The sequence below is a fragment of the Bradyrhizobium sp. Mp27 genome (assembly GCF_029953005.1).
In the GTDB taxonomy this organism is placed as follows: domain Bacteria; phylum Pseudomonadota; class Alphaproteobacteria; order Rhizobiales; family Xanthobacteraceae; genus Bradyrhizobium; species Bradyrhizobium barranii.
Map to the genome: position 1 here is coordinate 1 of NZ_JASAUS010000060.1, position 50,724 is coordinate 50,724.

Consider the following 50,724-nt stretch of genomic DNA (forward strand, 5'->3'; position numbering starts at 1 on the left):
CTTGCGTTTGCCGCGGCATGTCCCGAAGCCGACCTGATCTGCGGCTTGCCCGGCGCGCTGCTGCCGCTCGGTCCTTGACCGGCGGGGCGTCCGCCCCCCGTTCGCCCAACCTATCCCTCAAGCGCGTTGCAAAGTACGGGTCGTCAGGCGGTGAAAAGCCGAAGGCAATCCTGTGCGCCTCGTCAGAGCAGATGTGCGGCCACATCAATCGGACTAGAAAAACGCACTCTCACGAATAGGACGGGCTAGCTGGGGCGCCGCCCCGCAAGCCACTCAAGCGCGGAGGCCGCCGGACAAATGCGGCGGCCTTTCCAGCGCTGACAGATCGCACTCGTCATCGCGCTACGCTGCGCTTTGCCTCAAGCAGACGAGCGCTCTGCAGAGCCTATTGACTTAGATCAACAACAGCTTCGCCAGTTCGCCGCACCCAAATACTGCTCAAGACCGATACAAAGGGGCGCGTCTTGCTGCGCCCATCGGCGTCGAAGAGGCTGATTTGGCAGTATTGACCATTTAGTCGGAGAGTTTCATGAGGACCTTCAATCCTTTGGTGACGTTGGTACTTCTCGTGACGCAATCGGCCTCGATTCAGGCTGCGGATTTGAACGGAGCTTGGACAATCGACGCCTCGGCCTGTGGCCAAATATTCACCAAAGAGAACAACAGGCTTGCCTTCAAGAAAGATGCTGATCTACACGCGGGCGGTTTAATCGTCCAGGGAAGGCAAGTAACCGGCACATTTGAAAAATGCACGGTCAAATCGTTGCGCGATGACGGGCCGAATATGCGAATAATCGCGTCGTGCTCGGACGGCGTCGCGATTTCAGACGTCGCATTCGACCTGACATTCTCCGGAGAGAATAATATCACACTCAGCTCCAAGGAGCCGGTGCCAGTGCAAATGCCGTATGTGCGCTGCCCAATGTGAAGTCGACCGCGACGGTTTGAAGGAACCTGGATGGATGATCCGGGTATCGCAACTGCGGCCGATGATGACATCGTGCCGCTGTTTTGCCCGACGTGTCAAACGGCCTCGTAAAATCCGCAACGCATCGCACCCGCCGTCAACCCGTTGATTCCGCTGGCACCGGCTACTTTGCATGGGGTTGTTTTCGAGATTTTTGTTAGCGGTCGCGAAAGCGGCAGTTCAGAGCAGCGGACGATAAACGTCGCCGATCCGCGCCGCTTCGGCATCGAGGCTGAACTTCGCCAGCACCCGTGCCCGCCCCCGCGCGCCCATGGCGAGCGCGGCGTCCGGGTCGCGCATCAGCGGTTCGAGCGCGGCGGCCAACACATCAGCGTCACCAGTCGGGATCAGCACACCTGTCGAGCCGTCCTCGACCACGAGCGCGGCCGCACCGGCGCGCGCGGCGACGAGCGCGCAGCCGGCCGCCATCGCCTCGATCAGCGTCAAACCAAAACCTTCGTTGCGCGAGGTGAAGGCGTAGATCGTCAGCCGCTGATACCAGCGCTGCACCGCTTCGATCGGCAGCTCGCCGGTGATGACGATGCGGGACTGCAGGCCGGCGGCATCGATGCGTTTCTTCAGGTCGTTCGCGAAGGGCATTTGCTCCGGCGTGACCTGTCCGAGGATGACTGCGGTGAAATCCGGATAGCGCGGCAGCAGGCGACACATCGCATCGACGAACACATCCGTGCCCTTCTGCGCGCGCACGCGGCCGAAGCAGCCGATCGCGTAGCGGCCCGGCAGCGCGGCTTCCGCAAAGGCCGCGGCGCGATCTGGCGGCGGCGCATAGACATCAGTGTCGACGCCGTGCGGGATCACCGTCGCCTTCACCTTCAGGAACGAGGCCGAGATGTCTGATGTCGCGATGATCGCGTCCATGCGCCGGATCAGCCAGCGCGTGATCCAGCTGTGATGCCGCTGCGCGGCCGACGTGAACACGAGTTTCAATGGCCAGCCGAGCGCGCGCAGCAGGACGCCCGCGATCATCTCGTTGTTGCGCCGCGCGTGCCAGATCAATGGCGTCTTGCGGCCCCATAGCCTGAGGAAATCGGCAGCGCTCAGCCGCGAAATCCCCTCCGGCGCATCCGAGCCGAACCATGCGGCGCGATAGAGCTTCGCCAGCCGCGGCGCCACCATCCGGTTGGTCGCGGTGACCCCGGAATAGCGCCTGTGCAGATTTGGCACGATCACTTCGAGATCGCCGGGGGAATTCGCCACGTCATGCTCCGTTACGGAAGCCCCCTATACGCAACATTAAGCATAGTGACCAGTTCAGGGCTGCCGAAACCCCCTCTTCACCGCGCAAACGTTAACGTGGCGCGTTGATCGAAGACGGGTGAGATCATGACTGTGCTAGTCACCGGCGGCGCCGGCTATATCGGAAGTCACACGGTCCTGGCGCTGGCGGAAGCCGGCGAGGACGTCGTCGTGATCGACGATCTCTCGACCGGTTTCTCGGCCTATCTGCCCGAGGGCGTGCCGCTGTTCATTGGCGACGCCGGCGACGAGAACCTGGTCGAAGGCGTGATCGCCCAGCACAACATCGAGAGCATCATCCATTTCGCGGGCTCCGTCGTCGTGCCGGAGTCGATGCGCGATCCGCTCGGCTACTACCGCAACAACTTCATGACCGCGCGCAACCTGCTCAACGTCGCCGTCAAGCGCGGCATCAGCCGTTTCATCTTCTCCTCGACCGCGGCCGTCTACGGCAATCCGGACCTGGTACCGGTGCCCGAGCACGCGCCGACGCGGCCGCTGTCGCCCTACGGCTCGTCGAAGCTGATGACCGAGATCATGCTGCACGACGTCGCCGCCGCCTACGGCATGCAATACGTGACCTTGCGCTATTTCAACGTCGCCGGCGCCGATCCGCAGGCGCGCATCGGGCTGGCCACCGTCGGCGCCACGCATCTGCTCAAGATCGCCGTCGAGGCCGCGACCGGCCAGCGCGCCAAGATCGACGTGTTCGGCACCGACTACCCGACCCAGGACGGCAGCTGCATCCGCGACTTCATCCATGTCTCGGACCTCTCGCAGGCCCATCGCTCGGCACTCGCTTACCTGCGCAATGGCGGCGCCTCGACCACGCTCAATTGCGGCTATGGCCGCGGCTATTCGGTGCTGGAGACCATCGACGCGGTGCGCCGGGTTTCGGGGCGCAGCTTCGCCGTGCAATACGCCCCGCGCCGGCCCGGCGACATCATGACCATGGTCGCCGACACCAGCCGCATCCGCGGCCTGCTCGACTGGAAGCCGCAATACGACGACCTCGAGACCATCGCGGCCCACGCGCTGGCCTGGGAGGACAAGCTGTTCCGCGAGCGCCATGGCGAGCTCCGCCACGCCGTCTCGGCCTAGATTCCATCCCAGCGCAAGCCCTTAATTGGGCTTGAAAAGCGCGGCTTTAGCGGGCACAGAGGCCCTTCGATCCCTGACGCGCGGGCAGGCTTTTCCTTGCCCCGTCAATGGACACCGGATGGCCCAGTTTCCAAAGAAAATCACCGACGATCCCTATACAGCGGCAGTCCTGATTCGCCGCCTGGTCACGGAACAGGGGATCATCTACTGGCGGCGTTACCTCGTCGCCTTCGCGCTGATGGCGCTTGCCGCCGGATCGACCGCGGGCGCGACCTACGTGCTCGGCCAGGTCATCAACCAGGCCTATGTCGACAAGAACATCCCGGGCATCGCGATGTTCTCGGGCATCACGGTGATCCTGCTCTTCATCAAGGGCGTGGCGACCTACGGCCACATGGTGATCCTGACCAAGATCAGCAACGCCATCCTCGCCACCAACCAGCGCCAGCTGTTCGCCAAGCTGATGCGCGAGAGCGTCGGCTTCTTCTCCGAACGGCATTCGTCTGAATTCCTGGCGCGGCTGACCGCCGGCGCCAAATCCATCACCGACGTGCTCAACATGCTGGTCAACGCTGTCGGACGCGACCTCATGATGCTGCTCGCGATGATCGGCGTGATGGTGTGGCAGGACCCGGTGATGTCGTTCATCGGCCTCGTCGTGGTGCCTCCGGCGATGCTGGTGCTGCGCAAGCTGGTCAAGCGCATCAAGGGCCTCGCCTTCAACCAGTTCACCGGCACCGCCGACATCTTGGAGACGATGCAGGAGTCGCTCCAGGGCATTCGCACGGTGAAGGCATTCACGCTCGAAGATACCATGCAGAAGCGCATCGACGAGAACATCGCGATCGTCGAGCGCAACGCCAACAAGATGGCCCGCGTCGCCAACCGTTCCAACCCGCTGATGGAGATGCTCGGGGGCTTCGCGGTCGCCGGCTGCCTGCTCTACGGCGGTTACAGCGTGGTCGCGCTCAACGCCACGCCCGGCGCGTTCTTCTCCTTCATGACCGCGTTCCTGATGGCAACCGAGCCGGCCAAGCGGCTGGCACGGCTCAACATCGATCTGAACAGTCAGCTAGTCGGCGCGCGCATGCTGCTCGAGGTCGTCGACAGCCCGGCGAGCGAGCATTCCGACGACGACAAGCCGGCGCTGAAGCTGTCTGAAGCGAAGATCGAGCTGCGCGACGTCAGCTTCTCCTACCGGACCGGCGAGACCGTCCTCAACCGCATGTCCTTCGTTGCCGAGCCCGGAAAAGTCACCGCGCTGGTCGGCCCCTCCGGCGGCGGCAAATCGACCGTGCTGGGGCTGCTGCTGCGCTTCTACGAGGTGACGCAAGGCGACATCGTGATCGACGGCCAGTCGATCGGCGCGGTCTCGCGCAAATCGCTGCGCGCGCAGACCGCCTATGTCGGCCAGGACGTGTATCTGTTCCGCGACACCATCCGCAGCAACATCGCCTTCGGCAAGCCCGGCGCGAGCGAAGAGCAAATCATTGATGCTGCGAAAGCCGCCTGCGCGCATGATTTCATCATGAGCTTCCCGCTCGGCTACGACACGCCGGTCGGCGAGCACGGCACGCAGCTCTCCGGTGGCCAGCGCCAGCGCATCGCGGTGGCGCGCGCGCTGATCAAGAACGCACCGATCATCCTGCTGGACGAAGCCACCGCCGCGCTCGATTCCGAGTCCGAGCGGCAGGTGCAGGAGGCGATCGAGCATCTCTGCCATAACCGCACCACCATCGTGATCGCACATCGGCTGCACACCATCATGCACGCCGACGCGATCCTGGTGGTCGAGGGCGGCGAGATCGTCGAACAGGGCCGGCATGACGAGCTCTTGCGCCGCTCGGGCCGCTACGCCTCGTTCTTCCGCCTGCAGCACCACGACGCCGGCGCTCTGGCGCCGATCAGCGCAACCGCATAGAGTTTCCTTCACCCCACCAAGAGCAGCGAGACCGCTCCATGAACGCCGCCTCCTACGTCATCCCGCTTCCGCCCCAGGCTTCGCTTCCCGTCGTCGGGGAGAGCGGCCGTTATCCCGTGCGCCGCATCTGGTGCGTCGGCCGCAACTATCTCGAGCACATCCGCGAGATGGGCAACGACGAGCGCGCCCCGCCGTTCTTCTTCGCCAAGCACGCCGACATGCTGGTGCCCGATGGCGCCACCATTCCCTATCCGCCGCTGACCAAGGATTTGCATCACGAGGTCGAGCTGATCGTCGCGATGAAGAGCGGCGGCCTCGCCATCCCCGCCGACAAGGCGCTCGACCATGTCTACGGCTATGCCGTCGGCATCGACCTCACCCGCCGCGACCTCCAGATCGCCTCGCGCAAGAAGGAGCGTCCGTGGGAGATCGGCAAGTCGTTCGACGGCTCGGCCCCCTGCTCCGCGGTGCAGCCGGCCTCGAAGATCGGCCATCCCGCCAAGGGCAAGATCTGGCTGACGGTCAACGGCAAGGAAGCCCAGAAGGGCGATCTCACCGAGCTGATCTGGAACGTGCCCGAGATCATCTGGCAGCTCTCCCAGCAGGTGAAGCTCGCCGCCGGCGACATCATCATGACGGGCACGCCGGCCGGCGTGTCGCAGCTCCAGCCGGGCGACAAGCTCGAATGCGGCGTCGACGGTGTCGGCACGCTGAAGGTGAGCATCGGCCAGCCGGAGTAGGCTGAACGACATCTGGAAATCGAAAGGCCCCGGACATGTCCGGGGCCTTTTGCATTCTACCAGGCCTTCACCGGCCGATTGGCGTGGCTTGCCTGCGGCACACCGCGATTGAGCGACATGTGCGAATGCACGCACAGCCAGCCATCTCCATTTTTTGAAAACACCATCGTCGCCCGACCCGGCCGCGGAAACGAACTGCCATCGGGATGGTAGCCCGTGCTCGTCCACGGCGCGACCACCGTCGCCATCGTGCCGTCGGGGGATGCCAGGATCGAGACCTGGTCGAGGACGAAGCGGAAGTCGGTCGTCTTCGGCCAGACGTTATTCCATTGCGTCGTAACCCACTGGTCGAGCCCCGGGATGACGTCGTTATGCGTGCCGAAAGCGAGCACGTCCGGGTGAAACAGCGGCCGCGCCGAGGCGTAGTCGACCTCGCGGACATAGCCTGAGAAGGTATCCATCCACTCGCGGAAGAATTGCACGATCTCGGTGTTCGCAAGTGGCAACGGGGCCATTGCCTGCTCCATGTTTGGCCGCTAAATCGCGGCCACCTTGTTGCCATGGACTGAAGTGTGCGGCAAGATTCGCGGTCGAGGCTGAAGGGTCCGCCGCAGAGACTGCATCAGAAAACGAGAGGATGTCTCGGATGTCGAACACGATCACGGAGCTCGAGGGGCTGCTGATGCAGCGCTCGCTCACCGACCCACAGCTTGTGGCCGCAGCGGAGAAGGCAGCGGACTTCCGCATCCTCCCCGATGCAACCGTCATCAAGATCGGCGGCCAGAGCATGATCGATCGCGGCCGTGCCGCGGTCTATCCAATCGTCGAGGAGATCGTCGCCGCCCGCAAGGCGCACAAGCTCCTGATCGGAACCGGCGCCGGCACCCGTGCGCGGCATCTGTATTCGATCGCCGCCGGGCTCCGGCTGCCGGCCGGCGTGCTGTCGCAGCTCGGGGCTTCCGTCGCCGATCAGAACGCCGCGATGCTCGGGCAGCTGCTGGCCAAGTACGGTATCTCCGCCGTCTCCAGCGCCGGGCTGTCGTCCGTGCCGCTGTTCCTCGCCGAGGTGAGTGCGGTAATCTTCAGCGGCATGCCGCCCTATAGCCTGTGGATGCGGCCCGCGGCCGAGGGCGTGATCCCGCCCTATCGCACCGACGCCGGATGCTTCCTCGTCGCCGAGCAGTTCGGCTGCAAGGCGATGATCTATGTGAAGGACGAGAACGGCCTCTACACCGCGAACCCCAAGACGTCGAAGAACGCCACCTTCATCCCGAAGATCTCGGTGGCGGAGATGAAGGCCAAGGGCCTGCAGGATTCGATCCTCGAATTCCCGCTGCTCGATCTCCTCACCTCGGCGCGCCATGTCCGGCAGGTGCAGATCATCAACGGCCTCGTCCCCGGCAATCTCACCCGCGCGCTTGCGGGCGAGCATGTCGGCACCATCATCACCGCGAGCTGAAGAGAGCACCGTCATGGCTGATACCAACCAGATCAAGCACGTCGCCTCGCCGCTCGCGCGCCAGACTCTGCTCGACAGCGATCTCACCCGCCCCGTTGCCGGCAACCGCCCGATCAAGCTGCTGCCCTGGCTGCAGGTCATCAAGATCGGCGGCCGCATCATGGACCGCGGTCACGAAGCGATCCTCCCGCTCGTCGACGAGCTGCGGTCGCTCTTGCCGGAGCATCGCCTGCTCATCCTGACCGGCGCCGGCATCCGCGCCCGCCATCTCTACAGCGTCGGCCTCGATCTCGGCCTTCCCGTGGGTTCGCTCGCACCGCTCGCCGCCAGCGAGGCCGGCCAGAACGGCCACATCCTGGCAAGCCTGCTCGCACCGGAGGGTGTCTCCTATGTCGAGCACCCGACCATCGCGAGCCAGCTCGCCATTCACCTCCAGGCGGCGCGCGCTGTCGTCGGCAGCGCGTTCCCGCCCTACCACCATCATGAATTCCCGACCGCGCGCATCCCGCTGCATCGGGCCGATACCGGCGCCTTCCTGCTCGCCGACGCGCTCGGTGCGGCGGGCCTCACGATCGTTGAAGACGTCGATGGCGTCTACACAACCGATCCCAATGGCGCGGATGGCAAGAAGGCCGAGCTGCTGAAAGAGACGAGCTTTGCCGATCTTGCGAAGCTGAAGGGCACACTGCCGTTCGATCCCGCGCTGCTCGAGGTGATGGCCAACGCACGACACATCGCGCGCGTGCAGGTCGTCAACGGTCTCGTGCCGAGCCGGATCAGCGCGGCGCTGCGCGGCCAGCATGTGGGGTCGATCATCAACACTGGCGCGAAGCCGGTGTGAGGCCGCAGCAACGTCCGCAAAAACAAACCCCGGAGCGTTGCTCCGGGGTTTTTCGTAGGGCGGATTAGCGCAGCGCCGACATTACGATGAGGCCGAGGATCAGCGCCGTCAGCGAATATTTCAGCGTGTAGTAGACGTTGCGGTTCCACTCCTTGACCTTGCGGCTGCCGAGATGGATCTCATAGAGCTTGCCGAACACCTTGTTGAGCACGCCAACGCTCTCGCCGTCCACGTTCTGGGTCGCCGACGCCTTGACGATGTGATGGCTGACCCAGCGGTTGATCGCGGTCATGAAGCCGTACTTCATCGGGCGCTCGACGTCGCAGAACAGGATGATGCGGTTGACGTCGGTCGCATTCTCCGCGCTGTGGATGAAGGTCTCGTCGAACATGAAGGCCTCGCCGTCGCGCCAGACACATTCGACGCCGTCGACGAGGATGCGGCACTTGTTCGAGTTCGGCGTGACGAGACCGAGGTGATAGCGCAGCGAGCCGGCGAACGGATCGCGGTGCGCGCCAAGCTTGCCGCCCGGCGGCAGCATCGCGAACATCGCGCCATGCACGCTCGGGATCGACTTGAGCAGCTCCACCGTCTTCGGGCACAGCGTGTTCGCCGACGGCAGGAAGTCGTCATACCATTTCAGGTAAAACCGCTTCCAGCCGCTCTTGAAGAACGAGTAGAAGCCCCAGTCGTTGTTCTTCGCGGCCGCGCGAATAAAACCTTCGTCGAACAGGCGCACCGCCTCGTCGCGAATGGTCTCCCAATTCTCGCTGAGTGGCTTCAACTCCGGAAACTGATCGACCGGGATCACCGGCTTATTCGGCACGGCCGAGCCCGCATACATCAGCACGTTGTAGGGCGCGAGATAGGTCGAGTGATCGCCGAGCTGGCGCGCGAAGCGCAGTCGCTGCTTGCCGCGGAAATGAACGTAAATGGTCGAAGCCGCGAGCACATAGAGAATGACAAGTTGCGGCGCAAAAAGCTGTTTCAGCATTTCCCCAAATCCCGAGTGACCCAGCCGGGGACGTGATCTACTCCGACCCGGCCCGAGCTGCAAGATATTGGCGTGCATCCTGAGGCTGTTCCGCAGGTTGTGATTGGGACGTCCCGAGCCGTGCCGCGCACAATTTGAAATCGTAGCCGACCCGCCGCCAATCCCCGCGTTGCGGTCGGTTTGCGGCGTGCTATCCTGGTTCCAGGGTTGGAAAATCGGGGTGCGTCTTGGGGATGTGGCGGTCGTTGGCGGGCTCCGCGCTCGCGCTGGTTCTGCTTGGAATATTCGCACCCGTGAACGGCCAAGGCACTTCGCCGTCACCCCAAGGCGGCAAGCCTCCGGATCCGGAGCTGCGCGGCCAGTGGCTACGGGTCGGGCAGACATTCGCCTGCAAGGTCGAAGCCGGTAAGCGCATCACCCCGCCCGATCCCGACGTGCTTAGCTTTGCCTGCCAGCGCCTGGGCGCGCTCGGCGTCGGCATCTCGGAGACCTCGCTCAAGGCCGTGCTCGGCGAGCCGCACCGCAAGCTGCCGCAACCGAACAACGCGACGGCCTATGTCTACTTCCTCGGCAAGACCGGCGAGTTTCCCTATCTTGCCGCCATCGTGAAAGCGAACCGCACCGTCGCGCTCCAGATCAGCGGCGAGGCACCGGTCGCCGCGTACAGCTTCAACCGGGTCAATCTCGGCGACAGCACCGACAAACTGATGGCGCAGTTCGGCGGCCCATTCCACGTCGGGCCCAGCGGGCTGGAGAAAACCGAGCTCTGGACGTACGAGCCATGGCCCTTCTCATTCGAGGTGCGGCAGGACCGCGTCACCTCGATCCGGATCAGCGATCCGACCAGCAAGTAGATTCGATTGCCGATCAAGCCCGGGACAGCGCCTGCAGGCCTTTGAACGTGAGGCGCTTGGGGTCGGTGACGCCGGCGAGATAGAGCCGGCGGATAAAGGCGATGACGGCGTCGCGGTCGCAATCGGTCAGCGCGACGACGGCGTCGACCGCAATCTTCTGGGCTTCCATTGGGCTCACCTCGGCCTTGCGAGTAACCCCGGCCGAGACAGGCTAGGACTCATCCGTTAAATCGGCGTTAACCGTTCTGGAACCATCGCCGATTCAGCCCGGCGGCCGTATACGCAAAACAACGCATTGGCAGTCGCCGCGCGGCCGCAATGTCTAGCGTGCACCGAGGCTCTTCTTGAGCTGCGCAAAGTGCTTCTTCAGCCGGGGCACGGCGAAGTCGGTGAAGGCCCGTACCTTGGGTACCGCGAGCCGGCCCTGCGGGCAGATCAAATGCGCGGGCATCTCCGGATCCTCGTCGCCGGCCAGCACGATCTCGAGCTCGCCGCGCGCGACCTGCTCGGCCACCTGGTACGAATACATCCGCGCCACGCCGCGCCCGGCAACCGCGGATGCCACCGCCGCATAGGTGCTGTTGACGACGAGTCGCGGTATGAACTGGACTGTCCTGGCTGCCGATGAGCCGGCCGGTGGCGCAAAGGTCCAGGAATTGGGCAGGTGCGCCATCGCCACGATCTGGTGCTTGGCGAGGTCGCCGGGTTCAGCGATGCGCGGGTGCTGCTTCAGGTAGCGCGGCGCTGCGACGACGACGCGGCTGATCTCGCCGACCCGCATCGCCACCATCGCCGAATCCGCGAGAGGCCCGATGCGAAGCGCGATGTCGACGCCCTCCTCGATCAGATTGACCGAACGGTCGAACAGCAGGAGCTTTGCCGACACCGTCGGATAGGCGTCGAGAAACGCATCGAGGATCGGCCGCAGCACCATCTCGCCCGAGACCACCGGCGCCGTGATCGTGAGCAGGCCGCGGGGCGCCGTGCGCGGTCCGGCCACGATGTCGTCGGCCTCCTCCAGCTCGGTGAGCACGCGGCGGCAGATCGCAACATAGCGCTCGCCCTCCTCGCTCAGCTTGATCGATCGTGTCGTCCGGTGCAGCAGCTCGGCGCCGACCCGCTCCTCCAGGAAGGCGATGGCGCGGCTGACCGCCGCCGGCGAGCGGCCGAGCTTGCGTCCTGCGGCGGCCAGGCTGCCCTCGTCCACCGCAAGGACGAACACCTTCATCGCATCCAGACGATCCATGCCTACCCGTCGCCCCATCAAATTCCAGTGACAAGCTAGGCGCTTGCCCCCGCCGCGACAACCGCCGCCAAAGGCCGGTCCGGCATTCGTTCGCACCACGTAACAGTGTCTGCCGGACAACGTGTATTCGCAGCCGGGCCGCCGCGGCGTACCTCGGTACGCGAGCCAGCCGCTGCTGGCGCAGGTTCTGAAAGCCAACAACAGGAGTCCGTCATGGGTATCGAGCAGAAGGTCGCCATCATCACCGGTGCATCGCAGGGCATCGGCGCCGCCCTGGTCCAGGGTTTTCGCGATCGCAACTATCGCGTCGTCGCAACGGCGCGTTCCATCAAGCCGTCGGGCGACGATGACATCCTCGCCGTTCCCGGCGACATCGCCGACCGGGCCACCGCGGAACGCGTGGTCTCGCAGGCCGTCGCGCGCTTCGGCCGCGTCGACACGCTGGTCAACAATGCCGGCATCTTCGTCGCAAAGCCGTTCACGCAGTACACGGCCGAGGACTATGCGGCGGTGATGGGCACCAACGTTGCGGGCTTTTTCCACATCACGCAGCTCGCCATTGCGGAGATGGAGAAGCAGGGTTCGGGTCACGTCGTCCAGATCACGACCACCCTGGCCGATCAGGCCAATTCGAACGTACCGTCGGTGCTGGCCTCGCTGAGCAAGGGCGGGCTGAACGCCGCGACCAAGTCGCTCGCGATCGAATACGCCAGGCGCGGCATCCGCGTGAACGCGGTGGCGCCCGGCATCATCAAGTCGCCGATGCATCCCGTTGCGACGCATGCCCAGCTCGGCGCGCTGCATCCGGTCGGCCACATGGGTGAGATGTCCGACATCGTTGGCGCCGTGCTCTATCTCGAGCAGGCAAGCTTCGTCACCGGCGAGATCCTGCACGTCGACGGCGGCCAGAGCGCCGGCCACTGAGCGCGGAGAAACACCATGCCGATCGTCACCATTCAAGTGACCCGCGAAGGAACGACGCCGGGAGCGGCGTCGCTCACGGCGGAGGAGAAGGCTGCGCTGATCAGGGGATCGAGCCAGTTGCTGCTCGATGTGCTCGGCAAGCCGCTCGATTCCACCTTCGTCGTGATCGAGGAAGTCGACACCGACAATTGGGGCTGGGGCGGCCTGCCCGTGCAGGACTTCCGGCGCCGCCGCGCCGCAAAGACAGGATGATCCGCGCGCCATTGTGTGCGCAGGAGGATGACATGACTGAACTCAATGCAAACACTGGGCACCACGCCCGGCCGCATCAGCGGCCGGGATCGGAATCGCAATCGACTTCGCGGCAGGCTTGGCGGTACGCCGTGGCGGGATTGTCCGCATCACTGGTCGGGCTTGGCCTCGCCCGCTTTTCCTACACGCCGCTGATCCCGGCGCTGATCGCCGCAAAGTGGTTCAGCGCATCCGACGTCGTTTATCTCGGCGCTGCCAATCTTGCCGGTTACCTCGCCGGCGCGCTCGCGGCACGCGCCTTGGCCACTCGCATCGGCGCAGTCCGCGCGCTGCGGGCGATGATGCTGCTTGCCACCCTCTCCTTCTTCGCGAGCTCTAGCCCGGTGTCGTTCACCTGGTTCTTCGCCTGGCGCTTTCTGTCGGGCCTGACCGGCGGAATCATCATGGTGCTGGCGGCCTCCGTCATTCTGCCGCACGTATCGGCCACGAGGCGCGGCATCGGCGGCGGCGTGATCTTTGCCGGCGTCGGCCTTGGCGTCGCTGCATCGGGCACGCTGGTGCCGCTGCTCTTGCAACAGGGCTTGCAGCAGAGCTGGTATGGCCTCGGCGTGCTCTCCGCCGTGCTCACGCTCGCGAGCTGGTGGAACTGGCCCGCGGAGGCCAGGAGCGATGCCGCGCCTTCGCACCACGCGAAGTCCCATCAGGCCTCGCCGGCCGTCCGCGCGCTTCTGGTCCAGTATGGCCTCAACGCGGTGGCCCTGGTGCCGCACATGGTCTTCATCGTCGACTTCGTGGCGCGTGGCCTCGGCCAGGGCATTGCCGCGGGCTCGCGCTACTGGGTGCTGTACGGTCTCGGCGCCATCGTCGGCCCGCTCGTCACCGGCCATCTCGGTGACCGCTCGGGATTCGGACCGGCCTTGCGCGCGGCCTTCCTGATCGAGGCAGCCGCCGTGCTGCTGCCCACCGTCAGCACCGCGCCTCTCTCGCTGATCGTATCGAGCGTGGTGGTCGGCGGCTTCACGCCCGGCATCGTGCCGCTGGTGCTCGGGCGCATCCACGAGCTCGTGCCGCACTCGACCGAGCAGCAGCGCGCGACATGGAGCCACGCCACCACGAGCTTCGCACTGTTCCAGGCAGCGGCAGCCTACGGTTTCTCCTGGATCTACGCGCAGACCGGTGGCGACTATCTGGTCCTGTTCGCACTTGGCGGCGCCGCCGTGGTGCTCGCGCTTGCGATCGATCTTGGGCTCGCGCTCACCACGCGCAGGGCATAAAGCGGGCGGCTGCGTGATCAGGAATACTGCATCACGCCGTCGTCGATTTTGCCGAAGCGCAAGGAGACGATGTCGAGCGCGTAGTTCTGGTACAGCCGCCATGGCTGCTTCGAGCCCTGCTTCGGCATCTTCGCGACCGAGCGCTGCACATAGCCCGAAGTGAAATCGAGCGACGGCTGCGCGGTGATTTCAGGGTCGTCATTGTGCGGCATGCACTGACGGAAATTGTGCCGGTCCATGTAGTTGATGAGCCGACAGACATATTCGCAGGTGAGATCGCACTTCAGCGTCCAGGACGCGTTGGTATAGCCGAAGGCCGACGCCATGTTCGGCACGTCGGCGTACATCATGCCCTTGTAGGTCAGCGTGTTGGCGAAATCGATGGCGCGGCCGTCGACGCTGATTTCGAGACCGCCGACGACCTGGAGCACCAGCCCCGTCGCGGTGACGATGATGTCGGCCGCAAGCTCGCGGCCGTCCTTCAGGCGAATGCCGTCGCGCGTAAAGGTGTCGATCTCGTTGGTGACGACGGCGGCGCGCTGCTCGCGGATCGCCTTGAACAGGTCGCCGTCCGGCACGAGGCACAGCCGCTGGTCCCAGGGATTGTAGCGCGGCGTGAAATGGGTCGCGACGTCGTAGTCGGGGCCGAGCGCCATCTGCACCCCCTTGAGCACCAGCTCCTTCACCTTGGCAGGCCGGCGCCGGCTGAGCTGGAAGAAGAACATCCCCCACATCACGTTGCGCCAGCGGATGACATGATAGGCAAGCCGCGTCGGCAGATTGCGGCGCAATTTGTTGGCCACGGGGTCCTGCGCAGGACGCGACACCACATAGGTCGGCGAGCGCTGCAGCATGGTGACCTGCGCCGCCTTCTTGGCGAGCTCAGGCACCAGCGTCACCGCGGTTGCGCCCGAGCCGATCACGACGACGCGTTTTCCTGCGTAGTCGATGTCCTCGGTCCATTTCTGCGGATGCACGATGCGGCCGGCGAAATCCGCCACGCCCGCGAACTCCGGCGTGTAGCCCGCTTCGTATTTGTAGTAGCCCGAGCACATGAACAGGAAATTGCAGGTGAAGCGCACGAGCTCTGTTGCGCCCTCGCCCGTGATGCGCTCGGCCTCGACGGTCCAGCGCGCATCCGGCGTCGACCAGGACGCGCGCTTGACGCGATGATTGAAGCGGATGTGCTTCTCGATGCCGTTCTCGGCCGCAGTCTCGCGCACATAGTCGAGGATCTGCGGGCCATCGGCGATCGCCTTCGGATCGGTCCACGGCTTGAAGGAATAGCCGAGCGTGAACATGTCGCTGTCGGAGCGGACGCCGGGATAGCGGAACAAGTCCCAGGTCCCACCGATGCAGTCGCGGCCTTCGAGGATGACGTAGCTCTTGCCTGGGCACTTGCCCTGAAGATGGTAGCCCGCGCCGATGCCGGACAGGCCGGCACCGACGATCAGCACGTCGAAATGTTCTGCGGCTTTGGCCATGGCGTTCTCCCCGGCACAGGATGGGCGACACCGTGCCGAATTGCAACCGTCAGGCGGTGGCAGCGCCGTAGACAAGGGCTGTGTCGAAATACTCGTAGAATTCCACTGCCTTCCCATCCTTGAAACGCCAGAAATCGACCTTCGGGGTCTCAGCGATCTTCCCGGTCCTTTTGTTGGTCCAGGCACATGAGCCGCGCGCGAAAACAGCGTCGCCCTGCGCGACGTATTCATTCATGGTGTAGTGCTGCATGCTCCAGTCAGCCAGCAGACCGTCGAAATAGCCACGCAGCTGCGCGCGGTCGTCATAACACTTGGCAAAGGGCACCGCCGGAGCCCCCTGCGGAAGCGAGTCGAATTTGATCTGCGGGCCGATGACGCTGTCGAACCAATAGTCGACGCTCCCGCCTTTGCTGTCGTTCCACCGACGATAGGCTTCTTTGAGCAACTGAACGTTGGCTTCGCTGGACATCGCATTCCCTCCATATGCATTTGACAATGAACGTGGGAAACGCGGCCACCCGCTTCAGAAGTGGCGGGCTTGTTTTGGCTCTACCTCCGAGCGTAGCACAATGAGTCTACAAAAAAAGGCCCCGGATCGCTCCGGGGCCTTCGTGTCGCAGCTGGATGCGATCTCAGTAGCGGTAGTGGTCCGACTTGTACGGACCTTCTTGCTTCACGCCGATGTAGTCGGCCTGGTCCTTGCGCAGCTCGGTGAGCTTGACGCCGATCTTGGCGAGGTGCAGACGCGCGACCTTTTCGTCCAGCGACTTCGGCAGCACGTAGACTTCCTTCGTGTACTTGCCGTCCTTGTTGTTGGCGAACAGCTCGATCTGCGCCAGCGTCTGGTTGGTGAAGGAGGCCGACATCACGAAGGACGGATGGCCCATCGCGTTGCCGAGGTTCACGAGGCGGCCTTCCGACAGCATGATGATGCGGTGCTTGTCGGGGAATTCGATCTCGTCGACCTGCGGCTTGATGTTGGTCCACTTCAGGTTACGCAGACCCGCGATCTGGATCTCGTTGTCGAAGTGGCCGATGTTGCAGACGATGGCGCGATCCTTCATCGCGCGCATGTGCTCGATCGTGATGATGTCCTTGTTGCCGGTCGCGGTGACGAAGATGTCGGCGCGCGGAGCGGCGTCTTCCATGGTCACGACCTCGTAGCCTTCCATCGCGGCCTGGAGCGCGCAGATCGGATCGACTTCCGACACCATCACGCGGCAGCCGGCCTGGCGCAGCGACGCGGCCGAGCCCTTGCCGACGTCGCCGAAGCCCGCGACCATCGCGACCTTGCCCGACATCATCACGTCGGTGCCGCGACGGATGCCGTCGACCAGCGATTCACGGCAGCCATAGAGGTTGTCGAACTTCGACTTGGTGACGCTGTCGTTGACGTTGATCGCCGGCCACAGCAGCGTGCCGGCCTTCTGCATGTCATAGAGACGATGCACGCCCGTGGTGGTCTCTTCGGAAACGCCTTTGATGCTCTTGGCGATCTCGGCGAAGTAGCCCTTCGGCTTTTCCTTGAGCTGCTTCTTGAGCAGCGCGAAGAAGACTTCTTCTTCCTCGGAGCCGGGCTTGTCGAGGAACGCGGTATCGCCGTTCTCGGCGCGCAGGCCGAGATGGACGTACATGGTGGCGTCGCCGCCGTCATCGAGGATCATGTTCGGGTGACCGCCGCCGTGCCAGTCGAACAGTTTTGCGGTGTAATCCCAGTATTCGGCCAGCGTCTCGCCCTTGACGGCGAAGACGGGAATGCCGGCGGCGGCGATCGCGGCGGCAGCGTGGTCCTGCGTCGAATAGATGTTGCAGGAGACCCAGCGAATGTCGGCGCCGAGGGCTGCCAGCGTCTCGATCAGCACGCCGGTCTGGATCGTCATGTGCAGCGAGCCGGCGATGCGCGCGCCCTTCAGCGGCTGCTTCGGGCCGAACTCCTCGCGGGTGGCCATCAGGCCGGGCATCTCGGTCTCGGCCAGCGAGAGTTCCTTGCGGCCGAAGTCGGCCAGCGAAATGTCCTTGACGATATAGTCGGTGAAGCCGGGCTTCGCATTCATAGCGGAGGTCCTGTTGTTGAATTGGTCGTCCCGGGTCGCCCTGGAGGGGCGACCCGAAATCTCGACATGATGGATAAGGATCCCGGGTTCGCCGCTGTCGCGGCGCCCCGGAATGACGTTGGTACTTAGACTGCGCGCTTGAGCGCTTCGACGAGATCGGTCTTCTCCCAGGAGAAGCCGCCCTCGTTGTCGGGCGTGCGGCCGAAATGACCGTAGGCCGAGGTGCGCGCGTAGATCGGGCGGTTGAGGTCGAGATGGCTGCGGATGCCGCGCGGGGTGAGATCCATCGCCTTGGCGGCGGCCTTCTCGAGCTGGTCCTCCGACACCTTACCGGTGCCGTGGGTGTCGATGTAGATCGACAGCGGACGCGCGACGCCGATGGCGTAGGCGAGCTGGAGGGTGCAGCGATCGGCGAGACCAGCGGCAACGATGTTCTTGGCGACATAGCGCGCTGCGTAAGCCGCCGAACGGTCGACCTTGGTCGGATCCTTGCCGGAGAACGCACCGCCGCCATGCGGGGCCGCGCCACCATAGGTGTCGACGATGATCTTGCGGCCGGTCAGGCCGGAATCGCCGTCCGGACCGCCGATGTAGAACTTGCCGGTCGGATTGATGTGCCAGATGGTCTTCGGCGTGATCCAGTCCTTCGGCAGCGCCTCGCGGACATAGGGCTCGACGATGTCGCGGATCTGCTTCGACGAGATATCCTCGACCAGATGCTGGTGCGACACGACGATCTCGCGCACGCCGACCGGCTTGCCGTTCTCGTACTGCACGGTGACCTGGCTCTTGGAGTCCGGACCCAGCACCTTCTCGCGGCCGGAGTGACGCGCTTCCGAGATGAGGCGCAGGATCTTGTGGGCGTAGAAGATCGGTGCCGGCATCAGATCAGGCGTCTCGTTGGTGGCGTAACCGAACATGATGCCCTGGTCGCCTGCGCCCTCTTCCTTGACCTCGCCCGGCTGCAGCGCATCGACGCCCTGCGCGATGTCGGCCGACTGCGGATGCAGCAGGATCTCGATGTCGGCCTTCTCCCAGTGGAAGCCGTCCTGCTCGTAGCCGATGTCCTTGATCGCGGCGCGCACGACGCCTTCGATCTGCTCGTTGGTGACGGATGCGGGACCTCGGGTCTCGCCGGCGATCACCACCTTGTTGGTGGTCGCGAGCGTCTCGCAGGCCGCACGGATCTGCCACGGATCGATGCCGGCTTTCGGCCCTTCGCGATAGAACAGATCGACGATTTCATCGGAGATCCGGTCACAGACCTTGTCGGGATGACCCTCGGACACGGATTCGCTGGTGAAGAGATAGGACGCGCGCATCAGTAACCCCTTGTTCCGCCGTTAACCTGGCGGGCGTTTGCGATGTTTAACCTTGGATTATGTCAATCACGCCGTCGCGAGATGACGTAGGACTCGTCGAGAAACCAGAGCCCGTTGTACTTCCGCAGCACGTCCCGGGCGGCATCCAGAGTGCGGCCGTTTTGAGTCATTTCTGTCAATCGGTCGTCCTCGATCTGCGCCACATACACCGCCGCATTCCACGCTGCAAAGGCCGTCGAGGTTCCGATGGTACCCGTCACCTCGTTGGGCAGCGCTTCCATATCATACCTGAAGATCGAACGGTTGTCCGCATAAGCATTAAAATTTAGGTCCCGGCCCAACGACCCAAGCTCGTACTTCACGGCGCGCAATAGCTCATGACGGCTGACCGCGAAAGGATTTTCTCCAGGCCAGATCGCCTGGATCATTTCCATGCCGGGATCGTGACCGTGGGAGTGGATTCCGATCAGCCGCCCGCCCGGCCGAAGCGCCCGCGCCAGCGGTGCAATGATCCGCTTTGCCCGGAAATTGACCGAGGACAGGGCGCGGTAGGGCTGGGATGCAATGACCAGGTCGAAATTGGCCTCGGTCTGGCCCGGCCGCGGAATGGTCGAATCCAGCAGGAACCTTTGGTCCTCGCGGTACAGCACCAGGACGACGGGCCGCTCGTAGAGCGGCATGGCCGTGCGCGGGCTGATCGCGGCGCGCCAGTTCTGTTCCAGGAACGGCCTCAACTCGGCGATCTGCTGCTCGAATTCGCCCGACGAGGCGCCCCGTAGCGGAACCTCGTGCCAGACGGTGGCCGCCGCCGCCGCAGGCGATGCCGGCGTGAGCCAGGGCGCCTCGGAGTAGAACATGTTGGTGAAGACGAACACCGACGCCGGATGCTCGAAAATGCGGTCCGGGACCCTCTCCAGCGTCAGCCGCAGGTCCTCGAGGCTGAGCTCCTTGCCGGCGACGTAGAACGGCATGTGCGGGTAGCGCTGGTGCGTTGCGCGCAGCACCCGGGCCAGCACCGTGCCGTCGCCGACGCCTGCGTCGAAGATGCGCAGCGCCGGCGGGCGCGGATGGATGCTGGCGAGCTCCAGCGCGACGCGCTCGGCGACCACTCGCTTCTCGCTGCAGGTATGGACGAACAGCAGGTATTTTTGCCGGTTCTCGAAGAAGCGGAAATTACCGCGCGGATCGCGTTTTTCCGGCGGCACCTGGAGTCCCCGCGGCGGCGGCAGGCCGCCCGTCGTCGATGCGGCGATATAGGCCTGGATCCGCTCCAGCGTGTCGATCGTGATGCGCTTTCCCTCGCGCAGGCGATGGACCAGCTTCCCATCGTTCACCGCGCGCCGGCCAAACGTCGATTCCGCCATGTCCGCCTTGCGGCAGAACTCGGTGATTTGGCTAAGGATTTCGTCGTTCTTCATGAGTGGGAAAGCGGTGGGCAGAACTGTTGGGACCAGCGTCGTAGCAAAATCTGCCCACTGAGGGAATACCCTCTCTTGGCTTTACCCCACGTCCAATGACGAGCGCGTGAACCCCGGCGCACCGCCGGGCAACAAACAAGCGCTTCTCCTTCAAGGGACCATCGCCATGCGCCGCCTGCTCGTCGCGCTCTGCCTGCTCACAGCAACCCTGTGGGCCGCACCCGCCTTCGCGCAGGCGCGGAGCCAGCTCGGGCCGCTCTGCACCACCGACACCACGCCGCCAGACCAGATGATCGACGCCTGCAACAAGATCGTCGCGCTGAAGGTGTTCAAAGGCGAGCAGCTCGCGACGATCTATTTCTGGCGCGCGGTGGGCTGGAACAAGAAGGGCGACTATTCGAAGGTCATCGCCGACACCACCGAGGCGATCCGGCTCCAGCCGAGCCAGGCGGTCTACAATCTCAGGGGATCGGCCTATTACGACAAGGGCGACTACGACATCGCGATCGCCGATTTCGACGATGCGCTGAAGCTCGGCCCGCCTGATGGCACCATCTTCCACAATCGCGGCAACGCCTGGCGCAGCAAGGGCGACTACGCCAAGGCGATTGCCGACTACGACGCCACGATCAAACTGCAGCCCAAATCGACGTTCTCGTTCCAGAACCGCGGCATCGCGAAGGAGGCGCTCGGCGATCTCGACGGCGCGCTTGCCGACATCAACCAGGCGATCCGGCTCGACCCGACACTGCCGCAGCCGCTGATCAACCGCACCGCGATCTGGCGCATGCGGGGCGATCTCGATCGCGCCGTTGCCGATGGCAGCGAGGCGATCCGGCTTGCGAAGGAAAAACCGCCCGTCAATATCATGACGCCGCCGAACAGCGTGCTGATCTCCGGCTATATCCACCGCGCGCTGGCCTATGAGGCGAAGGGCGACTACGCCCATGCGCGCGACGACTACAAGGCGACGCTGGCGATCGTGGCGTCCGATGCCGGCAGCAAGGCCAACCAGGCGACCGCCAAGGTGCGGCTGTCGCTGGTGACGGATGCGCTCACTCCCATCCCGCGCGATGCGCCGTCACCGGTGACGCAGCCGGCCCCGCAGCAAACGGGCGCGGCACCTGCGCCCTCGCCTACCCCGGCGACGCCTGGCAAGCGCCTCGCACTGGTGATCGGCAATGGCGCCTACGCGCATGTCAAGGCGCTGCCCAATCCGGCCAACGATGCGCGCGCCGTCGCCAGGAGCCTGCGCGACATCGGCTTCACGGTGTCCGAGGGCATCGATCTCGACCGCGCAGCGATGCAGAAAGTGACGCGCGACTTCCTGCGCGAGGCGGCGCGGGCACAGGTCGCGTTGGTGTACTATGCCGGCCACGGCGTGCAGGTCGACGGCCGCAACTATCTCATCCCCGTCGACGTCGAGCTCAAGCCCGGCGCGGGCATGACGGAGGCGATGATCGACATGGACACGATCATGGCCGGCCTCGACGACCAGGTCCGCACCAACATTTTGATCTTCGATGCCTGCCGCAACAATCCGATGGCGCAGCAGGTCGCAGCCGCCGGCACCAACCGAGGCATCGAGGGCGCTTCGGGCCTCGCAGCGCCAACGAGCCTGGGCGCCGGTGCAACGCTAGGCGCGGGCACGCTGATCGCGTTCGCCACCGCGCCGGGCCAGGTCGCGCTCGACGGCGAAGGCGCCAACTCGCCGTTCTCCGCCGCCCTCTCCCGCCATCTCGGCACGCCGGGGCTGGAGGTGCAACAGATGCTGACGCGCGTGCGGGCGGAAGTGGTCTCGAGCACGAAGAACAAGCAGGTGCCGTGGTCGAACTCGTCGCTGCTGGGCGAGGTCTATCTGGCGGAGAAGTGAGGGCGGGTGAGCGCACTGGTTTTCAAGGGTGCAACGCTGCCCGCCACTCACTCGGTGTCATCGCCCGGCTTGAATCGGGCGATCCAGTACGCCGAGACGTCCGTGATTCACCGAAAAGCCGCGGCGTACTGGATTCCCCGCTTTCGCGGGGAATGACAGCAGCCGCGTGGCAAACTTAGTTGCCCCACACTTCCTTGGCGATCTCGACCGCAAGGCCGAGCTTGGCCCACTGCTCTTCCTCGGAGAGGATGTTGCCTTCCTCGGTCGAGGCAAAGCCGCACTGCGGGGACAGCGCGAGCTGCTCCAGCGGCGCGAATTTGGCGGCCTCTTCGAGGCGACGCTTGATGTCGTCCTTTTTCTCGAGCTCACCGAACTTCGAGGTGATGACGCCGACCACGACGACCTTGTTGCCCTTGGGCAGGAAGCGCAGCGGCTCGAAGCCGCCGGCGCGGTCACTGTCGTATTCGAGGAAGTAGCCATCGTAATTGGTGCCGGCCAGCATGGTCTCGGCCACGGGCTCGTAGCCGCCCGAAGAAATCCAGGTCGAGCGGAAATTGCCGCGGCAGACATGCGTCGTCACCACCATGTCGGCCGGCTTTTCGGCCAGCGCGTAATTGATGACGCGCGCATAGATCTGCTGGAGACCCTCGGGATTGTCGCCGCGCTCGCGCGCCTTCTTCAATTCGTCCTGCGAACAGAGATAGGCCCACACGGTGTCGTCGAACTGAAGATAGCGGCAGCCGGCATCGTAAAACGCCTTCACGGCCTTGCGGTAGGTCTTGCCGAGGTCTTCGTAGAACGCGTCGAGATCGGGATAGACGTCCTTGGAGATTGCCTTGCGGCCGCCGCGGAAGTGCAGCACGGCCGGCGAGGGGATCGTCATCTTGGCGGTGACGTGGGCCTGGTCGGCGGACTTCTTCAGGAAGCGGAAGTGATCCAGCATCGGATGGTCGTCGGGGAAATCGAGCTTGCCGATCACGCGGACCGCATCATGCCGCGTCTCGACGCCCGCGAACTGGATGCCCGTGTCCGGGTGAAACATTTCGCAGCCGGTGAGCTTGGCCAGGAAGTCAAAGTGCCACCAGGAGCGGCGCAATTCGCCGTCGGTCGCGAGCTTCAGGCCGATCGAGGCCTGCTTGTGCACGACCTTCTCGATCTCCATGTCCTCGATCTTGCGCAGATCGTCAGCCGAGATCTCGCCCTTCTCGAGCCTGACGCGGGCTTCCTTGATCTTGGCCGGACGCAGGAGGCTGCCGACCTCGTCGGCGCGGAAGGGGGCTTTGGTTCGCTGCATGTCTTGTCTCTCCCGAATTTCTAGTGGGCCGCCGCCCCTGCGACGCCGAGGTGGCGCTCGAGGACCGACGGGTCGGCCTTCAGCGCGGCGCTCGGGGCGTCGTGGACGATCGTTCCGCGCTCCAATATCACAACACGGTCGGCGAGCCCCAGAATCTTTTGCGCGTTCTGCTCGACGATGATCGAGCAGATGCCGCCCGCCCGGGTGATGGTGCCGATCGCCTTCAGAAGCTCCTCGACGATGATGGGGGCGAGGCCCTCCGTCGGCTCGTCCAGCAGCAGGACCTTCGGGTTGAGGGTCAACGCCCGGCCGATCGCCAGCATCTGCTGCTCGCCGCCGGAGAGCTGGTTGCCAAAATTGCTCCGCCGCTCCTTCAGCCGCGGGAACATCTCGTAGACCCGCTCGACCGTCCAAGGGCCGGGCTGCGCCACCGCGGTCATGTTCTCTTCCACCGTCAGCGAGCGGAAGATGTTGCGCTCCTGCGGCACCCAGCCGATGCCGGCCCGCGCCCGCTGATCGGGCCGCAAGCTCGTGACATCGGTGCCGGCGAGCGCGACCGAGCCGGAGAAGCGGCGGGTCACGCCGACGATGGAGTTGATCAGCGTGGTCTTGCCGGTCCCGTTGCGGCCCAGCAGCGCAAGCACCTGCCCCTCGGCGAGGCGCAGGGACATGTTGGACAGCACCACCGCCTCGCCATAGCCGGCGCGAAGTGCGTCGATCGCGAGCAGGTCAGACATTGACCGCCTCCTCGCCGAGATAGACGGCCTTGACCTGCGGGTCGCGCGCGACCACGTCGGGCGGCCCCTCGGTGAGCAGCGCGCCCGAGACCAATACCGAGATGCGGTCGGCGAAGGAAAAGACGAGGTCCATGTCGTGCTCGATCAGGAGCACGGTGACGTCACGCGGCAGGCTGCCTACGACCGCGAGAATGTCGTGGCGTTCGCTCTCGGGCACGCCGGCGGCGGGCTCGTCGAGCAGCAGCACGCGCGGCTTGGCGGCGATCGCGACCGCGATCTCGAGCAGGCGTTGCTTGCCGTAAGGCAACGTCACGGTCTCTTCGTTCATGACGTCGAGCAGATGGAAGCGCCTCAGGAGATCGGCGATCTCGCCGTTGACGTCGCTCCGCGTGCCCATCCGCCGCCACCAGTCGCCGCCATGGCCGAGGCGCTCGGAGACGGCGAGGCCGATGGTCTCGAGCGGGGTCAGGTCGGGATAGAGCTGGTTGATCTGGAAGGTGCGCGACATGCCGCGCAGCACGCGCTTGTGCACCGGCAAATCCGTGATGTCCTGGCCTTCGAGCAGGATCCGGCCCGAGTTTGGCTTCAGCACGCCGGTGAGCTGGTTGATGACCGTGGTCTTGCCGGCGCCGTTCGGGCCGATCAGCGCGTGGCGGGCGCCCTGCTCGATCTTGAGCGACAGGTCCCGCGTCACGCGCAGGCCGCCGAACTGCTTTTCGAGATTTTGGGTTTCGAGCGCGATGGTCATGCGTCGCTCTCCGGCACGGCAACGACCGCCTTGCGTCCGGCAACCTGCTTGATGACCAGGTTCGGCACGTACAGCACCCAGCGATGCAGGCGCTGGCGGCCGACCAGCACGATCACGACCAGCACGAGGCCGATCCAGAACTGCCAATATTGCGGGGTGATGGTGGAGAACACTTCCTGGAGCATGCGGAAGATCACCGCGCCGACCAGTCCGCCATAGAGATAGCCGGTCCCGCCGATCACGAGCACCAGCATCAAATCGGCCGAACGCTCGAAGGCGAATACGTCGAGGGAGGCGATCGCCGTGGTCTGGGTGAACAGCGCGCCCGCAATGCCGGCATAGAACGCCGCGAGGGTGTAGATCGCGATCAGGCGGCGGTTGACGGGGATGCCAATGGCGGCTGCGCGCAGCGGATTGTTCTTGATCGCGCGCAGCGACAGGCCGAACGGCGAATGCACGACGCGGCGGGCGAACAGGAACAACAGGAACAGCACCGCCAGCGAGTAGAAAAAGCCGGTCTTGCCGAACATGTCGAACGCAATCTCGCCGAAGATCGGCTGCATCTCGATGCCCTGAAGGCCGTCGGTGCCGCCGGTGATGTTGGAGAAGCGCTCGGCGAGCGCTTCCAGCAGCAGCGCGATGCCGAGCGTGACCATCAGCCGGGTCAGATCGACGCCGCGGATCACCAGGAAGCTGGTGGCAAAACCCAGCACCATAGCGGCAAGGCCGGCTACGATCAGCGCGAGCACGGGCTCGTTGATGATCCCATGCAAGGCGAGAAGCCCCGCGGCGTAGGCGCCGACGCCGAAGAAAGCGGCATGGCCGAGCGAGACGATGCCGGCATAACCGAGGATGAGATCGAGCGACATCGCAAACAGCGCCAGCCGCAGGATGTCGGTCATGATCAGATAGCGCGTGGGAAAAGCGAAGCCGCAGGCCAGCACGACGAGCCAGAAGGCGACTTCGCCATAGTGCCAGCGCGCCTGGCGCTGGGCGTGATAACCGACGTCGGAGGAAGTGCTCATCGGCGGCCTCAACGCGCGGCCGTGCGGCCGAACAGGCCGTTCGGGCGCCAGATCAGGATCACGATCATCATGGTGTAGATCACGAAGGGGCCCATCTTCGGCACATAATATTTGCCGGCGACGTCGCCGATGCCGAGCAGGAGCGAGGCCAGGAACGGCCCGGTGATCGAGGACGAACCGCCGACGGTGACCACGATCAGGAAGTAGATCATGAACTTCAGCGGGAAATACGGATCGAGGCCGAGGATCTCGGCGCTCAGTGCACCACCGAGACCGGCGAGCCCGCAGCCGAAAGCAAAGGTGAAGGCGAACACCTGCGGCACGTTGATGCCGAGCCCGCTCGCGGCACGGGGATCATCGACCGCGGCGCGCAGCCGGCTGCCGAACCGGGTCTTGGCCAGCACCATCTGGAGAGCAATGGTGAGCAGGCCGCAGATCACGATGATCATCAACCGGTAGCGGCCGATGCCGACGCCGAACACGTCGAACTGGCCCTGGAGCGCAGCCGGCAAATTGATGAAGACGCGCGATGAGCCCTGGATGTAATCGACGGCCGCGACCGACATGAACGTCAGACCGATCGTGAACAGCACCTGGTCGAGATGGCTGCGCGCATAGAGATGGCGGTAGAGCGTTCGTTCGAGCACGATGCCGATGGCTGCTGCGGAGACAAAGGCGAGCGGCAGTGCTGCGAAGAACGGCCAGCCCATGCGGTTGACCAGGACCATGCAGACATAGCCGCCGGCCATGGCAAAGGCGCCGTGGGCGAGGTTGACGAAGTTCATCAGGCCGAGCGTGACCGCAAGCCCGCAAGCGAGCACGAACAGCAGCATGCCGTAGGCAACGCCATCGAACAGGTTGGTGAGGATAGAGGTCATCGGAAGCGGGTGAACCCTGGTAATCACTCGTCATTCCGGGGCAGCGCGCAGCGCTGAACCCGGAATCCATTTCCATCACGTCGAGATCCCCGATGCGCGCTAAGCGCGCTCGGGGATGACGCGCTTTTCGCGCGTCACTTCTTCGTCTTACCGAGATCCTTGACGGCTTCGAAGGTCGCGAACTCGACATTGTAGAGCTCGCCGTCGACCTTCTCGACCTTGCGGATGTAGATGTTCTGCACGATGTCGCGGGTCTCGGGGTCGATCGAGATCGGGCCGCGCGGGCTTTCCCACTTCTGGCCCTTCATGGCTTCGACCAGCTTGGTGCCGTCGGTGTCGCCATTGGTCTTCTTCAGCGCCTCGTAGATGAGGTGGATGCCGTCATAGCCGCTCACGGCCATGAAGCCCGGACGGTTGCCGTAGGCCTTCTTGTAGGCCGCGACGAAATCCTTGTTCATCTGCGAGGGATGCGCCGCGGAATACAGATGCGCGGTGACCGTGCCGAGCACGGCGTCGCCCATGTTGTTGAGCAGGTCGTCGTCGGTGACGTCGCCCGGTCCGATTACCTTGATGCCGGCCTTGTCGAGGCCACGCTCGGCATACTGCTTCATGAAGTTGCCGCCCTGGCCGGCCGGCACGAACACGAAGATCGCGTCGGGCTTGGCATCCTTCATGCGCTGGAGGAACGGCGCGAAATCGGGATTGGCGAGCGGCGTCTTCACCTCTTCGACCACCTCACCGCCGCCGGCGGTGAAGTTCTGCTTGAAGAAGTTCAGTGCGTCGTTGCCCGGCGCGTAGTCGGAGGTGAGCGTCGCCACCTTCTTGATGCCGTTCTTCACCGCCCAGTCGGCGATGATGGTCGAGGACTGCGCCAGCGTGAAGCTGGTGCGCACGATGTAGGGCGAGCGCTCGGTGATGATGGAGGTGCCGGCCGCCATCACGACTTCCGGGATCTTGGCCTGGGTTGCGAGCGGCGCGGCCGCGAGCGCGGCCGGCGTCACGCCGAAGCCGGCGATGAAATTGACCTTGTCGTTGACGATCAGCTCCTGCGCGGCCGTCTTGGTCTTGTCCGGAATCGCGGCGTCGTCCTTGAGGATGATCTCGATCTTCTTGCCGGCGACGGTGTCGCCCTTCTGCTGCATATAGAGCCTGATCGCGTTCTCGATCTGCTTGCCGGTCGAGGCCTGGCCGCCGGTCATCGGCAGGATCAGGCCGACCTTGACGGTGTCCTCGGCCTTGGCCGGCACGATGGCCGCAAGGCCGGCGATGGCGGCCGCTGCCGCGGTCCAAGAGACCTTATAAGAAAACGTCTTCCATTCGAACATCAGATGTCCCTCCCCTTCATTCCTGATCTCTTGTGCGCCGGACCGAGTGCCCGGTCCTTGGCTCAACCTTAGCTCACGCACGCGCGATGTCGCGCCACATGGCGTCTTTCGCGCCCTTATTGTCAATCGGACGTTTGGCGACCATTCGGCGCAAGCCGCGCGTCCCGATTGCCGACGACAGGGAGCGATGCCGTGGTTACGTCGGAGTAACCCGAGCATCCCCATCCTGGCCGCTCCTATTTGTACGATTGTACAAATAAAATGGACCTGTCAACGAAAAAGCCCTGCCGCCGACCAAGCCAGTTTGTCGCGTGCCCCTTGCCACAGTCTAGAAAGCGACCGGCCGCGTGGATGGAGGATTTCGTCTTTCTTTTGCAGAATTCGGACACCGCGGTTCACGGCAAATCGGTAGTTAATTACCTACCTCGAATAAGTCTATTTTACCTTGTTGAAGACTACTCTCCCCGCGCCAGCCTAACCCGGCGTCCAACACGACTGAATTCGCGCGCACAATGCTCAAGCTTTTCCGCTCCGTCCTCACCCTCGTTGCGCTCGCCGCGGGGCTGTCCGGCTGCGGCACCGTCAACGAAAAGCTCTCCGCCGGCATGGGCGACTACGTCCCGCAATGGGCCGGCGGCCTGCCGGCCGACGCACCGCCGCGGCCCGGCACGCCGCAATACGACGCCTACATGAAAGAGCGCGAACGCAAGCGGCTGCTGCCGGCGGCCGATCGCGAGAAGGAAGAGCAGGCGCAGAAGGGTGCGACCGGCTCGGCGTCCGGCAACGCGGTGCGCTGAGGGCGCTACTCGCCACTCACCATTCGCTAATCCATAAACACCACGGTCTTGCGGCCGTTGAGGATGACGCGGTCGTCGAGGTGGTAGCGGATCGCGCGGGCCAGCACGCGCCGCTCGATATCGCGGCCCTTGCGGACGAGATCCTCCGGGGTGTCGCGGTGGCTGATGCGCTCGACGTCCTGATCGACGATCGGACCTTCGTCGAGGTCGCGCGTGACGTAATGGGCGGTCGCACCGATCAGCTTGACGCCGCGCTCATGGGCCTGGTGATAGGGCTTTGCGCCCTTGAAGCCCGGCAGGAACGAGTGGTGGATGTTGATGCAGCGGCCGGAAAGCTTGGCAGACAGATCATCCGACAGGATCTGCATGTAGCGCGCGAGCACGACGAGATCGGTGCCGGTCTCGGCGACGAGATCGAGGATCTGCGCCTCCTGCTCGCGCTTGGTCTCCTTGGTGACAGGCAGATGGTGGAACGGGATGCCGCCGAAATCGAGCCCGGCATAGACCTCGCGCGGATGGTTGGAGACGATTGCGGTCGGGACCATCGGCAGCTCGCCGGTGCGCCAGCGATAGAGGATGTCGACCAGGCAATGGTCGGACTTCGACACCAGCAGCATCACCTTGCGATGCGCTGCACGGTCACGCATCTGCCACTCCATGCCGAAACGCTCCGCGATCGCGGCAAACCCGGTCTGGAGCGCCGACAGCTCCACGGCGAGATCGGCCGCGGTGAACACCACGCGCATGAAGAACTTCTTGGTCTCGACGTCGTCGAACTGCTGGGCATCGAGAATGTTCTGTCCGTTGTGGGCCAGAAAGGTCGACACCGCCGAGACGATGCCGGGACGATCCGGACAGGACAGGGTCAGGACATATTGATGATCAGGCATGGCTCTTGATGAAGGTTTGGGCAGCGACTGCGGAACGATCCGCGATTTGCGCCCTGCTCTATCACCGACCCCGCCCTCGCGCCAATCCCAAGACTTGATCGCAAGACTTGCGTCAGCATAAAGCGCGGAGTCAGGATGAACGGACCATTGCAATTTACCGCCGGAGCACACCCATGGCCGACCGCTTGAACGGCTACCGCATCCTGATCCTGGAGACGCGCGAGGAGGCCCAGTTTTCAAAGCTTCTGGCCGAGCAAGGTGCCGACGTCGTGCAGTGCCCGATGTTCACCATTCACGACGCGCCCGATCCCGCCCCGGTCGAGGCCTGGATTCGCCGCGCCATCGACCAGCCCCTTGACGACCTCGTGCTGATGACGGGCGAAGGCCTGCGGCGGATCATGAAGCTCGCGCGGACCCGTGGTCTCGACCAGGCTCTGGTCGCAGCCCTCGCCAAATCGCGAAAATTCACCCGCGGCCCGAAGCCCGGCAAGGCGTTGCGCGAGATCTCCCTCGATGCGCAGCAGAACACGGAGAAGCCGACCACCGAGGGCGTGATCGAAATGCTGGGCAGGCTCGATCTGAAGGGGCGACGCGTCGGCCTTCAGCTTTATCCGGACAAGGACCACAGCGCACTGACCGGCGCACTTGCCGCGCAAGGCGCCGATGTCGATACCGTGCTGCCTTATGCCTACGATTCCAAGGCAGCGGATGCCAACATCGTCGCCGCCATCGACGACATGACCGAGGGGCGGATCGATTCCATCGCGCTGACCAATCTTGGCCAGGTCCGCCGCCTCGTGGAAGCCGCGAAGGCACATGGCAGTGAGGCGAAGTTGCGCGCAGGGTTGGAGCGGACGCTGATTGCGTCGGTGGGTCCTGCGGTGTCGGGAGAGCTCGCCGCGCATGGCCTGCGCACGGACATCGCGCCGGCGGAAGACCACTATTTCATGCGCCCGCTGATCTCGGCGATGGCGGCGGCGCTCGCCGAGAAGCGGCCGAAGGTGGCGGGTTAGTCACCAGGCGCCGATGCCTAGCTTGCCACCTGCGATGCGGCCGACATCAACTCCTGCGGGCTCGGAGCCCCGAACATGCGATGGCCGCCTTCAGGAACCTCGGTAAAGGTCCAGCGCACGATCCCCTCGCGATCGAGCAGGAACTGGCCGAACAGCTGGCCCTGGCCGGTTGCCGCCATGCGCTGATCGGCCTCCATCATCTCGTAACCGTCCTTGTTGTTGAGGTACTCGGCAGCCGCCAACCGATTCATCGACCCCGACGTTTCGCCGGGCACATCCACCTGCATGCTCTTGACGACGTCCATACCCACCTTGCGCGGCCACTCGGTTTCGTTCTCCGTAAACTCGATAGTGGGCAGACCGAACGCGCGGTGCGAGACCCGCTCGGGGTCGGACGCGGCGAGCAGATTGGGCAATGGATGATAGCGGAAGTAGAGCCGCGCGCGCTCAATGGGCGTATTCACGACCGTGAGACTTTCGACGCCCTTGTCGCGCAGGGCTGCGTCAAGTTGCGCCTGTGCCGCGATATGTCGCCGACAGAACGGGCAGTGCAGCCCGCGAAACAAGCCGATCAATATCGGGCTGTGCCCGCGAAAATCCTGCAGCGCGATCGTTCCATCGCGTGTGATGGCGTCCAGCACGATGTTCGGCGCGCGATCGCCCGGTTGAAGCGGTCCGTCGACATGAAGTCCTGACATGGTTGAACTCCTTCATATGACCTAGTCAAGAAACGGCAGTACGATCAGCCCGGCGGGATCGAGACCGTGGCGAGCGCAGACATCATGCGCCAGCGCGAAATATCGGTCGGCCTCGGACATGTCGCCTCGATCAAGGCTCAGCGTGGCGAGACCATCATAGCATGGAAAGAGCTGCTGGGGTTCGCCGGTTTCGTTCGCCACCTCGATTGCCTCATTGTAGCAGAGGGCGGCCAGATCGGGGCGGAAGTGGCATTGATGGATTTGCCCGAGCACGATCAAGGGTACGGAGAGATGCTCGCGCTGATCGAGCGCACGGTCGATTTCGATCGCCTTCTCGGCAGCCGGTACCCCTTCCTCGGTACATCTGTCCGTGAAGGTGCAACAGGCAACGGCAAAATTGGCGAGAAGACGCGCCTGGAAGCCAAGATCCCCGATCCGACGCGCGACATCGAGTCCACGCCGGCAGACCTCCACGGCTTTCGCCGGGTCGACGATCGTGTAGAGCACACCGAGATTGGTGTAGCCGCGGCAGGCTACGTTGAGGAGGCCGGCCGCTTCGGCGGCTGCAACGCTTTGCTCCACCTCGCGCACCGCCTCCTCGTGTCGTCCAAGCCGCGCCAGCGCAACGCCCTTGGTGTTGAGGGCCTCCGCAATGGCACGTGCCGCCTCGAGACCGGCCTGCTCGTCCGCGTCCGCCGGTACGGACCGTGCATAGCCGAGCGCCTCGTCTGCCCATCTTGCGGCGGCGACGTGATCGCCGGTCCGAAACGCGAGACGGCCGCGCTCCTGCAGGAGATGCGCCCACTCGATGGGCGCGTCGGTCCCTCCAAGCAGGTTGGCCGCCTCGGCGTAATGCGTCTCTGCCTTGATCCGCTTGCCGGCGTCCCACAGCAATCGGCCAAGCCTGCGAAGAATTCGCGCTTCGCCGATCCGGTCCTGGATGGCGCGGTGCCCCTCCAACGCGCTCTGATAGTGCTCCTCGGCCGTGTTCCGGCGGCCAGCCGCGGCACAGAGGTCCGCAATCCGCTCGTACAGGACCAGACGTTCCGGCTCCCGTTCGCCGCCGGTCAACAGCACGGCGAGGGCCTGTTGGTAGAGACGGATGGCATCGTCATTGGCATAGCTGGCGCGTGCGCGATCGCCGGCTGCGCGCAGATAGCGCGCGCCTTTCGGCTTGCTCGCGCTCAGACTGAAGTGATGTCCGAGCAGGATGAGATCTTCGAGGCGCTCGGGCTCGTTGCCATAGAGCCTTTCGAGCGCCCCGCCAATCCGTCCATGAAGCTCGATCCGGCGCTGCAGAAGCAGGTTTTGATAGATCACGTCCTGAAGCATGGTTTGCGTGAAGCGGTAGGTCCGCAGCGAAATCGAGTTCGCGCCCGCGATCTCCTCGATGATCTCCGCGTCGCACAGAAGCTCGAGCCCTGCTTCAAGCCTTGCCGGCTCGGTTGCCGCCGCACCGAGAGCAGCCGCATCAAACCGCGGGCCGATCACGGCGGCTTCCTGTGCCAGGCGGCGCACCTGATGCGGCAACCGGTCGAGACGCGCCAGCAACAACGCCTGAATGCTTGCCGGAATATCGGCGGCGGCTTCATCCGATTTCATCCGCCACTGCGCGCCGTCGCGCTCCAGGGTGCCGGCTTCGATCAGGCCGCGTATGATCTCCTCGAGGAAAAGCGGATTGCCGCCGGCGCGATCGAGGATTCGACCGAACAGAGCTCCCGGCGGTTCACGCCAACCGTGACTGAAATAGGCCGCGAGCAGCCTTTGTCCGTCGGCGTCGCCAAGCGGGGGCAGCCGGAGGGTTGTGTGACTGATCCTGCTCGAGCCGAACTGGTCCAGTTCCAGCATCGGCCGATGCGTAAACAGCAGCATCAGCCGCGTCCGCTCCAGTCGGTCCATCAGGAACCGCAACGCTTCAAGCGACACCGCATCGGCCCAATGCAGATCCTCGACGATGATCAGCAGCGGCGACAGTGCCAGGCGGCGTTCGAAGACGGTGCGAATCGCGAAGAATATCTGCCGGCGGAGCTGTTCGGGCTCGACATGCCTGAGCGCGGCGTTGGGGTCGCCGAGGCCGAGGACGTGCAGATAGAGGGGCATCAGGCGGTCGGCCTCGTCGGTCGCGAGGCCAAGCTCCGACAGCGCTTCGGCGACCTTTGCCTCCGCCTCTGCGGCGCCCGCCTTCTGCGCAATGCCATAGGCGCTGCGCAGCACGGCGGCGAGAGTGCCGTAGGATTGTTCGCCAAGCGGCGAGCACGCCGCGTGCCGGATCGCCACGCCGGCGAATCGATCCTGGTCGCGGATGCGCGCGACGAATTCGCTGACCAGGCGCGTTTTCCCGATGCCGGCTTCACCGACCAGCCGCACCAGTTGAGCCGCGCCGCCGCACGCGCGATCAAGGCTGCCGATCAGGCGCGCAAGCTCGACGTCGCGCCCGATCAACGGCGCATTGAGGCCCAGCGTGTCGAGACCGCGCGCCGCACGGGGCGTGTCGAGCGGCTCCTTCAGACGGTGGACCAGCACGCTGCCCATCTTGCCCTTCAGCGAGACCTCGCCAAGCGAGTCATAGGAGAACGCATGCCGCGTCAGACGGTGGGTCAACGGCCCGACCAGCACCTCGCCCGGAGCCGCCATCGACTGTAGCCGCTGGGCGGTATTCACCGTGTCGCCGGTCACCGAATAGGATTTGGAAACACCCGCACCGAGCCCGCCCGCGACGACGTGCCCGGTGTTGATGCCGACATGGAGCAGCAGCGGTGAACCGGCATACGCCTCCGCGCGTTCGCTGAGGCGCGCCGTCCGGCCGATCATGTCGAGGGCAGCGCGCACCGCCCGCTCCGGGTCGTCCTCGTGCGCCGCCGGCGCACCAAACAGAGCCAGCAGCGCATCGCCGATGAATTTGTCCACGAAGCCGCCAAAGCTTTGCACCGCGGCCGTCAACTCCTCGAACAATTCGTTTTGAAGCGTCTGCATGACCTCGGGGTCGAGCCGCTCGCTCATCGCAGTGAAGCCGCTGAGGTCGGCAAACAGCACGGTGATGGTGCGGCGGTTCGCCTCGCTGTCGATCTTGTCTGACGGAGGTCGAAATGCGGCTTGAGCCTCCTCCGTCGGCACGAGCGGCGGAGAGGATGACCGGATCGGAAGCGTCGTCGGGCTCGTCCGCGCCGATGCCTGCCCGCCTGTGGGGACCTCAGCGACGAAGGCACCGCATTTCGGGCAATAGGCGAAATCCGGCGCGCATGGAAAGCCGCAGCCGGGGCACGCGTTCGGTTGCTTCGTGCCGCACTTCGGGCAGAAGGCAAAGCCGCTCTGGACCTCGAAACCACAGCAAGAGCAGTTCATGGGTCAGGACCTCGCGGAAGCCGCGATGGCGCGCGCTCCTGGACCTGCCGGATGGGCCCAGGAACCTGGCAAGCATGGGCTCGTCGCACGGCAAGAGCAAGCGGCGGTTGGTCAACCTCACCGTATCGGCTAGGCGACGAAGCGATGCTGCGGGCGCACTGGCGCACCGCAAATCGTCGGCAAGCATGGCGGCATGCGGTAGCGCCAATTGACAGAGGCATGGCCGGGGCTACCCTGCCAACAGAAGAACAAGAATAAGGGGGAATCGCCGTGAAACCCGTCATCGCATCTTGAGCACATCCGCACGACCTTCCGCACTCGCGCCATTCCGCATCCGCAATTATCGCTTCCAGTGGCCGTCCGATCTGCTCACCTCGTGGGCGTTCGAAGTGGAGACGCTGGTGCTCGGCTGGTACATCATGGTCGAGACGGGCTCCGTGCTGCTGCTCACCGTGCTTGCGTCGCTGCAGTTCGTCGGGACCCTGGTCGCGCCGGTGCTCGGCATGATCGGCGACCGGATGGGCCATCGCGATCTCCTGGTCGTGATGCGCCTTGCCTATACGGCGCTCTCGTCGACCATCATGGTTCTGGCACTGACCGGTCATTTGTCGCCGCTGAGCGTGATGATCATCGTCGCGCTCATGGGCCTGATCCGCCCCTCCGATCTCGGCGTCCGCGGCGCGCTGCTTGCCGAGATCATGCCGGCCGAGCAACTGGTGGGCGCCATCAGCGTTGCGCGCACGACCCAGGACAGCGCCCGCATCGCCGGAGCGCTGACGGGCGCAGGTCTGTTCGCCGTCCTCGGCATCGGCCTCGTTTATGTGGCGATCGCCTGTCTGTATCTCGCGGCCGCACTTCTCATGCTCTGCCTGACCCGGCCGAAAAGGACCATCACGACGAGCGATCTTCCGGCGAACAGCCACGCGGTCTCGCGATTGCTGGGCGACCTCAAGGAAGGGATCGTCTATGCCTGGAACGGCCCGGGAATGCGCGCGGCGCTGTGCGTCGCCTTCCTGGCCAATCTCACCGCCTTTCCTTTCACCGGCGGACTATTGCCCTACATCGCGCGGGACATCTTTCATACCGACCAGACCGGCCTCGGCTATCTCTCGGCGAGCTTCGCCGTGGGCTCGCTGATCGGCTCCATCACGCTCAGCCTAGTCAGCGGACTGCGCATTGCCCGGCTTCTCATCGGCGCGACGCTGGCCTGGTACGCCATGCTGCTGGTGTTCGTCGAGATCAGGACCATGCCGGTGGCGATGGCCTGCCTCGTTCTCGCCGGCATCGCCCAGAGCATGTCGATGATCTCAGCTGCCGTGATCCTGATGCGGACGGCGAGCGCACACCTGCGCGGCCGCGTCATGGGCGTGCGCATGATGGTGATCTACGGCCTGCCGCTCGGATTGCTCGCGGCCGGCAGCCTGATCGACATCATCGGCTATTCCGCGACGGGCTCGCTCTACGCCGCCGCAGGCTTCATCGCGATGCTGGCGATCGCGATCCGCTGGCGCGCCGACCTCTGGCCGGTCCACGCGCCGGCAAACGCGCGCTAGTCCCCGTAGCCGCGCAGCCGCTCGACATCCAAAATGGTGACGCCGCCATATTCGAGCCGCAGCAGCCCCTCCTTCTCCAGCCGGTTCAGCGCGCGGTTGGCGTTCTGCCGTGACATGCCCGAGAGCGCCCCGATCTCCTCCTGGGTGATTTCCAGATGCGCGGTCGACTCGGGATAGAGGATCGGATTGAACAGCGAGGCGATGCTGCGTGCGAGGCGTGCGGTGGCATCCAGCGTGCGGTTGACCTCAAGCATGCCGATGAACTGGCCGAGCCGCTCGTTGAGCTGACGCACCAGGAAGCGGTTGAAGCCGACGCTGTTCTCGAACAGCCACATGAAGGCGCTGCGTTCCATCAGCGCGACGCGGCTGTCGCGCAGCGCGACCACGTCGTAGCGGCGCGGCTCGTTCTTGAGCACGCTGCCCTCGCCGAACCAGGCCCCGGCCGTCAGCCCCGCAAGGCTCGTCTCCTTGCCGTCGCGCGAGACCCCGCCCATCCGTGCCAGGCCGCTCACCATGCCCGCCCAATAGCTGAACGTATCGCCGCGCATGAACACGGTCTCACCGGTGCGGTAGGACCGTTCCGTGATCCCGGTGCGGGCGACCTCGATCTCCGCGTCCGTGAGCTCGCGCGACCAGGCGGCGACCCGCTTCAGTTGATCCTCTGAAATCATGATGCCGAAGCCAGCCGCACCGTTCGCCACCCAATCTCTCTGCTGCACTGCAACACGATCGCTTCGACCACCATCCGACGAAAGATGAAGGCCACTCCCGCCTGAAAAACTTTGTCGCAGAATTGTCAGGCGGGAGACATTTCAAAATAGCGCTTTCCCCTATTGAGGACCACCTTGGGCGATGCGGCTTTTGATCCCGATCGGGAGCAAGAGTGGCGCGGCGCCGGTCGAGACCAATAGCTGCATGGCCTCACCGGCACGGCCGTACTAGGATCGCCCGACAGGAACGGACGAAGAGCGCCGCTGAACGCGCCATCACCGGGAGGGATTTGTTTGGTGGCTACTAGTCTCGAAGTGCGCGGCGTGTCCTTGCGATTCGGCGGCGTCCGTGCGCTGACCGATGTCAGCTTTGCCATCAATGACGGCGAGCTGTTCTCGATCATCGGCCCCAACGGCGCCGGCAAGACCTCGATCGTGAATTGTATTTCCGGTCGCTACAAGCCGACCGAGGGCCAGCTGTTCTACCGCGGCCGCGACATCACAGGGCTGACGCCGAACGCGCGCCCCACGCTCGGCATCGGCCGCACCTTCCAGAATCTGGCCCTGTTCCACCACATGAGCGTGCTCGACAACATCATGGTCGGGCGCCATCACCTCCTGAAGAACAATTTCCTCACGGGATCGCTGTACTGGCTCACCGGCGCGCGCAAGGAGGAACTCGAGCACCGCCGCAAGGTTGAGGAGATCATCGACTTCCTCGATCTCCAGTCGGTGCGAAAGGCGCAAGCCGGCACCCTCTCCTACGGCCTGCGCAAACGCGTCGAGCTCGCCCGTGCCATGGCGCTGGAGCCGCGCCTCATTCTCCTCGACGAGCCGATGGCCGGCATGAACTTCGAGGAGAAGGAGGACATGGCCCGCTACATCGTCGACCTCAACGAGGAGTTCGGGATGACGGTGGTGATGATCGAGCACGACATGGGCGTGGTGATGGACATCTCCCACCGCGTCATGGTGCTGGATTTCGGCCGCAAGATCGCCGAGGGCGATCCCGCCGCCGTGCTCGCCGATCCCCACGTCAGGCGCGCCTATCTCGGCGAGGAGGACGAGGTGCTGGTCGATCCGGACGATGCTCCGCCAGCGCAGGAGAGTGCGGCATGATGGATTACGCGGGCCGCGTCGCGCAGGCCGACACCTATCCGAAGATGCTGCGGCTCAATGCCAGGGAGCACGGCAACGAGATCGCGTTGCGCGAAAAGGATCTCGGGCTCTGGCGCGTCTTCACCTGGAATGACTACCACATCCGCGCACGCGACTTTGCGCTCGGCCTCGTCGAATTGGGCGTGGGGCGCGAGGACGTCATCGGCATTATCGGCGACAACCGGCCGGACTGGGTCGCGGCGGAAGTGGCGACCCACGCCATCGGCGGCTTGAGCCTTGGGCTCTATCGCGACGTGCTGGACGAGGAAGCCTCCTACCTCCTCAACTATGGCGAGGCGCAGGTCGTTTTCGCCGAGGACGAAGAGCAGGTCGACAAGCTGCTCGCGCTTGCCGAGCGGGTACCGCGGCTGAAGCACATCATCTATTCCGATCCGCGTGGCATGCGGAAATATGACGATCCCAGACTGATGTCGGCGGAAGCGTTCGCCGAGCTCGGCCGCGGCCGCGCCACGCGTGAGCCGGAGCTCTACGACCGCCTCGTCGATGCCACCAAGGGCGAGGATGTCGCGATTCTCTGCACAACGTCGGGCACCACCTCGCACCCGAAGCTCGCCATGCTCGCCGCCGGCCGCGTGCTCGGCCATTGCGCGACCTATCTCGCCTTCGATCCAAAAGGGCCGGACGACGAATATGTCTCCGTGCTGCCGCTACCGTGGATCATGGAGCAGGTCTATGTGCTCGGCAAAGGCCTCTTGTGCCGGATGAAGATCAACTTCGTCGAAGAGCCTGATACGATGATGAACGATCTGCGCGAAATCGCGCCGACGTTCGTGCTGTTTGCGCCGCGCGTCTGGGAATCCATCGCCGCCGACGTCCGCGCCAAGGTGATGGACGCGACGCCTTTCAAGCAGCGCCTGTTCGACATCGGCATGAAAAGCGGCCTCGCCGCGCTCGCGGACGGCAAACGTTCGAACCTTGCCGACGCAATCCTGTTCCGCGCGCTCCGCGACCGCCTCGGCTTTACCCGCCTGCGTTCGGCCGCGACCGGCGGCGCGGCACTCGGCCCTGATACCTTCAAGTTCTTCCAGGCCATGGGCGTGCCGCTGCGCACGCTCTACGGCCAGACCGAACTGTTGGGGGCCTACACGCTGCATCCCGAGGGCAAGGTCGACCCCGACACGACGGGCGTGCCGATGGCCGACAGCGTCGAGATCCGCATCGACAATGCCGACGTCCACGGCGTCGGCGAGATCGTGGTGCGGCATCCCAACATGTTCCTCGGCTATTACAAGAACCCCGAGGCGAGCGTCGCCGACATCAAGGACGGCTGGATGCTGTCCGGTGACGCCGGCTACTTCAACGCGAACCGCCAGCTCGTCGTCATCGACCGCATCAAGGACCTCGCCGAGACCTCGCGCGGCGAGCGCTTCTCGCCCCAGTTCATCGAGAACAAGCTGAAGTTCTCGCCCTATATCGCGGAGGCCGTGGTGCTGGGGGCCGGCCGCGACGCGCTCGCGGCGATGATCTGCATCCGTTACTCCATCATCTCGAAATGGGCGGAGAAGAGCCGGCTCTCGTTCACGACCTACAGCGACCTCGCCTCGCGGCCCGAGGTCTATGCGCTGCTCAAGAAGGAAGTCGAGACCGTCAACGCCACATTGCCGCCGGCGCAGCGCATCTCGCGCTTCCTGCTGCTCTACAAGGAGCTGGACGCCGACGACGGCGAGCTCACCCGCACCCGAAAGGTGCGCCGCAGCGTCATCAACGAGAAGTACGAGGGTATCATCAACGCGATCTACCGCGGTGATGCCGACATCCCCGTCGACACCGTGATCCGCTTCCAGGACGGCACCACGCAGCGCGTGCGAACGACGCTGCGCGTGGTGGATCTCGGCGGGCATGGGCATATGGCGGAGGCCGCGGAGTGAGCCTGCTTCGAACCGAGACCGCGCTGCCAGCCGATGCGCCCTCTCCCCTTGTGGGAGAGGGCATCTCCGCCGCTGGCCACACCCTCGCCCGGGTGAGGGGTCCCCTCTCAGCACCGTCGCTGCCGAGAGAACCCCTCACCCGGCTTCGCTTCACGAAGCCACCCTCTCCCACAAGGGGAGAGGGTGCACCGTCATCGCTTCTGCATTTTGCGCGGGCATCGACATGAACACCGCCTTCCTCATCCAGCTCCTGGTCAACGGCCTCGTGGTCGGCACGCTCTATGGCGTGGTCGCGATGTCGTTCGTGCTGATCTACAAGGCGACGCAGGTCGTCAACTTCGCGCAAGGCGAGCTGCTGCTGGTCGGCGCCTGGGTGTGCTGGGCGCTGCTTGCGAAGTACCAGGTGCCGTTCTGGATCGGCATGCCGATGACGCTGGTGTTCATGTTCGTATTCGGCATCGCGATCCAGGTCCTGATCCTGAGACCAATGATCGGCGAACCCATCATCTCGGTGATCATGGTGACAATCGGCCTCTCGACCGTGCTCCAGGCCACGCTGAAATGGATGTTCGGCGTCAATCCGCAACCGTTCCCGCGCGTGTTCGAGAGTCAGTCGGTCAGCCTGCTCGGGCTTCAGATCCAGACCGTCTATGTCATGAGCCTCGTGGTCTCGGTCGCGATGATGATCGGCATGGCCTGGTTCTTCCGCGCCTCCAAGTACGGCCTCGCCATGCGCGCCACCGCGTTCAACCAGCAGGTCGCGCAATCGCTCGGCATCTCCGTCAAGAGCGTGTTCGCGATGGCCTGGGCGATCTCCGCGACAGTGTCGGCGGTCGCAGGCGTGGTGGTCGCCGTCGTCAACGGCGTGTCTTCGGGACTTGCGGCCTACGGCATCAAGGTGTTCCCGGCGGCGATCCTCGGCGGGCTCGATTCCGTCGGCGGCGCCGTGCTTGGCGGCATCATCATCGGCTTGCTCGAGAACATCGCGCAATATGTCGACAGCGAGTATCTGCACTGGGGCAATCTCTACGAGATCGCACCGTTCTACGTCCTCATCATCGTGCTGATGATCAAGCCCTACGGCCTGTTCGGCACTCACGACATCGAGCGGATCTGATCCATGGCCGGCCCTGCCCTCATCCCTGCTGGTGATTTCCGCACCTCCTACGCGGCGGACACCACGATCTTCCCGACCATGACCAGCCGCAACTTTGCGATCATCGGCGTGCTGTTGCTCTGCCTCGTGCCGCAACTCCTTGGCGGGTACTGGCTCAGCATCCTGATCCAGATCGGCATCTTCTCGATCGCAGCGCTCGGCCTCAACATCCTGGTCGGCTTCACCGGCCAGATCTCGATCGGCCATGCCGCCTTTTTCCTGCTCGGCGCCTTCACCTCGGCCTACATCTCCAACAACGCGCCGATCCCGGTGTTCTTCGCGATCCCGCTCGCGGGCGTCGTCACCGCGCTGGTCGGGCTGATCTTCGGCATCCCGGCGGCGCGACTGAAGGGGCTCTACCTCGTCATCGCAACGTTGGCGGCGCAATATATCCTGCTCGACTTCTTCTCTCGCGCGGAGTGGTTCACCGGCGGCTCGGTGCCGGCCAGCGCCAATCCGTTCTCGATCTTCGGCTTCACGCTGCGCGGCGACAGGCAATATTTCTATGTCGTGCTGGCCTATGTGGTCGCTAGCTACGTCCTCGTCACCAATCTGATGCGCACACGCGACGGCCGCGCGCTGGTGGCGATCCGCGACCATTATCTCTCTGCCGAGATCATGGGCATCAACCTCACCAAATACCGCACGCTGTCGTTTGGGCTGGCCGCCTTCTTCGCCGGCATCGCCGGCGCGCTCTATGCGCATTACCAGCTCGTGGTCTCGCAGGAGGGTTTCGGCATCGAGCGCTCGATCCTGTTCCTCGCCATGATCATCATCGGCGGCACCGGTTCGATCATGGGCACGCTGATGGGCACGGCCTTCGTGGTGCTGCTGCCTGAGACGATGGAATTCATCAGCCTCTACCTGAAGGGCGGCGCGATCGACAAGGCGCTGTCCCTCAACACCAACATCACCTTCCTGCGCGAGATCGCGATCGGAGTGATCATCATCGCGTTCCTGATGTTCGAGCCGGACGGGCTCGCGCATCGCTGGCGACAGATCAAGGCGTACTGGAAACTCTACCCGTTCTCGCATTGAGCACGGGCAACTTTCTAACCAACGAAAAAACAGGAGGAGGCAACCAATGAAGACAAAATCCCTTTTGAGCACCGCATCGCTCGCGCTGGCGATCGCCGCATTCTCGGCCGGCGCGCAGGCGCAGATCGCGATCGGCCATCTCGCCGATTATTCCGGCGGCACCTCCGACGTCGGCACGCCCTACGGCCAGGCCGTCGCCGACACCTTCGCCTGGGTCAACAAGAACGGCGGCGTCGGCGGCAAGCAGCTCAACGTCGATACCAACGACTACGGCTACCAGGTGCCGCGCGCGATCGCGCTCTACAAGAAATGGTCGGCGCCGGACTCCAAGGTCGCCGCGATCATGGGCTGGGGCACCGCAGACACCGAAGCGCTGACCGGCTTCCTCGCCCAGGACAAGATTCCCGACCTCTCCGGCTCCTATGCCGCAGCCCTCACCGATCCCGAGGGCGTCAGCGGCAAGGCCAAGCCTGCGCCTTATAATTTCTTCTACGGCCCGAGCTATTCGGACTCGCTGCGCGCGATGCTGATGTGGGCGGCCGAGGACTGGAAGGCCAAGGGCAAGCCCGGCAAGCCGAAGTTCGTGCACATGGGCGCCAACCACCCCTATCCGAACGCGCCGAAGGCCGCAGGCGAAGCCATGGCGCAGGAGCTCGGCTTCGAGGTGCTGCCGCCGCTGGTGTTCGCGCTCACACCGGGTGACTACAGCGCGCAGTGCCTGAGCCTGAAATCCTCGGGTGCCAACTACGCCTATCTCGGCAACACCGCGGCTTCCAACATCTCCGTCCTGAAGGCTTGCAAGACCGCCGGCGTCGAGATTCAGTTCCTCGGCAATGTCTGGGGCATGGACGAGAACGCCGCCAAGACCGCCGGCGATGCCGCCAACGGCGTGATCTTCCCGCTGCGCACCGCAGTGAGCTGGGGCGGCGATGCGCCCGGCATGAAGACGGTGATGGAGATCTCCAAGATGTCCGACCCCACCGGCAAGGTCTACCGGCCCGTGCATTACATCGCGGCGGTCTGCTCGGCGCTCTACATGAGGGAGGCGCTCGACTGGGCTGCCAAGAACGGCGGGGCGACCGGCGAGAACGTCGCCAAGGGCTTCTACCAGAAGAAGGACTGGGTGCCGGCCGGAATGGACGGCGTCTGCAATGCCTCGACCTGGACCGACAAGGACCACCGCGGCACGCTGAAGGTCGACCTCTATCGCACCAAGATCGCGGGTGCGACCGACGGCGACCTCAATGATCTCATGGCCAAGGGCACGATCAAGCTCGAGAAGGTCAAGACCGTCGAGCTGCCGCGCAAGCCGGAATTGTTGGGGTGGTGAGCCCGGCGCTCACCCAAGGCACAACGGTCATCCCCCGCGAAAGCGGGGGATCCAGTACGCCGCGGCCTCTCGGGGAACGTCGAGCGTCTCTGGAATACTGGGTCACCCGCCTTCGCGGGCGACGACACCGAGAGAGTAACTGACCATGAGTGAACCGGCTCACATCGAGCGTCCCTCCCCCAGCGTCGTGCCCGCGCCGCCCCTCCTCGCCGTCCGCAACATCGAGGTCGTCTATGACGACGTCATCCTGGTGCTGCGAGGCCTCAGCCTCGACGTGCCCAAGGGCGCGATCGTGGCGTTGTTGGGGGCCAACGGCGCCGGCAAGTCGACGACGCTGAAGGCGATCTCGGGGCTGCTCAAGACCGAGGACGGCGAGGTCACACGCGGCGAGATCCTGTTCGAGGGCTCCGCTATCGCCGGCATCGATCCCGACAAGATCGTGCGTCGCGGCATCTTCCAGGTGATGGAGGGCCGGCGCATCGTCGCCGACATGACGTCGCTCGAAAACCTCAAGCTCGGCGCCTTCACCCGCAGGGATCGCGAGGTCGATGCCGATCTCGACATGGTCTTCAACTATTTCCCGCGCCTGAAGGAGCGCACCGGCCTTGCCGGTTATCTCTCAGGCGGCGAGCAGCAGATGCTTGCGATCGGCCGCGCTCTGATGGCGCGCCCGAAGATGATCTTGATGGACGAGCCCTCGATGGGCCTGTCGCCGCTGCTGGTGAAAGAGGTGTTCTCGATTATCCAGAAGATCAACCGCGACCTCGGCGTCACCATCCTGCTGGTCGAGCAGAACGCCCGCGCCGCGCTGTCGGTGGCGAGCCACGGCTACATCATGGAACAGGGCAAGGTGGTGCTCGACGGCACCGCGGACGAACTGCGCGACAACGAGGACGTCAAGGAGTTCTACCTCGGCGGCGCCGGCGATCAGCGCAAGAGCTTCAAGAACCTAAAGAGTTTCAAACGGCGCAAACGGTGGCTGTGAAACTCAGCTCAGCACCTGCTCCGCTTCCGTGACTGCGCAGAGAACATGATAGAACGACGACGCAGGAATGGTGTCGACCAGCGATTTGCCGTCGCGATCGAACTGATCGTACCAGCCGCCCTTCACGGGATGGCTGAGATAATGGCGTTCGAGCCGCACCAGCGCCGCGCGCGCCTCATCGGCCGCGCCGGCCTCGCCGGACTCGCCGGACTCGGCCTGCGCGATCCACGCCTTCGCCATCTCGGTCTGCGGCCACAGCCGGCGCGTGCTGCGACGGATGTTGCCGCTGGCATCGCCCTCGTCGACCAGACACCCCGTGGCCTCGTCGCGATAGCGCAGCGCGGTGGCGAGCAGCTCGGCGCGACGCTGTCCGGTCGGGCAACCCGTGATGCGTTCAAACCCTTTCAGCAGCCAGACCCACTCCGCCTGATGGCCGGGCTCGACGCTGACCGGCTCGATCTTGGACCAGTCCTCCTCGAAATACTCCGTCAGGATCCGCTTCTGCTTGTCGTAGAGATTGGCGAGGAACAGCGCGAAGAACTCGCCGGCGCGGTTCTGGAACGACAGATCGTGGGTCGCATCGAAGCACGCGATCATCGCCTCGAACAGATGCATGTGCGGGTTCTGCCGGCGCGGCAGCGAGACCGGCAGGCCTTCATGCACGCCGCCATGCGGCGAGCGCAGATGGCTGTCGAGGAAGGCGAGCAGCGCGTCGATCTCGGCGCGAATTTGCGCATCCTGGTCGAGCCCGTAGACGGCCGCGAGCGCAAACAGGATGAAGGCGTGGTCGTAAGCATCGCGTCGGCCGTCCAGCACGGCGCCGTCCGGCGTCAGCCGGTGCACGTAGCCAGGCCGGCCGTCTGGCGCCTTCGCTTTGCTGAGCAGATGCTCCAGCCCCTTCAGCGCGACGGCGCGCCCCCCAGGGTACCAGCCCATCTGCGCCGCCTTGGCGTAACAATAGATCTGGCGCGCCTGCACGAGCACGCGCCGCGGTGCGGCCGCATCGGCCGTGCCGTCACGGTGCAGCCGGTCGACGAAACCGCCTGCCGCATCGTCCCAGCCGACGGACGACCACAGCGGCAGCGCCTCGTCGATCATGCGGCGCTTCAGGCGCGCGACGACGTCCGCCGCCTCGTCCGCCACAATGATGCCTTCGTCCGCCATCGCGTCCTCTCCACGCCTCGACACTGGCCGTCTGATACCCATGCCGGCGGCGGCGTGCAACGGATGCCAACCCGGAAAGACCAGCCATGACTGCCCATTACGACGCCCGCGAGACGCGCGAACCGGCCGTGCGCGAGGCGGAGCTGTTCTCCCGCCTGCCGAACGTGCTGCGCGGCGCAATGGCCGCACCCGCCTACGCCGAGCGGCTGAAGGGCATAGATCCGGCCGCCGTGACCTCCAGGGCGGCGCTGGCGGGCCTGCCGGTGCTGCGCAAGTCGGAGCTGCCCGCCCTGCACAAGGCCTCAGCGCCCTTCGGCGGCTTCGTGCCGGCAGCCCCGGGATCGTTCGCCCGCCTCTTCACCTCTCCCGGTCCGATCTTCGAGCCTGAAGGGCGGCAGGCCGATCCCTGGCGCGGTGCGCGGGCGCTGTTCGCGGCCGGGTTCCGCCCCAATGACATCGTGCTCAACACCTTCAGCTACCACCTCACCCCCGGCGGCTTTATCTTCGATGCCTCGGCCCGCGCGCTCGGCTGCGCAGTGATCCCGGCGGGCCCCGGCAATACCGAGCAGCAATTCGAGCTGATCGAGGCCTACCGTCCGGTCGGCTACAGCGGCACGCCGGACTTTCTGAAGATATTGCTCGATGCCGCAGCAAGCTCGGGGCGCGACGTCTCATCGATCAAGCGCGCGCTGGTCTCGGGTGCGGCCTTCCCGCCCTCGCTCCAGGCCGAGATCAAGGCACGCGGCATCGACGCCTACCAGGCCTTCGGCACCGCCGACCTCGGCCTCATCGCCTTCGAGACCGAGGCGCGCGAGGGCATGGTGGTGAACGAGGATCTGATCATGGAGATCGTCAAACCCGGCACCGGCGATCCCGTCGCGCCGGGCGACGTCGGCGAGATCGTGGTGACCTCGCTCGATCCGCACCATCCCTCGATCCGTCTGGCGCTCGGCGATCTCACGGCAGCGCTCCCCGGCCCAAGCAAATGCGGGCGCACCAACATGCGCATCAAGGGCTGGATGGGCCGCGCCGACCAGACCACCAAGGTCAAGGGCATGTTCGTCCGACCGGAGCAGGTCGCCGAGATCGGGAAGCGCCATGCCGCGCTTGGCCGCCTGCGCCTCGTCGTCATGCGCCAGGGCGAGGCCGATGCGATGACGCTGCGCGCGGAAACTGCGGCCGCGAGCGACGCCCTGCGCGAGGAAATTGCAGGCACGTTGCGCGCGGTAACGAAACTCGGCGGCAATGTCGAGCTGGTCAGCCCGGGCGCGCTGCCGAACGACGGCAAGGTGATTGCAGACGAGAGGTGAGCCAACGGTTGGAAGAGACCGGAACTCGACCTGCATTAATTTTGATCTCTTGAGATCATGGACGCAACTTCAATGCCTTACGCTGCTCGATTTGCCGAAGTACTCGCGATTGGCGAACGTTGTATCAACACACGCATCTAGGATGGCAGCGCGATCTGCGGCTGCCAAGATAAGCGAAACAACTGCAACTCTGCCGCCAACGTTAGTCAGAATTAGCAGCTTTTCCGGAGCTGAATGATCCTTCAATCATCCGAGCGGACGAATTCTTCCTATGCGCCGCCACCTCGTCCGCCATTTGCAATTTGAAGAATCGTCCTAGGAGCTGATCGACATTCCGCTCAATGCGTTCTTCGGCAGCAAGGTCTGAAAAGAGACGTTCCTCGTTCATCACTTTCAAGGCTGCTTCGTAATAGCGGTCGGAAACTGGAGCGGGATAGCGCTTCCTCACCAAGGGCAGCAAAACCGTATCAACTTCCCTCTTAACCGCAGCGACCCAGTGAGAGGTAGTCTCGTAGTTCTCCTCCGGGCAAGTCTTGTTCAAGTGGTCTGCAAATTCGGATGGTAAGACCCCAATTTTGATCCGAAAGATCGAGGGTCCCAACTCACGATAGAGGCTACAGCTAAAGCTGACGAGCTCATCGTATTCCTCGGAGACTCGGATGCAGCGTTTAGTCCCGTCGCCATCACGCATGTGCGCGAGCTGTTGTTTCGTCAATTCCATCTGATCATCGCAGAGAGGCAGCGGGTGCTTCCAAAGAATGCTGTTCTCTGCGCGATCAAGCTCAGCGGCCACATCGAGCTCACGCTTCTTCTGAACTCGACGCTTGCGCCACATCAGCGAAGCGATGCTTGCGATGCAATCTTCCTGGAGCGGACCGTCCGGGCTGTATTTCTCGAACAGCCCACGACGAAGCGCGGCAAACTCTTCCGCACTCTCCCAAGGCAGGAGATCAATTGATGAGAAGGCGCCGTGCTTCATCGCGTTCGGCGTTTTCGCGGTGAGAGCTTTTCGTGAACCGGCAGCGCGTTTGCTGAGCGGCGGGTCGTGGGACATGAGCCAATTCTCCGTGTTGATAAACGCGGAACGCTCCTCCCTTCCCGATGTCTGAAAACTTCCTACAAGAACCGGGACAGGCTATGAGAGCCCGCGCGGCATTCCTGAGCCGATCATCGAAAGCGGGACTTTTCTCCCATACAGCAGAAACGTCCAGCTCCGCCGCCGCGATGTCCACATCTTTAGCGAGCCCAAAGTGAATCCCGACCAAAGCCGGGCTTGCGGAACGGTTTGTCGCTCGTCTCTCCATCGCTGGCGGCCGGGACTTTTGCTGGCTTCTTCGATCCGTTTCCTTTCCGAACCGGCTTCCAAGTGGCCCGGAGCCGGGACCTGTCGAATCGGCTACGCTGGGGTACGGCTTGCCGGCCTCGTGCCATGCCTGCGCTTTCAGGAATGGGATCGCGAGCGGTCCGCACCAAAACGCATCATCCATAATGCTGCCGCGGGTCATGCCGGGCGTGCGGAGAAGCACGAAACTGATGTAGCTTTCGACCGAGTTGTGGCCGGACCAGATTGCGATTGCATCCGCGAAGCGCTTGTTCCGGTAGTTCGGCGACGTGCGCCAGAGATCCATTTGCGCGCAGATGCCCTGCACATAAGTCGGGAACACTGCGATATTGTTGCCCTGCCCCTTGCCGTCGTTAAGGGTCACAGGCTTCTTTGCAGCCCCCCACTTGATGGCGAGGGCACTGCCCACATTGCGCCGGGGTTTTTGTAGCGGATCGAGGCTGGTTCAGTCATGGAAACTCCATAGAAAAAGCCGCCCGAAAGGCGGCTTGGGTTGTTCGATTAGTGGTTGGGTGGTAGGAATGACGCTCATGAAGCGCGCCATCCCTTGGATATTGTCTGCGATCCTATCGATCGCCCTTATCGCGTATTTCTCGGAGTTTCATCGGCTCCAGACCAAAATCGGCGTACTCTCCCAGCATATTTTCCACGATCATCAGGACGTTAGACGGGCTGTAATTCGGGCACACCTAGCAGATGCGGATCGCCCAATTGTCATTGTCGGCGACAGCATCACAGAGATGGCGAGTTTTCCGAACGACCTGGATGGTAGGCCACTCATCAACGCCGGCATAGGCGGCGCAACAATTGCCGATTATGCCGCGCTGGCTTCCAAAATATTCGAAGGTTCGAAACCGTCTCTTATCATCGTAGCAATTGGCGCGAACGACACGACCAATCCGAACAGACAGCAGAATATGAAAAATCTGTTGTCTGTTCTTAAACTATACGCTCCTCTTGTGTTTATCGACCCGCCGACCGGGCAGACCGTTGATGGCACCCATCCAACGCGTTCTGTTTCGAGGCTTTGGGTTCAATCGATCGTAGCCGAAATCCTACGTTCGTCCGGCAAGACCTAGAATGGCGAGGCGGCTTGGGTTGCTCTATTAAGGGTTGAGATGGTAGGTTCAGGTCGCGCACCGATACGACCGGGTCTATTTGGTGACTTTCGCAGTTCTTTTCATCTTGTGTTCAAGCCTGCCTTTCGTCGCGTCCTATTTCTTGGCGCGAGACCCTTCAGACCCTCTGATCTTGAGGGCGGCATTCGATCATCACACGAACTACGCCTATGTCGTCGGCGTCGCTGCCGAATGGTCTGAAGTTGACGGCGAGCATGGCGAGCAGCCCTCAACAGTAGAGGTATACGAGAACGGCGTTAGACTAGGACCGGCTCACTCCTCAGTGTCAGACGTCGTCATGATTGGAGGCGGCCGGTACAGGTACATGGAAGTTGATTCTGTGAACCACACCAGCGGGATCATCTATTCGATGACAACCGACCCGAATACGAATGGGCGGCTGTACAGGGTGTTTAGGACCGTCGTCCAGGTCGCACTCGTACTGCCGACCTGCGAGTACATGGTCGTGACGCCGCCAGCAGAGGTGGAAAACCTTGAGCCGCTTTTCAGGCTAGGCAGCGCAACGTCCGCTTGGGCGGGGCTGACGGCAAGCTTCCAATCACTCAGCTCAGGTCAACTAGTCGCCTCGCTGCGCGACCCGCGGTTGTCATCGATGACAGCGGTCACGCCATCAATGAAAGCTTGACACTCAGCGTGGGTCTTGAACGTGCCCTTGTACTTCCCGAATAGGAAGACGGTCCGGCCGTAACCCTTTCCGAAGAAGTATTGACCGACGTGTCTGCCGCCTTCGTCTTTGAGCTCAAAGCTACCAAGGCCTTGCACTGACTTGAGGTCTGTCTCGGGCAGCTTGATCTGCACATCAGTCTCCGGGATTGAGGCCGGCTCCGAAATCCCTATCATGAACTGCGTGGACGCCACAACTTAGCGGCACAACGGTGGTCGCCTCTTAGGAGGGAATTAAAGGGGCCGGTTTGCACGTCTGCGAACCGGCCGTCGTTACCTTCGACGAACTTAGTACTTCCTGACGAACGATCGCGTAGGACTGTTGGCGGCCACAGCGTAAACCCGCGGGTCTAACCAGATCAGGGCTTCGCCGCGTTACCGGCCAATTCGATCGCTAGATCCAGAGCTGCAACTCCAATTTGATCTGAAGGATTAGATTTGCAGCGCCGAGCTATGGCGGAATCTGGGTGATGACGGTGTGAGGAAGGCGGCGTATCGAGGCGGGTGACGAGCCTGCCAGAACCTCTCGAGGAGAGCGATACGCCATGACCGAGACTAC

The 50,724-nt window shown here is 64.1% G+C and carries 46 protein-coding genes; 23 read left to right on the plus strand and 23 right to left on the minus strand.

Going from position 1 to position 50,724, the window contains the following annotated elements; all coding sequences use genetic code 11:
• The first annotated feature begins 529 nt into the window (after window positions 1-529).
• Entirely contained in the window at window positions 530-928 is a 399-nt protein-coding gene (locus tag QJT78_RS26685) for a hypothetical protein (RefSeq protein ID WP_028153514.1), read from the plus strand.
• Window positions 929-1,147: 219 nt separating this feature from the next.
• On the opposite strand, the gene QJT78_RS26690 is transcribed toward QJT78_RS26685, so the two are convergent.
• Complete coding sequence (locus tag QJT78_RS26690; protein ID WP_028153515.1) at window positions 1,148-2,185, minus strand: glycosyltransferase family 4 protein; 1,038 nt, start codon at window positions 2,183-2,185, stop codon at window positions 1,148-1,150.
• 126 nt (window positions 2,186-2,311) lie between these two features.
• On the opposite strand from QJT78_RS26690, the gene galE reads away from it, so the two are divergent.
• The 3 genes from galE (at window position 2,312) to QJT78_RS26705 (ending at window position 5,986) form a co-directional block, all read left to right on the plus strand.
• On the plus strand, window positions 2,312-3,325 hold the full coding sequence (gene galE / locus QJT78_RS26695; protein ID WP_028153516.1) for a UDP-glucose 4-epimerase GalE: 1,014 nt from the start codon (window positions 2,312-2,314) through the stop codon (window positions 3,323-3,325).
• Between the two features lie 118 nt (window positions 3,326-3,443).
• Window positions 3,444-5,246, plus strand: coding sequence for an ABC transporter ATP-binding protein (locus tag QJT78_RS26700; protein ID WP_028153517.1), 1,803 nt, complete (start codon window positions 3,444-3,446; stop codon window positions 5,244-5,246).
• Window positions 5,247-5,284: 38 nt separating this feature from the next.
• Entirely contained in the window at window positions 5,285-5,986 is a 702-nt protein-coding gene (locus QJT78_RS26705; protein ID WP_028153518.1) for a fumarylacetoacetate hydrolase family protein, read from the plus strand.
• A gap of 56 nt (window positions 5,987-6,042) precedes the next feature.
• Here the strand turns inward: QJT78_RS26705 and QJT78_RS26710 are convergent, their stop codons facing one another.
• Window positions 6,043-6,501 (minus strand): nuclear transport factor 2 family protein, encoded by a 459-nt coding sequence (locus QJT78_RS26710; protein WP_028153519.1) that lies wholly within the window; start codon window positions 6,499-6,501, stop codon window positions 6,043-6,045.
• Between the two features lie 131 nt (window positions 6,502-6,632).
• Here QJT78_RS26710 and QJT78_RS26715 point away from each other — a divergent pair, with 131 nt between their 5' ends.
• Both QJT78_RS26715 and QJT78_RS26720 read left to right on the plus strand, forming a co-directional pair.
• Complete coding sequence (locus QJT78_RS26715) at window positions 6,633-7,445, plus strand: uridine kinase (RefSeq protein ID WP_028153520.1); 813 nt, start codon at window positions 6,633-6,635, stop codon at window positions 7,443-7,445.
• A 13-nt stretch (window positions 7,446-7,458) separates the two neighbouring features.
• On the plus strand, window positions 7,459-8,286 hold the full coding sequence (locus QJT78_RS26720; RefSeq protein WP_038943690.1) for a molybdenum storage protein subunit alpha: 828 nt from the start codon (window positions 7,459-7,461) through the stop codon (window positions 8,284-8,286).
• 64 nt (window positions 8,287-8,350) lie between these two features.
• Here the strand turns inward: QJT78_RS26720 and QJT78_RS26725 are convergent, their stop codons facing one another.
• Window positions 8,351-9,280: an aspartyl/asparaginyl beta-hydroxylase domain-containing protein gene (locus tag QJT78_RS26725; protein WP_028153521.1), complete on the minus strand. Its 930-nt coding sequence runs from the start codon at window positions 9,278-9,280 to the stop codon at window positions 8,351-8,353.
• Between the two features lie 293 nt (window positions 9,281-9,573).
• Between QJT78_RS26725 and QJT78_RS26730 the strand changes: the two genes are divergently transcribed.
• Window positions 9,574-10,134 carry a hypothetical protein gene (locus QJT78_RS26730; protein ID WP_244433406.1) on the plus strand — a complete coding sequence of 187 codons (561 nt, stop codon included), beginning with the start codon at window positions 9,574-9,576 and terminating at the stop codon, window positions 10,132-10,134.
• 13 nt (window positions 10,135-10,147) lie between these two features.
• Here the strand turns inward: QJT78_RS26730 and QJT78_RS26735 are convergent, their stop codons facing one another.
• Together QJT78_RS26735 and QJT78_RS26740 are read right to left on the minus strand one after the other, a co-directional pair.
• The gene (locus QJT78_RS26735) at window positions 10,148-10,303 is read right to left on the minus strand and encodes a hypothetical protein (protein ID WP_014493894.1); all 156 of its coding nucleotides are present in this window, start codon (window positions 10,301-10,303) and stop codon (window positions 10,148-10,150) included.
• Window positions 10,304-10,456: 153 nt separating this feature from the next.
• Complete coding sequence (locus QJT78_RS26740) at window positions 10,457-11,380, minus strand: LysR family transcriptional regulator (RefSeq protein ID WP_028154476.1); 924 nt, start codon at window positions 11,378-11,380, stop codon at window positions 10,457-10,459.
• A gap of 213 nt (window positions 11,381-11,593) precedes the next feature.
• Here QJT78_RS26740 and QJT78_RS26745 point away from each other — a divergent pair, with 213 nt between their 5' ends.
• Genes QJT78_RS26745 through QJT78_RS26755 form a run of 3 tightly spaced genes read left to right on the plus strand, consistent with a single transcriptional unit; the run spans window position 11,594 to window position 13,830 of the window.
• Window positions 11,594-12,304, plus strand: coding sequence for an SDR family oxidoreductase (locus QJT78_RS26745; protein ID WP_028154477.1), 711 nt, complete (start codon window positions 11,594-11,596; stop codon window positions 12,302-12,304).
• 15 nt (window positions 12,305-12,319) lie between these two features.
• Entirely contained in the window at window positions 12,320-12,556 is a 237-nt protein-coding gene (locus QJT78_RS26750) for a 4-oxalocrotonate tautomerase family protein (RefSeq protein WP_028154478.1), read from the plus strand.
• A 32-nt stretch (window positions 12,557-12,588) separates the two neighbouring features.
• Window positions 12,589-13,830 (plus strand): YbfB/YjiJ family MFS transporter, encoded by a 1,242-nt coding sequence (locus tag QJT78_RS26755; protein ID WP_038943694.1) that lies wholly within the window; start codon window positions 12,589-12,591, stop codon window positions 13,828-13,830.
• Window positions 13,831-13,847: 17 nt separating this feature from the next.
• Here QJT78_RS26755 and QJT78_RS26760 read toward each other — a convergent pair whose 3' ends face one another.
• The 5 genes from QJT78_RS26760 to QJT78_RS26780 form a co-directional block, all read right to left on the minus strand.
• A complete protein-coding gene (locus QJT78_RS26760; RefSeq protein ID WP_028151993.1) occupies window positions 13,848-15,314 on the minus strand; it encodes an NAD(P)/FAD-dependent oxidoreductase in 1,467 nt (488 codons plus the stop codon).
• 49 nt (window positions 15,315-15,363) lie between these two features.
• Window positions 15,364-15,783 carry a nuclear transport factor 2 family protein gene (locus tag QJT78_RS26765; protein WP_028151994.1) on the minus strand — a complete coding sequence of 140 codons (420 nt, stop codon included), beginning with the start codon at window positions 15,781-15,783 and terminating at the stop codon, window positions 15,364-15,366.
• A 163-nt stretch (window positions 15,784-15,946) separates the two neighbouring features.
• Entirely contained in the window at window positions 15,947-17,368 is a 1,422-nt protein-coding gene (gene ahcY / locus QJT78_RS26770) for an adenosylhomocysteinase (protein ID WP_028151995.1), read from the minus strand.
• A 125-nt stretch (window positions 17,369-17,493) separates the two neighbouring features.
• A complete protein-coding gene (metK, locus tag QJT78_RS26775) occupies window positions 17,494-18,690 on the minus strand; it encodes a methionine adenosyltransferase (RefSeq protein ID WP_028151996.1) in 1,197 nt (398 codons plus the stop codon).
• Window positions 18,691-18,752: 62 nt separating this feature from the next.
• Window positions 18,753-20,108, minus strand: coding sequence for a hypothetical protein (locus QJT78_RS26780; RefSeq protein WP_028151997.1), 1,356 nt, complete (start codon window positions 20,106-20,108; stop codon window positions 18,753-18,755).
• 166 nt (window positions 20,109-20,274) lie between these two features.
• Between QJT78_RS26780 and QJT78_RS26785 the strand changes: the two genes are divergently transcribed.
• A complete protein-coding gene (locus QJT78_RS26785) occupies window positions 20,275-21,981 on the plus strand; it encodes a caspase family protein (protein WP_028151998.1) in 1,707 nt (568 codons plus the stop codon).
• Window positions 21,982-22,156: 175 nt separating this feature from the next.
• On the opposite strand, the gene QJT78_RS26790 is transcribed toward QJT78_RS26785, so the two are convergent.
• The 6 genes from QJT78_RS26790 to QJT78_RS26815 form a co-directional block, all read right to left on the minus strand.
• The gene (locus tag QJT78_RS26790; RefSeq protein ID WP_281460363.1) at window positions 22,157-23,275 is read right to left on the minus strand and encodes a cobalamin-independent methionine synthase II family protein; all 1,119 of its coding nucleotides are present in this window, start codon (window positions 23,273-23,275) and stop codon (window positions 22,157-22,159) included.
• A gap of 20 nt (window positions 23,276-23,295) precedes the next feature.
• Window positions 23,296-24,012 carry an ABC transporter ATP-binding protein gene (locus tag QJT78_RS26795; protein WP_028152000.1) on the minus strand — a complete coding sequence of 239 codons (717 nt, stop codon included), beginning with the start codon at window positions 24,010-24,012 and terminating at the stop codon, window positions 23,296-23,298.
• Complete coding sequence (locus QJT78_RS26800; protein ID WP_028152001.1) at window positions 24,005-24,760, minus strand: ABC transporter ATP-binding protein; 756 nt, start codon at window positions 24,758-24,760, stop codon at window positions 24,005-24,007. Before QJT78_RS26800 ends, QJT78_RS26795 begins: the two co-directional genes overlap by 8 nt.
• Window positions 24,757-25,785, minus strand: a complete 1,029-nt coding sequence (locus QJT78_RS26805) for a branched-chain amino acid ABC transporter permease (RefSeq protein WP_281460364.1) — start codon at window positions 25,783-25,785, stop codon at window positions 24,757-24,759. The genes QJT78_RS26800 and QJT78_RS26805 overlap by 4 nt, the downstream gene beginning before the upstream one ends.
• Window positions 25,786-25,793: 8 nt before the next feature.
• A complete protein-coding gene (locus QJT78_RS26810) occupies window positions 25,794-26,663 on the minus strand; it encodes a branched-chain amino acid ABC transporter permease (RefSeq protein WP_028152003.1) in 870 nt (289 codons plus the stop codon).
• 134 nt (window positions 26,664-26,797) lie between these two features.
• The gene (locus tag QJT78_RS26815; RefSeq protein WP_038943697.1) at window positions 26,798-27,988 is read right to left on the minus strand and encodes an ABC transporter substrate-binding protein; all 1,191 of its coding nucleotides are present in this window, start codon (window positions 27,986-27,988) and stop codon (window positions 26,798-26,800) included.
• A 512-nt stretch (window positions 27,989-28,500) separates the two neighbouring features.
• On the opposite strand from QJT78_RS26815, the gene QJT78_RS26820 reads away from it, so the two are divergent.
• Entirely contained in the window at window positions 28,501-28,785 is a 285-nt protein-coding gene (locus tag QJT78_RS26820; RefSeq protein ID WP_028152005.1) for a hypothetical protein, read from the plus strand.
• Between the two features lie 26 nt (window positions 28,786-28,811).
• Here the strand turns inward: QJT78_RS26820 and purU are convergent, their stop codons facing one another.
• Window positions 28,812-29,675, minus strand: a complete 864-nt coding sequence (gene purU, locus QJT78_RS26825; RefSeq protein WP_028152006.1) for a formyltetrahydrofolate deformylase — start codon at window positions 29,673-29,675, stop codon at window positions 28,812-28,814.
• 173 nt (window positions 29,676-29,848) lie between these two features.
• Between purU and QJT78_RS26830 the strand changes: the two genes are divergently transcribed.
• Complete coding sequence (locus QJT78_RS26830) at window positions 29,849-30,688, plus strand: uroporphyrinogen-III synthase (protein ID WP_028152007.1); 840 nt, start codon at window positions 29,849-29,851, stop codon at window positions 30,686-30,688.
• A gap of 17 nt (window positions 30,689-30,705) precedes the next feature.
• Here QJT78_RS26830 and QJT78_RS26835 read toward each other — a convergent pair whose 3' ends face one another.
• Complete coding sequence (locus QJT78_RS26835) at window positions 30,706-31,386, minus strand: redoxin family protein (protein ID WP_028152008.1); 681 nt, start codon at window positions 31,384-31,386, stop codon at window positions 30,706-30,708.
• A 21-nt stretch (window positions 31,387-31,407) separates the two neighbouring features.
• The gene (locus QJT78_RS26840) at window positions 31,408-34,728 is read right to left on the minus strand and encodes an adenylate/guanylate cyclase domain-containing protein (RefSeq protein WP_028152009.1); all 3,321 of its coding nucleotides are present in this window, start codon (window positions 34,726-34,728) and stop codon (window positions 31,408-31,410) included.
• Window positions 34,729-35,018: 290 nt separating this feature from the next.
• On the opposite strand from QJT78_RS26840, the gene QJT78_RS26845 reads away from it, so the two are divergent.
• A complete protein-coding gene (locus QJT78_RS26845; RefSeq protein ID WP_028152010.1) occupies window positions 35,019-36,281 on the plus strand; it encodes an MFS transporter in 1,263 nt (420 codons plus the stop codon).
• Here the strand turns inward: QJT78_RS26845 and QJT78_RS26850 are convergent.
• Entirely contained in the window at window positions 36,278-36,952 is a 675-nt protein-coding gene (locus QJT78_RS26850) for a Crp/Fnr family transcriptional regulator (protein WP_028152011.1), read from the minus strand. The genes QJT78_RS26845 and QJT78_RS26850 overlap by 4 nt on opposite strands.
• 336 nt (window positions 36,953-37,288) lie before the next feature.
• Here QJT78_RS26850 and QJT78_RS26855 point away from each other — a divergent pair, with 336 nt between their 5' ends.
• From QJT78_RS26855 to QJT78_RS26880, 6 genes are all read left to right on the plus strand, one after another.
• On the plus strand, window positions 37,289-38,110 hold the full coding sequence (locus QJT78_RS26855) for an ABC transporter ATP-binding protein (RefSeq protein ID WP_014493868.1): 822 nt from the start codon (window positions 37,289-37,291) through the stop codon (window positions 38,108-38,110).
• Window positions 38,107-40,038 (plus strand): long-chain fatty acid--CoA ligase, encoded by a 1,932-nt coding sequence (locus tag QJT78_RS26860; protein WP_028152012.1) that lies wholly within the window; start codon window positions 38,107-38,109, stop codon window positions 40,036-40,038. Before QJT78_RS26855 ends, QJT78_RS26860 begins: the two co-directional genes overlap by 4 nt.
• A gap of 223 nt (window positions 40,039-40,261) precedes the next feature.
• Complete coding sequence (locus QJT78_RS26865) at window positions 40,262-41,155, plus strand: branched-chain amino acid ABC transporter permease (RefSeq protein WP_014493866.1); 894 nt, start codon at window positions 40,262-40,264, stop codon at window positions 41,153-41,155.
• A gap of 3 nt (window positions 41,156-41,158) precedes the next feature.
• Window positions 41,159-42,232 carry a branched-chain amino acid ABC transporter permease gene (locus tag QJT78_RS26870; RefSeq protein ID WP_028152013.1) on the plus strand — a complete coding sequence of 358 codons (1,074 nt, stop codon included), beginning with the start codon at window positions 41,159-41,161 and terminating at the stop codon, window positions 42,230-42,232.
• Between the two features lie 46 nt (window positions 42,233-42,278).
• Window positions 42,279-43,562, plus strand: coding sequence for an ABC transporter substrate-binding protein (locus QJT78_RS26875; protein WP_028152014.1), 1,284 nt, complete (start codon window positions 42,279-42,281; stop codon window positions 43,560-43,562).
• Between the two features lie 145 nt (window positions 43,563-43,707).
• Window positions 43,708-44,547 carry an ABC transporter ATP-binding protein gene (locus QJT78_RS26880; RefSeq protein WP_028152015.1) on the plus strand — a complete coding sequence of 280 codons (840 nt, stop codon included), beginning with the start codon at window positions 43,708-43,710 and terminating at the stop codon, window positions 44,545-44,547.
• A 3-nt stretch (window positions 44,548-44,550) separates the two neighbouring features.
• Here the strand turns inward: QJT78_RS26880 and QJT78_RS26885 are convergent, their stop codons facing one another.
• Window positions 44,551-45,711 carry an AGE family epimerase/isomerase gene (locus QJT78_RS26885; protein ID WP_028152016.1) on the minus strand — a complete coding sequence of 387 codons (1,161 nt, stop codon included), beginning with the start codon at window positions 45,709-45,711 and terminating at the stop codon, window positions 44,551-44,553.
• A gap of 86 nt (window positions 45,712-45,797) precedes the next feature.
• On the opposite strand from QJT78_RS26885, the gene QJT78_RS26890 reads away from it, so the two are divergent.
• Window positions 45,798-47,021, plus strand: coding sequence for an AMP-binding protein (locus QJT78_RS26890; protein ID WP_028152017.1), 1,224 nt, complete (start codon window positions 45,798-45,800; stop codon window positions 47,019-47,021).
• A gap of 202 nt (window positions 47,022-47,223) precedes the next feature.
• Here the strand turns inward: QJT78_RS26890 and QJT78_RS26895 are convergent, their stop codons facing one another.
• Window positions 47,224-48,075 (minus strand): hypothetical protein, encoded by an 852-nt coding sequence (locus QJT78_RS26895; RefSeq protein WP_157790159.1) that lies wholly within the window; start codon window positions 48,073-48,075, stop codon window positions 47,224-47,226.
• Window positions 47,972-48,727: a hypothetical protein gene (locus QJT78_RS26900; RefSeq protein ID WP_157790158.1), complete on the minus strand. Its 756-nt coding sequence runs from the start codon at window positions 48,725-48,727 to the stop codon at window positions 47,972-47,974. Before QJT78_RS26900 ends, QJT78_RS26895 begins: the two co-directional genes overlap by 104 nt.
• Before the next feature lie 166 nt (window positions 48,728-48,893).
• Between QJT78_RS26900 and QJT78_RS26905 the strand changes: the two genes are divergently transcribed.
• Both QJT78_RS26905 and QJT78_RS26910 read left to right on the plus strand, forming a co-directional pair.
• The gene (locus QJT78_RS26905) at window positions 48,894-49,442 is read left to right on the plus strand and encodes an SGNH/GDSL hydrolase family protein (protein ID WP_157790157.1); all 549 of its coding nucleotides are present in this window, start codon (window positions 48,894-48,896) and stop codon (window positions 49,440-49,442) included.
• Between the two features lie 172 nt (window positions 49,443-49,614).
• Window positions 49,615-50,127 carry a hypothetical protein gene (locus QJT78_RS26910; RefSeq protein WP_157790156.1) on the plus strand — a complete coding sequence of 171 codons (513 nt, stop codon included), beginning with the start codon at window positions 49,615-49,617 and terminating at the stop codon, window positions 50,125-50,127.
• The last annotated feature ends 597 nt before the right edge of the window (window positions 50,128-50,724 follow it).

Excerpts from the sequence above, each read along its gene's own strand:
- QJT78_RS26685 (WP_028153514.1), top strand. The coding sequence starts at position 530 with ATGAGGACCTTCAATCCTTTGGTGACGTTGGTACTTCTCGTGACGCAA.
- galE (WP_028153516.1), top strand. The coding sequence starts at position 2,312 with ATGACTGTGCTAGTCACCGGCGGCGCCGGCTATATCGGAAGTCACACG.
- QJT78_RS26700 (WP_028153517.1), top strand. The coding sequence starts at position 3,444 with ATGGCCCAGTTTCCAAAGAAAATCACCGACGATCCCTATACAGCGGCA.
- QJT78_RS26705 (WP_028153518.1), top strand. The coding sequence starts at position 5,285 with ATGAACGCCGCCTCCTACGTCATCCCGCTTCCGCCCCAGGCTTCGCTT.
- QJT78_RS26710 (WP_028153519.1), bottom strand. The coding sequence starts at position 6,501 with ATGGCCCCGTTGCCACTTGCGAACACCGAGATCGTGCAATTCTTCCGC.
- QJT78_RS26715 (WP_028153520.1), top strand. The coding sequence starts at position 6,633 with ATGTCGAACACGATCACGGAGCTCGAGGGGCTGCTGATGCAGCGCTCG.
- QJT78_RS26720 (WP_038943690.1), top strand. The coding sequence starts at position 7,459 with ATGGCTGATACCAACCAGATCAAGCACGTCGCCTCGCCGCTCGCGCGC.
- QJT78_RS26725 (WP_028153521.1), bottom strand. The coding sequence starts at position 9,280 with ATGCTGAAACAGCTTTTTGCGCCGCAACTTGTCATTCTCTATGTGCTC.
- QJT78_RS26735 (WP_014493894.1), bottom strand. The coding sequence starts at position 10,303 with ATGGAAGCCCAGAAGATTGCGGTCGACGCCGTCGTCGCGCTGACCGAT.
- QJT78_RS26740 (WP_028154476.1), bottom strand. The coding sequence starts at position 11,380 with ATGGATCGTCTGGATGCGATGAAGGTGTTCGTCCTTGCGGTGGACGAG.
- QJT78_RS26745 (WP_028154477.1), top strand. The coding sequence starts at position 11,594 with ATGGGTATCGAGCAGAAGGTCGCCATCATCACCGGTGCATCGCAGGGC.
- QJT78_RS26750 (WP_028154478.1), top strand. The coding sequence starts at position 12,320 with ATGCCGATCGTCACCATTCAAGTGACCCGCGAAGGAACGACGCCGGGA.
- QJT78_RS26755 (WP_038943694.1), top strand. The coding sequence starts at position 12,589 with ATGACTGAACTCAATGCAAACACTGGGCACCACGCCCGGCCGCATCAG.
- QJT78_RS26760 (WP_028151993.1), bottom strand. The coding sequence starts at position 15,314 with ATGGCCAAAGCCGCAGAACATTTCGACGTGCTGATCGTCGGTGCCGGC.
- QJT78_RS26765 (WP_028151994.1), bottom strand. The coding sequence starts at position 15,783 with ATGTCCAGCGAAGCCAACGTTCAGTTGCTCAAAGAAGCCTATCGTCGG.
- ahcY (WP_028151995.1), bottom strand. The coding sequence starts at position 17,368 with ATGAATGCGAAGCCCGGCTTCACCGACTATATCGTCAAGGACATTTCG.
- metK (WP_028151996.1), bottom strand. The coding sequence starts at position 18,690 with ATGCGCGCGTCCTATCTCTTCACCAGCGAATCCGTGTCCGAGGGTCAT.
- QJT78_RS26780 (WP_028151997.1), bottom strand. The coding sequence starts at position 20,108 with ATGAAGAACGACGAAATCCTTAGCCAAATCACCGAGTTCTGCCGCAAG.
- QJT78_RS26785 (WP_028151998.1), top strand. The coding sequence starts at position 20,275 with ATGCGCCGCCTGCTCGTCGCGCTCTGCCTGCTCACAGCAACCCTGTGG.
- QJT78_RS26790 (WP_281460363.1), bottom strand. The coding sequence starts at position 23,275 with ATGCAGCGAACCAAAGCCCCCTTCCGCGCCGACGAGGTCGGCAGCCTC.
- QJT78_RS26795 (WP_028152000.1), bottom strand. The coding sequence starts at position 24,012 with ATGTCTGACCTGCTCGCGATCGACGCACTTCGCGCCGGCTATGGCGAG.
- QJT78_RS26800 (WP_028152001.1), bottom strand. The coding sequence starts at position 24,760 with ATGACCATCGCGCTCGAAACCCAAAATCTCGAAAAGCAGTTCGGCGGC.
- QJT78_RS26805 (WP_281460364.1), bottom strand. The coding sequence starts at position 25,785 with ATGAGCACTTCCTCCGACGTCGGTTATCACGCCCAGCGCCAGGCGCGC.
- QJT78_RS26810 (WP_028152003.1), bottom strand. The coding sequence starts at position 26,663 with ATGACCTCTATCCTCACCAACCTGTTCGATGGCGTTGCCTACGGCATG.
- QJT78_RS26815 (WP_038943697.1), bottom strand. The coding sequence starts at position 27,988 with ATGTTCGAATGGAAGACGTTTTCTTATAAGGTCTCTTGGACCGCGGCA.
- QJT78_RS26820 (WP_028152005.1), top strand. The coding sequence starts at position 28,501 with ATGCTCAAGCTTTTCCGCTCCGTCCTCACCCTCGTTGCGCTCGCCGCG.
- purU (WP_028152006.1), bottom strand. The coding sequence starts at position 29,675 with ATGCCTGATCATCAATATGTCCTGACCCTGTCCTGTCCGGATCGTCCC.
- QJT78_RS26830 (WP_028152007.1), top strand. The coding sequence starts at position 29,849 with ATGGCCGACCGCTTGAACGGCTACCGCATCCTGATCCTGGAGACGCGC.
- QJT78_RS26835 (WP_028152008.1), bottom strand. The coding sequence starts at position 31,386 with ATGTCAGGACTTCATGTCGACGGACCGCTTCAACCGGGCGATCGCGCG.
- QJT78_RS26840 (WP_028152009.1), bottom strand. The coding sequence starts at position 34,728 with ATGAACTGCTCTTGCTGTGGTTTCGAGGTCCAGAGCGGCTTTGCCTTC.
- QJT78_RS26850 (WP_028152011.1), bottom strand. The coding sequence starts at position 36,952 with ATGATTTCAGAGGATCAACTGAAGCGGGTCGCCGCCTGGTCGCGCGAG.
- QJT78_RS26860 (WP_028152012.1), top strand. The coding sequence starts at position 38,107 with ATGATGGATTACGCGGGCCGCGTCGCGCAGGCCGACACCTATCCGAAG.
- QJT78_RS26865 (WP_014493866.1), top strand. The coding sequence starts at position 40,262 with ATGAACACCGCCTTCCTCATCCAGCTCCTGGTCAACGGCCTCGTGGTC.
- QJT78_RS26870 (WP_028152013.1), top strand. The coding sequence starts at position 41,159 with ATGGCCGGCCCTGCCCTCATCCCTGCTGGTGATTTCCGCACCTCCTAC.
- QJT78_RS26875 (WP_028152014.1), top strand. The coding sequence starts at position 42,279 with ATGAAGACAAAATCCCTTTTGAGCACCGCATCGCTCGCGCTGGCGATC.
- QJT78_RS26880 (WP_028152015.1), top strand. The coding sequence starts at position 43,708 with ATGAGTGAACCGGCTCACATCGAGCGTCCCTCCCCCAGCGTCGTGCCC.
- QJT78_RS26885 (WP_028152016.1), bottom strand. The coding sequence starts at position 45,711 with ATGGCGGACGAAGGCATCATTGTGGCGGACGAGGCGGCGGACGTCGTC.
- QJT78_RS26890 (WP_028152017.1), top strand. The coding sequence starts at position 45,798 with ATGACTGCCCATTACGACGCCCGCGAGACGCGCGAACCGGCCGTGCGC.
- QJT78_RS26895 (WP_157790159.1), bottom strand. The coding sequence starts at position 48,075 with ATGTCCCACGACCCGCCGCTCAGCAAACGCGCTGCCGGTTCACGAAAA.
- QJT78_RS26905 (WP_157790157.1), top strand. The coding sequence starts at position 48,894 with ATGAAGCGCGCCATCCCTTGGATATTGTCTGCGATCCTATCGATCGCC.